This is a genomic window from Variovorax soli (assembly GCF_031454625.1).
GTDB lineage: Bacteria > Pseudomonadota > Gammaproteobacteria > Burkholderiales > Burkholderiaceae_C > Variovorax > Variovorax soli_A.
In genome coordinates, this window is the sequence record NZ_JAVDRF010000011.1 from 111,713 (window position 1) to 166,453 (window position 54,741).

At 69.0% G+C, this 54,741-nt stretch carries 54 protein-coding genes and 1 pseudogene (2 of these 55 only partly in view); 18 read left to right on the forward strand and 37 right to left on the reverse strand.

Annotated features, from left to right (window positions below):
- Together J2739_RS21815 and dctP are read right to left on the reverse strand one after the other, a co-directional pair.
- On the reverse strand, nt 1–244 hold the start of the coding sequence (locus J2739_RS21815; RefSeq protein WP_309905517.1) for a TRAP transporter small permease. The gene continues 293 nt to the left of window position 1, outside the view; 244 of the gene's 537 nt are visible here — the first part of the coding sequence; the start codon lies at nt 242–244; the stop codon falls past the left edge of the window.
- Nucleotides 245–259: 15 nt separating this feature from the next.
- Complete coding sequence (gene dctP / locus J2739_RS21820) at nt 260–1,246, reverse strand: TRAP transporter substrate-binding protein DctP (RefSeq protein WP_309905519.1); 987 nt, start codon at nt 1,244–1,246, stop codon at nt 260–262.
- Nucleotides 1,247–1,426: 180 nt separating this feature from the next.
- Between dctP and J2739_RS21825 the strand changes: the two genes are divergently transcribed.
- Nucleotides 1,427–2,098, forward strand: a complete 672-nt coding sequence (locus tag J2739_RS21825; RefSeq protein WP_309905521.1) for a GntR family transcriptional regulator — start codon at nt 1,427–1,429, stop codon at nt 2,096–2,098.
- Between the two features lie 144 nt (nt 2,099–2,242).
- Here J2739_RS21825 and J2739_RS21830 read toward each other — a convergent pair whose 3' ends face one another.
- Nucleotides 2,243–2,479: a hypothetical protein gene (locus tag J2739_RS21830; RefSeq protein WP_309905729.1), complete on the reverse strand. Its 237-nt coding sequence runs from the start codon at nt 2,477–2,479 to the stop codon at nt 2,243–2,245.
- Nucleotides 2,400–2,765 carry an amidohydrolase family protein gene (locus J2739_RS21835; RefSeq protein ID WP_309905522.1) on the reverse strand — a complete coding sequence of 122 codons (366 nt, stop codon included), beginning with the start codon at nt 2,763–2,765 and terminating at the stop codon, nt 2,400–2,402. Before J2739_RS21835 ends, J2739_RS21830 begins: the two co-directional genes overlap by 80 nt.
- 77 nt (nt 2,766–2,842) lie before the next feature.
- Between J2739_RS21835 and J2739_RS21840 the strand changes: the two are divergent.
- Nucleotides 2,843–3,004 (forward strand): annotated as a pseudogene (locus J2739_RS21840) (helix-turn-helix domain-containing protein); the annotation flags it as partial.
- 217 nt (nt 3,005–3,221) lie between these two features.
- Here the strand turns inward: J2739_RS21840 and J2739_RS21845 are convergent.
- Together J2739_RS21845 and mdeB are read right to left on the reverse strand one after the other, a co-directional pair.
- Nucleotides 3,222–4,478 (reverse strand): branched-chain amino acid ABC transporter substrate-binding protein, encoded by a 1,257-nt coding sequence (locus J2739_RS21845; RefSeq protein ID WP_309905524.1) that lies wholly within the window; start codon nt 4,476–4,478, stop codon nt 3,222–3,224.
- Nucleotides 4,479–4,671: 193 nt separating this feature from the next.
- A complete protein-coding gene (gene mdeB, locus J2739_RS21850; RefSeq protein ID WP_309905526.1) occupies nt 4,672–7,323 on the reverse strand; it encodes an alpha-ketoglutarate dehydrogenase in 2,652 nt (883 codons plus the stop codon).
- Between the two features lie 105 nt (nt 7,324–7,428).
- On the opposite strand from mdeB, the gene J2739_RS21855 reads away from it, so the two are divergent.
- On the forward strand, nt 7,429–7,899 hold the full coding sequence (locus tag J2739_RS21855) for an Lrp/AsnC family transcriptional regulator (RefSeq protein WP_309905529.1): 471 nt from the start codon (nt 7,429–7,431) through the stop codon (nt 7,897–7,899).
- Between the two features lie 36 nt (nt 7,900–7,935).
- Here J2739_RS21855 and J2739_RS21860 read toward each other — a convergent pair whose 3' ends face one another.
- The 4 genes from J2739_RS21860 to prpC are packed head-to-tail and all read right to left on the reverse strand — an operon-like array spanning nt 7,936 to nt 13,858.
- Entirely contained in the window at nt 7,936–8,796 is an 861-nt protein-coding gene (locus J2739_RS21860) for an isocitrate lyase/PEP mutase family protein (RefSeq protein ID WP_309905530.1), read from the reverse strand.
- Nucleotides 8,797–8,818: 22 nt separating this feature from the next.
- Nucleotides 8,819–10,006, reverse strand: a complete 1,188-nt coding sequence (gene prpF, locus J2739_RS21865) for a 2-methylaconitate cis-trans isomerase PrpF (protein WP_309905532.1) — start codon at nt 10,004–10,006, stop codon at nt 8,819–8,821.
- Between the two features lie 11 nt (nt 10,007–10,017).
- Nucleotides 10,018–12,648, reverse strand: a complete 2,631-nt coding sequence (gene acnD / locus J2739_RS21870; protein WP_309905534.1) for a Fe/S-dependent 2-methylisocitrate dehydratase AcnD — start codon at nt 12,646–12,648, stop codon at nt 10,018–10,020.
- A 46-nt stretch (nt 12,649–12,694) separates the two neighbouring features.
- Nucleotides 12,695–13,858, reverse strand: a complete 1,164-nt coding sequence (prpC, locus tag J2739_RS21875; protein WP_309905720.1) for a bifunctional 2-methylcitrate synthase/citrate synthase — start codon at nt 13,856–13,858, stop codon at nt 12,695–12,697.
- Nucleotides 13,859–14,000: 142 nt separating this feature from the next.
- Here prpC and J2739_RS21880 point away from each other — a divergent pair, with 142 nt between their 5' ends.
- Nucleotides 14,001–15,413 (forward strand): short-chain fatty acyl-CoA regulator family protein, encoded by a 1,413-nt coding sequence (locus J2739_RS21880; RefSeq protein ID WP_309905536.1) that lies wholly within the window; start codon nt 14,001–14,003, stop codon nt 15,411–15,413.
- A 42-nt stretch (nt 15,414–15,455) separates the two neighbouring features.
- Here J2739_RS21880 and J2739_RS21885 read toward each other — a convergent pair whose 3' ends face one another.
- Nucleotides 15,456–16,364 (reverse strand): LysR family transcriptional regulator, encoded by a 909-nt coding sequence (locus J2739_RS21885; protein WP_309905722.1) that lies wholly within the window; start codon nt 16,362–16,364, stop codon nt 15,456–15,458.
- Nucleotides 16,365–16,494: 130 nt separating this feature from the next.
- Here J2739_RS21885 and J2739_RS21890 point away from each other — a divergent pair, with 130 nt between their 5' ends.
- From J2739_RS21890 to J2739_RS21910, 5 genes are all read left to right on the forward strand, one after another.
- Nucleotides 16,495–17,457, forward strand: a complete 963-nt coding sequence (locus J2739_RS21890) for a hydroxymethylglutaryl-CoA lyase (protein WP_309905539.1) — start codon at nt 16,495–16,497, stop codon at nt 17,455–17,457.
- Nucleotides 17,458–17,468: 11 nt separating this feature from the next.
- Entirely contained in the window at nt 17,469–18,620 is a 1,152-nt protein-coding gene (locus tag J2739_RS21895; protein WP_309905541.1) for a CaiB/BaiF CoA transferase family protein, read from the forward strand.
- Between the two features lie 39 nt (nt 18,621–18,659).
- Complete coding sequence (locus J2739_RS21900; protein WP_309905543.1) at nt 18,660–19,634, forward strand: tripartite tricarboxylate transporter substrate binding protein; 975 nt, start codon at nt 18,660–18,662, stop codon at nt 19,632–19,634.
- A 60-nt stretch (nt 19,635–19,694) separates the two neighbouring features.
- On the forward strand, nt 19,695–20,771 hold the full coding sequence (gene hppD / locus J2739_RS21905; protein ID WP_309905545.1) for a 4-hydroxyphenylpyruvate dioxygenase: 1,077 nt from the start codon (nt 19,695–19,697) through the stop codon (nt 20,769–20,771).
- Between the two features lie 163 nt (nt 20,772–20,934).
- Entirely contained in the window at nt 20,935–21,174 is a 240-nt protein-coding gene (locus J2739_RS21910) for a hypothetical protein (RefSeq protein WP_309905547.1), read from the forward strand.
- A gap of 16 nt (nt 21,175–21,190) precedes the next feature.
- Here the strand turns inward: J2739_RS21910 and J2739_RS21915 are convergent, their stop codons facing one another.
- From J2739_RS21915 to pqqA, 6 genes are all read right to left on the reverse strand, one after another.
- Nucleotides 21,191–21,457, reverse strand: coding sequence for a hypothetical protein (locus J2739_RS21915; protein ID WP_309905548.1), 267 nt, complete (start codon nt 21,455–21,457; stop codon nt 21,191–21,193).
- Nucleotides 21,458–21,590: 133 nt separating this feature from the next.
- Nucleotides 21,591–22,742, reverse strand: coding sequence for a pyrroloquinoline quinone biosynthesis protein PqqE (gene pqqE, locus J2739_RS21920; protein ID WP_405053928.1), 1,152 nt, complete (start codon nt 22,740–22,742; stop codon nt 21,591–21,593).
- Entirely contained in the window at nt 22,742–23,032 is a 291-nt protein-coding gene (gene pqqD, locus J2739_RS21925; protein ID WP_309905552.1) for a pyrroloquinoline quinone biosynthesis peptide chaperone PqqD, read from the reverse strand. Before pqqD ends, pqqE begins: the two co-directional genes overlap by 1 nt.
- Nucleotides 23,029–23,793, reverse strand: a complete 765-nt coding sequence (gene pqqC, locus J2739_RS21930) for a pyrroloquinoline-quinone synthase PqqC (protein WP_309905554.1) — start codon at nt 23,791–23,793, stop codon at nt 23,029–23,031. Before pqqC ends, pqqD begins: the two co-directional genes overlap by 4 nt.
- 16 nt (nt 23,794–23,809) lie before the next feature.
- The gene (pqqB, locus tag J2739_RS21935; RefSeq protein WP_309905556.1) at nt 23,810–24,730 is read right to left on the reverse strand and encodes a pyrroloquinoline quinone biosynthesis protein PqqB; all 921 of its coding nucleotides are present in this window, start codon (nt 24,728–24,730) and stop codon (nt 23,810–23,812) included.
- A gap of 73 nt (nt 24,731–24,803) precedes the next feature.
- Complete coding sequence (gene pqqA / locus J2739_RS21940; protein ID WP_010100094.1) at nt 24,804–24,878, reverse strand: pyrroloquinoline quinone precursor peptide PqqA; 75 nt, start codon at nt 24,876–24,878, stop codon at nt 24,804–24,806.
- Nucleotides 24,879–25,002: 124 nt separating this feature from the next.
- Here pqqA and J2739_RS21945 point away from each other — a divergent pair, with 124 nt between their 5' ends.
- The 3 genes from J2739_RS21945 to J2739_RS21955 are packed head-to-tail and all read left to right on the forward strand — an operon-like array spanning nt 25,003 to nt 28,074.
- Nucleotides 25,003–26,043, forward strand: coding sequence for an alpha/beta fold hydrolase (locus J2739_RS21945; protein WP_309905559.1), 1,041 nt, complete (start codon nt 25,003–25,005; stop codon nt 26,041–26,043).
- Nucleotides 26,040–27,431: a histidine kinase gene (locus J2739_RS21950; protein WP_309905560.1), complete on the forward strand. Its 1,392-nt coding sequence runs from the start codon at nt 26,040–26,042 to the stop codon at nt 27,429–27,431. Before J2739_RS21945 ends, J2739_RS21950 begins: the two co-directional genes overlap by 4 nt.
- Entirely contained in the window at nt 27,418–28,074 is a 657-nt protein-coding gene (locus tag J2739_RS21955) for a response regulator (RefSeq protein WP_309905562.1), read from the forward strand. The genes J2739_RS21950 and J2739_RS21955 overlap by 14 nt, the downstream gene beginning before the upstream one ends.
- A gap of 64 nt (nt 28,075–28,138) precedes the next feature.
- On the opposite strand, the gene J2739_RS21960 is transcribed toward J2739_RS21955, so the two are convergent.
- From J2739_RS21960 to J2739_RS21995, 8 genes are all read right to left on the reverse strand, one after another.
- Nucleotides 28,139–28,795 carry an HAD family hydrolase gene (locus J2739_RS21960; protein WP_309905565.1) on the reverse strand — a complete coding sequence of 219 codons (657 nt, stop codon included), beginning with the start codon at nt 28,793–28,795 and terminating at the stop codon, nt 28,139–28,141.
- A gap of 22 nt (nt 28,796–28,817) precedes the next feature.
- Nucleotides 28,818–30,731, reverse strand: coding sequence for a chorismate-binding protein (locus J2739_RS21965; protein ID WP_309905567.1), 1,914 nt, complete (start codon nt 30,729–30,731; stop codon nt 28,818–28,820).
- On the reverse strand, nt 30,732–30,860 hold the full coding sequence (locus J2739_RS21970; RefSeq protein ID WP_309905569.1) for a hypothetical protein: 129 nt from the start codon (nt 30,858–30,860) through the stop codon (nt 30,732–30,734).
- A 22-nt stretch (nt 30,861–30,882) separates the two neighbouring features.
- A complete protein-coding gene (locus J2739_RS21975) occupies nt 30,883–31,713 on the reverse strand; it encodes a formylmethanofuran dehydrogenase subunit C (protein WP_309905571.1) in 831 nt (276 codons plus the stop codon).
- On the reverse strand, nt 31,710–32,633 hold the full coding sequence (gene fhcD, locus J2739_RS21980; protein ID WP_309905573.1) for a formylmethanofuran--tetrahydromethanopterin N-formyltransferase: 924 nt from the start codon (nt 32,631–32,633) through the stop codon (nt 31,710–31,712). Before fhcD ends, J2739_RS21975 begins: the two co-directional genes overlap by 4 nt.
- Nucleotides 32,630–34,309, reverse strand: coding sequence for a formylmethanofuran dehydrogenase subunit A (locus tag J2739_RS21985; protein ID WP_309905576.1), 1,680 nt, complete (start codon nt 34,307–34,309; stop codon nt 32,630–32,632). Before J2739_RS21985 ends, fhcD begins: the two co-directional genes overlap by 4 nt.
- On the reverse strand, nt 34,306–35,550 hold the full coding sequence (locus tag J2739_RS21990) for a molybdopterin-binding domain-containing protein (RefSeq protein ID WP_309905578.1): 1,245 nt from the start codon (nt 35,548–35,550) through the stop codon (nt 34,306–34,308). The genes J2739_RS21985 and J2739_RS21990 overlap by 4 nt, the downstream gene beginning before the upstream one ends.
- A 241-nt stretch (nt 35,551–35,791) precedes the next feature.
- The gene (locus tag J2739_RS21995) at nt 35,792–36,517 is read right to left on the reverse strand and encodes a HisA/HisF-related TIM barrel protein (RefSeq protein WP_309905580.1); all 726 of its coding nucleotides are present in this window, start codon (nt 36,515–36,517) and stop codon (nt 35,792–35,794) included.
- A 27-nt stretch (nt 36,518–36,544) separates the two neighbouring features.
- On the opposite strand from J2739_RS21995, the gene J2739_RS22000 reads away from it, so the two are divergent.
- Genes J2739_RS22000 through J2739_RS22010 form a run of 3 tightly spaced genes read left to right on the forward strand, consistent with a single transcriptional unit; the run spans nt 36,545 to nt 39,199 of the window.
- On the forward strand, nt 36,545–37,531 hold the full coding sequence (locus J2739_RS22000; protein ID WP_473774985.1) for an ATP-grasp domain-containing protein: 987 nt from the start codon (nt 36,545–36,547) through the stop codon (nt 37,529–37,531).
- Nucleotides 37,518–38,603 (forward strand): hydantoinase/oxoprolinase family protein, encoded by a 1,086-nt coding sequence (locus J2739_RS22005; protein WP_309905583.1) that lies wholly within the window; start codon nt 37,518–37,520, stop codon nt 38,601–38,603. The genes J2739_RS22000 and J2739_RS22005 overlap by 14 nt, the downstream gene beginning before the upstream one ends.
- Nucleotides 38,603–39,199 carry an amino acid kinase family protein gene (locus J2739_RS22010; RefSeq protein WP_309905585.1) on the forward strand — a complete coding sequence of 199 codons (597 nt, stop codon included), beginning with the start codon at nt 38,603–38,605 and terminating at the stop codon, nt 39,197–39,199. Before J2739_RS22005 ends, J2739_RS22010 begins: the two co-directional genes overlap by 1 nt.
- Before the next feature lie 737 nt (nt 39,200–39,936).
- Here the strand turns inward: J2739_RS22010 and J2739_RS22015 are convergent.
- The 5 genes from J2739_RS22015 to J2739_RS22035 are packed head-to-tail and all read right to left on the reverse strand — an operon-like array spanning nt 39,937 to nt 45,393.
- On the reverse strand, nt 39,937–40,641 hold the full coding sequence (locus J2739_RS22015; protein WP_309905586.1) for a (5-formylfuran-3-yl)methyl phosphate synthase: 705 nt from the start codon (nt 40,639–40,641) through the stop codon (nt 39,937–39,939).
- On the reverse strand, nt 40,638–41,219 hold the full coding sequence (locus J2739_RS22020) for a DUF447 domain-containing protein (RefSeq protein ID WP_309905723.1): 582 nt from the start codon (nt 41,217–41,219) through the stop codon (nt 40,638–40,640). The genes J2739_RS22015 and J2739_RS22020 overlap by 4 nt, the downstream gene beginning before the upstream one ends.
- A gap of 14 nt (nt 41,220–41,233) precedes the next feature.
- Entirely contained in the window at nt 41,234–42,676 is a 1,443-nt protein-coding gene (locus tag J2739_RS22025) for a DUF6513 domain-containing protein (protein WP_309905588.1), read from the reverse strand.
- Nucleotides 42,655–43,305 carry a flavoprotein gene (locus tag J2739_RS22030; RefSeq protein WP_309905725.1) on the reverse strand — a complete coding sequence of 217 codons (651 nt, stop codon included), beginning with the start codon at nt 43,303–43,305 and terminating at the stop codon, nt 42,655–42,657. Before J2739_RS22030 ends, J2739_RS22025 begins: the two co-directional genes overlap by 22 nt.
- 42 nt (nt 43,306–43,347) lie before the next feature.
- On the reverse strand, nt 43,348–45,393 hold the full coding sequence (locus tag J2739_RS22035) for a sigma-54-dependent Fis family transcriptional regulator (protein WP_309905590.1): 2,046 nt from the start codon (nt 45,391–45,393) through the stop codon (nt 43,348–43,350).
- 206 nt (nt 45,394–45,599) lie between these two features.
- On the opposite strand from J2739_RS22035, the gene J2739_RS22040 reads away from it, so the two are divergent.
- Nucleotides 45,600–46,115: a dihydroneopterin aldolase gene (locus tag J2739_RS22040; RefSeq protein ID WP_405053929.1), complete on the forward strand. Its 516-nt coding sequence runs from the start codon at nt 45,600–45,602 to the stop codon at nt 46,113–46,115.
- A 79-nt stretch (nt 46,116–46,194) separates the two neighbouring features.
- On the opposite strand, the gene fae is transcribed toward J2739_RS22040, so the two are convergent.
- The 7 genes from fae to J2739_RS22075 form a co-directional block, all read right to left on the reverse strand.
- Nucleotides 46,195–46,707, reverse strand: coding sequence for a formaldehyde-activating enzyme (gene fae / locus J2739_RS22045; protein ID WP_309905592.1), 513 nt, complete (start codon nt 46,705–46,707; stop codon nt 46,195–46,197).
- A 75-nt stretch (nt 46,708–46,782) separates the two neighbouring features.
- The gene (locus J2739_RS22050) at nt 46,783–47,721 is read right to left on the reverse strand and encodes a triphosphoribosyl-dephospho-CoA synthase (protein ID WP_309905594.1); all 939 of its coding nucleotides are present in this window, start codon (nt 47,719–47,721) and stop codon (nt 46,783–46,785) included.
- Nucleotides 47,721–48,677 (reverse strand): ATP-grasp domain-containing protein, encoded by a 957-nt coding sequence (locus tag J2739_RS22055; protein WP_309905596.1) that lies wholly within the window; start codon nt 48,675–48,677, stop codon nt 47,721–47,723. Before J2739_RS22055 ends, J2739_RS22050 begins: the two co-directional genes overlap by 1 nt.
- A gap of 112 nt (nt 48,678–48,789) precedes the next feature.
- Nucleotides 48,790–49,821 carry a methenyltetrahydromethanopterin cyclohydrolase gene (mch, locus tag J2739_RS22060; protein WP_309905597.1) on the reverse strand — a complete coding sequence of 344 codons (1,032 nt, stop codon included), beginning with the start codon at nt 49,819–49,821 and terminating at the stop codon, nt 48,790–48,792.
- On the reverse strand, nt 49,818–50,969 hold the full coding sequence (locus J2739_RS22065) for an ATP-grasp domain-containing protein (RefSeq protein WP_309905600.1): 1,152 nt from the start codon (nt 50,967–50,969) through the stop codon (nt 49,818–49,820). Before J2739_RS22065 ends, mch begins: the two co-directional genes overlap by 4 nt.
- A 14-nt stretch (nt 50,970–50,983) precedes the next feature.
- The gene (locus tag J2739_RS22070; protein WP_309905602.1) at nt 50,984–51,901 is read right to left on the reverse strand and encodes an NAD(P)-dependent methylenetetrahydromethanopterin dehydrogenase; all 918 of its coding nucleotides are present in this window, start codon (nt 51,899–51,901) and stop codon (nt 50,984–50,986) included.
- A 27-nt stretch (nt 51,902–51,928) separates the two neighbouring features.
- The gene (locus J2739_RS22075) at nt 51,929–52,984 is read right to left on the reverse strand and encodes a beta-ribofuranosylaminobenzene 5'-phosphate synthase family protein (RefSeq protein WP_309905604.1); all 1,056 of its coding nucleotides are present in this window, start codon (nt 52,982–52,984) and stop codon (nt 51,929–51,931) included.
- 338 nt (nt 52,985–53,322) lie between these two features.
- Here J2739_RS22075 and J2739_RS22080 point away from each other — a divergent pair, with 338 nt between their 5' ends.
- Entirely contained in the window at nt 53,323–53,859 is a 537-nt protein-coding gene (locus J2739_RS22080) for an inorganic diphosphatase (protein ID WP_309905606.1), read from the forward strand.
- 612 nt (nt 53,860–54,471) lie between these two features.
- Nucleotides 54,472–54,741, forward strand: the 5' end (the start) of a protein-coding gene (locus J2739_RS22085; protein ID WP_309905608.1) for a LysR family transcriptional regulator. It continues 645 nt past the right edge of the window; only the first 270 of its 915 coding nucleotides appear in the window; it begins with the start codon at nt 54,472–54,474; the stop codon falls past the right edge of the window.

Genomic DNA, 54,741 nt, shown 5'->3' on the forward strand with positions numbered 1-54,741 from the left:
AGCGCACCTCCTCGTCGTCCGCGACAATGAACGAAGCGCCCCACAGCACGACCCAGACCCAGCACAGAATCGTGACCTCCTCGGTCCAGCCGAGCGGGCGGTTGAGCACGTAGCGGAAGATGATCTGCAGCAGGAACGAGACGAACATCGTCGCGATCAGTACCACCGCGACATCGTCGGCACGCCGCTGTAGCCAGCGGCCGACCGCTACGCCGCGGGTCGCCGACGGTATTTCCGGAGCCATCGCGCCGACTCTGGCCTACAGCGCATTGATGCGCTCGATTGCCCCACTGGGCCAATCGCGGCCGTACTTGTCGACGTAGCGCTTCTGCGCATAGGCCCGGAAGGCATTCACATCGGGGGTGTAGACCTTCTTGCCTTCGGCTTTCAGCGCGGTGACGACATCGCGCTCCTGCCCCTCGAACTTGGCGGTGTAATCGTCGATCGCCTTTTCGGCAGCCGCGCGAAAGCGTGCCTGCTGCTCGGGCTTCAGCATGTTCCAGGCTTTCGACGAAACCGTCATCACGTCATAGCCGACGACGTGCCCGGTGAGCACGAATTGCGTCGTCACTTCATCGAACTTCATCAGCTTGCTCAGGACCAATGGATTGTCCTGGCCATCGATGGCGCCCGTCTGAAGCGCGGTGTAGACCTCGGCGAACGCCACCGGCGTCGGATTGACTCCGATCGACTCGCCGAGGAATTGCCAGAACTCGCCCGGAGGCATGCGCAGCTTGATGCCGGCCAGGTCCGCAGGGGTCTTGATCTGCCGGTCTGGCTTGAGGTTGACGTGGCGCGAGCCGAAGTAGACCGGCGTGATCACCTCGATTTGCAGCTGCTCGCGCGCCATCTTCACGAACTCGCGGCCGACATCGCTCTTGAATGTCTTCTTGAGATGGGCCACGTCCCGGAATAGATAGGCGGAGGTGAGCAGCGACCAGGCGGGCACCTGCTTGGAGATATCCTGCGGCGCAAGGTTGGCCATCTCGAGGTTGCCGCGCTGCAGAGCGACGAGTTCTGTGCCCTGCTTGAAGAGTGTGTTCCCCCAGAACGGCTGGAACTCGAAGTCCTCCTTCATGGCCGCCGCAAAGGCCTTGTAAGCGTCGGCGCGCAGGTCCTGCTCCGTGAAGGCGCAACTGAAGCGCATCTTCGCCGGGGACTGCGCCCACAAGGGCGAGGCCGCGGCAAGGGCCATCGTGGAAGCGCCGGCACGCAGCAGCGCGCGACGGGGAATCGTGGATCTCATGTCTAGTCTCCTCCGATGTGGACGACGGCGACCTCGGCCTGCGCCGAGGGATTCGACTGACAATAATCAGTTTGTCCAACGATTGCAATTGGCTTCAACGATAGGGCGTCTGGCGGACACGGCCGTATCATGGCAAGGCGGTTCGAGGCGATCAGTCCCGGCGCGCAGAACGGATCAGTGATGCTGGACGAAGCAAGGCAGTCGGAAAGCGTTGGCGAAAAGGCCTACCAGCGAATACGCGCGGACATCGTCTGCGGCAGACTGGCGCCCGGAGAGCGGCTGACGCTCGATCGCATGCGCGATGCCTACGAAGTCAGCGTCGGCACATTGCGCGAAACCCTGAATCGGCTGTCTTCGGAACGCCTCATCGTCGCCGAGGGTTCGCGCGGTTTCCAGGTCGCTCCGATTTCGGCAGCCGACTTGCGCGAGGTGGCAGCGATGCGCTGCCTGCTCGAATTGCATGCGCTGCGCTTGTCGTTCGAGGTCGGCGATATGGAATGGGAGGGCGCGGTCGTCGCTGCTCATCACAAGCTGGCCTCGATGGAGCGAGGCATGAAATCGGGGGAGCGCACCCATGCGCAGACATGGAAGCGCTACGACCGCGAATTCCACCGCGCCCTGATCTCAGCCTGCGGTTCGCAGGTGCTGCTCGACACCCATGCGCTCATCTACGACAGGTACCTGCGCTACCAGATGGTTGCAGCGGTCTACCGAGGCGACGTCGCTGCCGGCGAGCACGGGCGTCTGCTGAACTGCGCGCTCAAACGCGACTGGAAAGGCGCGCAAAGCACACTCACGAAGCACGTGCAGGATTGCGTGCAGCACATGATCGAGAAGCGATTGGTGCCTTGAACCCGGATGGCGCGGCGGCTTCCGAGCCATTTGATGTCGAGTGGCGGCGTCCGAACGCCTGAAGAAATTCGTCCGCCCAGCGCGTTCAAATGACGTCGGCGTGACCGGGAACCGCACCGGCGTCACCTCCTGAGACTGGGAGCACTATCCGATCCTGGGCTTCGACGAAATCCCGGAGACCGCAGTGCGCGTCATCGCCTGCAGCGTGCCCACGCCCTCGAAGCCAAGCACGCCGGCCCCGCCGGCCGTGGCCCAATGCACGATCTGCTCGACGCTCACTGCATCGGCGCCGCATTCGCCCTCACCCTCCGGCCGCGGGCGGGACCGCGCGCCGGCCTGGGCGCGGTGCACGAGCCAGGCGAAGTGCAGTTCGCTGATCATGTCGGCCGCTTCGTTCGAGGCGCGTGGCGGTGGCGCCGCCGCGCAACAGCATGAAGCGCAGTCCCAAAGCCTCCGCCTCCTCGAACAGCAGCGCGGCCGCATCGTGGTCCGCGCCTGGCTGGAACAGGTAGTGATGGTCCGCCGCCGTGGTGCAACCCGAGCGCAGCAGTTCCACCAGGCCGATGCGCGCGGCCACCCGCAACCGCGCTTCGTCGAAGCCGCGCCGATAGGCGAAGGGCACGGCCTGCAGCCAGGGGCTGAGCGTGGCGTCGATGCCGGCCGGCACCCCCTTCAGCAGCGACTGGAACAGATGATGGTGGGTATTGACCCAGCCCGGATAGATGACGCAGTCCGTCTTTCACGATGAATATCAGCCTGCGTCGATTACGTGTCTTCGTCGCCGTCGCGGAGGCGCTCAGCTTCACGCGCGCCGGAGACGCACTCGGACTGCCGCGGTCCAGCGTCAGCACGCAGTTGCGCGAGCTGGAAGGTGTTCTGGGCCTGCGCCTGTTCGACCGTCACACGCCATGTTGCGGCTGACCGAGGCCCGTCCGGCGCGAGGTGGTGCTGGTGCTGCACACCGGGCGCTCGCTGTCCCCGGCGGCCAAGCAGTTCAGCGAGGCGCTGATCGAATGGTCGCGCAGTGGTCCTGATGCAAGCGGGCGCGACGGACGGCGCTGAGCGGCGAGCTACCGCCATGCACCGCTGACGATTGCGAAATCCCGGCGGACGGGACTGCAGCTCAGGCCGCTGGCCGCGTCATCTGGCAGGTGGTGGGCTGGGTGCTCTCGGCTGCCGACCAGGTCGCCTCGTTGCGAAATCCGTAGCCGGTGTTCTCTGCGTCGTATTTGACACCGGGACTGCCCTTCTTCGCCCATGTACCGAGGTAGATAGGCGCCTGCAACTGGTGGTCGGATTGACGCATCTCGATCTCGCCCATCGGACTGGCGTACTTCATTCCTTCCATGGCGAACGCCACCTTCTTCGGGTTGGTCGAGTGGGCCTTCCGCATGGCCTCGCGCAGCATGTGCATGGTGTTCCAATGTGCTGCGTAGATGAAGTCCTCACCGGACTTCTGCTTGTAATCCGACGCAGTCTTCTCGAGTGCCGGCGTGGTGGGGGCATTGCTGCCCCAGTTCCAGATCACGCTGACCTTCTCGGTGCCCCACGATCCCATCTGTGCGGGAATGCCGGGATTGTTGGCATTCATGGTGTAGAAATTGATGTTCAGCCCGTAGTCCCGTGCAGCCTTCATCAAGAGGCCCAGGTCGCTGCCCCAGTTCGAGGTGATCACGGTATCAGCGCCGGAGCTCGCGATCTTTGCCACGTAGGGCGCAAAGTCGCGCGCCGAGGCGATGGGCACGTAGTCCTCTCCGACGATCTGCACATCGGGCCGCTTCTTCGCAAGGTAGGTGCGCGAGGCCTTGGCCACCTGCTGGCCGTGGGTGTAGTTCTGGTTGAACAGGAAGACCTTCTTCACGTCCGGCTTGTTCTTCAGGTAGCTGGTCAGCGCGTCGATCTTCATCTCGCTGGAAGGGTAGAAGCGGAAGTGCCAGAAGCTGCAGCGATCGTTGGTCAGGCCGGGGTCCATCGCCGAGTAGTTCAGGTAGACCATGGCGCCTTCGGCATCGCGCTGCGCCTGCTTGTTGATCGCATCGACCAGCGCAAAGGCCACGCCCGAGCCGCCTCCCTGCGTGATGTAGCGAATGTTCTGGTCGTAGGCCGCCCTCAGGACGGTGGTGCTTTCCTGCGGCGTGCCCTTGCCGTCGAAGGGAACGATCTCGAAGGTGGGGTCGCCGGCAGAACTGCTGCCGTTGAGTTGGCTCACCACTTCACGCAGCTGATTGAGCGACACCTGTCCCGCCTGGGCGAAGGGGCCGGAGAGCACGTCGATGAACGCAATCTTGACCGTCTCGGCCGCCGCGCCGGCGGATGCCGCGAGCAGCACCGCTGCACACACCCAGGGCCGTGCGTCGCGCACGCGTTCAACTGCTCGCATGATGTCTCCAGTCGCTCTTGTTCGGGAGGCACATGCTAGGGTCCACGCCCAGGTAGCTCCGGTCGCCGACGCGACAAGCGATGGCTTCCTGGACGATTCGGTCCGGTAGTCCCGGGGGCCGTGGAGGATTGGCCCGGGGCGATGGCCCTGGCGCCGATCCAGACATCGCGAGGACTCCCGCCCAAGGCAGGCTCTAGGTCATCGCGAACCGGGCGGCCTTCGCAATGCTAGCGGCATCGACGCCGAAGAACCGGCGCAGCGCCGCGCGTGTGTCGCTGCGACCGAAGCCGTCGGTGCCGAGCGTCAGGTAGCGGCGTCCTTCCGGCAGGAAGGCGCGCACACTCTCGGGCAGGGCGCGCACATAGTCGGTGGCAGCAATGATCGGCGCCCTGCCCTTGCCGAGCTGCTGTGCGACGAAGGGTACGCCGGCTTCCTCGCCGGCCAACGCGCGCTGCTCGCAGGCGAGTCCGTCACGCGCGAGTTCACTCCAGCTCGTGACGCTGAACACCTCGGCCTCAATGCCTTCGTCGGCGAGCATCTGCGCGGCCTTGATGACTTCGGTCAGGATGGCGCCGGAGCCCATCAGCGTGACCTTCTCCTTCGCCTTGCCCGACGCCGGTGCGTACACGCCGAAGCGGTAGCAGCCGCGCAGGATGTCCGCTGCCGCGCCCTCGGGCACATCGGGCTGGGCATAGTTCTCGTTCATGAGCGTGACGTAGTAGAAGGCGTCCTTCTGCTCGACCATCATCTCGCGGATGCCCGCATCGACGATCACCGCCATCTCGCCCGCGAAGGCCGGGTCGTAGGCCTTGCAGTTGGGGATCGTGGCCGCGATCAGGTGGCTGGTGCCGTCCTGGTGCTGCAGCCCCTCGCCGCCCAGCGTGGTGCGCCCCGAGGTGGCGCCCAGCAGGAAGCCGCGCGCGCGCTGATCGGCCGCCGCCCAGATCTGGTCGCCCACGCGCTGGAAGCCGAACATCGAGTAGTAGATGTAGAAGGGCAGCATCGCCAGGCCGTGCACGCTGTAGCTGGTGGCGGCCGCCGTCCAACTGGCGATGGCGCCGGCCTCGCTGATGCCTTCCTCGAGGATCTGGCCGTCGATCGCCTCGCGGTACGAGAGCACCGAGCCGATGTCCTCCGGCGCATAGCGCTGGCCCACGCTCGAGTAGATGCCGACCTGCTTGAAGAGATTGGCCATGCCGAAGGTGCGCGCCTCGTCCGCCACGATGGGCACGACGCGCGGGCCCAGGGTCGCGTCCTTCATCAGGTTGCCGAGCATGCGCACGAAGGCCATGGTGGTGCTCATCTCCTTGCCGGCGGCGGCCACGGCGAACTGCGCATAGCTCGCGATGTCGGGCTTCGCGACCACGTCGCAGGCGGTCTCACGGCGCGGCATCGCGCCGCCGAGCGCTTCTCGGTGCTGGCGCAGGTAGCGCATCTCGGCGCTCTGTTCGGCCGGGCGGTAGAAATCCATGGCGATCGCCTGCGCATCGGTCAGCGGCAGGTTGAAGCGGTCGCGGAATTCGATCAGGTCCACGTCGCCCATCTTCTTGTGGGAGTGCGTGGTCATCTTGCCCTGTGCTGCGCGGCCCATCCCGTAGCCCTTCTTGGTGTGGGCGAGGATCACGGTGGGCTGGCCACGGTGCGCGGCCGCGGCCGCATACGCCGCGTAGATTTTCACGAGGTCGTGGCCCCCGCGTTTCAGACGGTCGATCTGCTCGTCCGTCATGCCTTGCGCGAGGCGCGCGAGCTCGGGGTTCTGGCCGAAGAAGTTGTCGCGATTGAAGCGGCCATCCTTGGCCGCGAAGGTCTGCATCTGGCCGTCGACGGTGTGGGCGAACGCACGCGCCAAGGCACCGCTGGTGTCCTGCGCAAACAGGCCATCCCAGTCGCTGCCCCACACTAGCTTGATGACGTTCCAGCCCGCGCCGGCGAACAGTTTCTCGAGCTCGTCGATGACGCGGCCGTTGCCGCGCACCGGGCCATCGAGTCGCTGCAGATTGCAGTTGACCACCCACACCAGGTTGTCGAGCTTCTCGCGCGCGGCCAGCGTGAGCGCACTCATCGACTCGGGCTCGTCCATTTCTCCGTCGCCGAACACACCCCAGACCTTGCGGCCTTCGCAGTTCAGCAGATTGCGATGCGTGAGGTAGCGCATGAAGCGCGCGTGGTAGATCGAGCTGATCGGACCGATCCCCATCGAGCCGGTCGGAAACTGCCAGAAATCCGGCATCAGGTAGGGGTGCGGATAGCTGCTGAGGCCGCGTGCGCCGCTGCCGTGGACGAAGGCCGGCGCGGTGAGCTCCTGGCGGTAGTGCTTCAGGTCTTCTTCGCTGAGCCGGCCTTCGAGGTAGGCCCGCGCATAGACACCCGGCGCGCTGTGCGGCTGGAAGAACACAAGATCGCCGCGGTGCCGATCGTTTCGCGCATGAAAGAAGTGGTTGAAGCCGGTCTCGAACAGGTCTGCCGCGCTGGCATAGCTGGCGATGTGGCCGCCGAGTTCGCCATACGCCTGGTTGGCCTTGGCCACCATCGCCAGCGCGTTCCACCGCATCAGGGAGGCGAGCTTTTCCTCGATCGCCAGGTCGCCAGGAAAACGCGGCTGGTCTTCCACCGCAATGGTGTTGACGTACGGCGTTGCCAGATCAGGACGCCAGTCGATACGCTGCCGCCGTGCCAATCGCGCCAGTTCGTCCAGCATCTCTCGTGCGCGCTGCGGGCCGTGCACATCCGCCAACGAAAGGAAGGCGTCGCGCCACTCGGCGGTCTCTTCGGGATCCGGATCCTGATTCGGCGCGGCATCGTTCAGCAGGGCGCGCATCTGCTCATGAGGAAGGGGGGCGTCCATGGGAGCAATTTACGCCGCTCTTTCAGAAATTAGCTGCCGATTTGGCGGCTCGAATCGACGCAGCTCGGCATAATATGCCGCGTTCTCAAGTTCTCTCGGCACATCATGAATCTCGACGGCACCGATTTGCGAATTCTGGATGAACTTCAGCGCGACGGGGCGCTTTCCAATGTCGAGCTTTCCCGGCGTGTGCATCTGTCGCCCTCGCCCTGCCTGGCCCGTGTGAAAGCACTCGAGGCATCGGGCGTGGTCGCCCGTTATGTGGCACTGATCAACGCGCAGGCCGTGGGGCTGAGCCTGAACGTCTTCATTTCCATCAGCTTGAAATCCCAATCCAAGGCAGCATTGGCTGAGTTCGAGCAGCGCATCGCCGAGCATGAGGAAGTGATGGAGTGCTACCTGATGACGGGCGACAGCGACTATTTGATCCGCGTCGCGGTCGCGGACATTGCCGCGTTGGAGCGATTCATCCTGGACCAACTCACGCCGATCCCGGGCATCGAGCAGATCCGCTCGAGTTTCGCGCTCAAGCAGGTGCGCTACAAGACGGCACTGCCCTTGCCTCGGGCGTCCTGATCGATCACGGAAGCCCGGCCAGGGCTGATTCGCCGCTCAGGCGTAGCGCTGCTCCAGCGCGTCCCATTCCGGCTTGCCGACCAGCCGCTGCCGCTCGGCAAAAGGCGTGACCAGGCCACTGGCTTCCTGCACTTGCTTCTCGTCGCGCAGCACGGTCAGCGCCTTCTGCATGCCTGCCACGGCACCCTGCAGGGCCGCGTTGGCGTACAGCACGATGCCGTAGCCCAGCTCGGCCAGCTGGTCGGCATTGAAGATCGGCGTGCGCCCGCCGATCACCATGTTCATCAGCTGCGGCTTCGACAGGCGCCGGGGCAACGCCCTCACTTCCTCGGCCTTCGTCACCGCCTCCACGAACAGGATGTCCGCACCGGCTTCGGCGAACTTCTGCGCCCGCTCGACAGCCGCCTCGAAGCCCTGCGTGGCGCAGGCATCGGTGCGGGCCATGATCAACAGGTCGGCGTCCTGGCGCGCATCGACGGCGGCCTTGATCTTGCTCACCGCCTCTTCGGTGGAAATCACGTCCTTGCCCGAGAAGTGCCCGCAGCGCTTCGGCGCGACCTGGTCCTCGAACTGGATGCAGTCGGCCCCGGCGCGCTCCAGCGTGCGCACCGTGTGGCGCACGTTCAGGGCATTGCCGAATCCGGTGTCGGCATCGACGATCAGCGGAAGACCCACCGCATCGCGGATGCGCGCCGTGTGGTCGGCGATCTCGGCCAGGCCCATGAAGCCCTGGTCGGGCATCCCGAACCACATGTTGGTCACGCCGGCACCGGTGACGTAGAGGGCCTCGAAGCCGAGGTCCTCGATGACCTTGGCCGAAAGTGCATTGAACGCGCCGGGCACGATCACGCCGCGTCGGGCCTCGGCCAGGGATTTGAGTTGCTTGCGGGTGGACATGAATTGCCTTTTCGATTTCGATTCAGAAACTGTCGGCGGGAACGCGCACGAATCCCTCCATCAGCACGCGGGCGCTGCGGCTCATCAAGGCCTTGGTCACGGTCCATCGGCCGCCTTCCTGCCTCGCCTGCGCGCCGACCCGGAGAGTGCCGGAGGGATGCCCGAAGCGCACCGCGTTGCGCTCACCGCCACCGGCCGCCAGGTTGACCAGCGTGCCCGGCACCGCCGCCGCCGTGCCGATGGCCACGGCCGCGGTGCCCATCATGGCGTGGTGCAACTGCCCCATCGAGAGCGCGCGCACCAGCAGGTCCACGTCGGCCGCCCTCACCGGCTTGCCGCTGGAGGCCACGTAGTCCTGCGGCGCGGCCACAAAGGCGATCTTCGGCGTGTGCCGGCGCTCGGCGGCCTCGGCAATGTCCTGGATCAGGCCCATCTTCACGGCGCCCCAGGCGCGGATGGCCTCGAAGCGCACCAGGGCCTGGCGGTCTGCGTTGATGGCCCCCTGCAACTCCGTGCCGGTGTAGCCGATGTCCGTTGCATTCAGGAAGATGGTCGGGATGCCGGCGTTGATCAGCGTCGCCTTGAAGGTGCCGAGGCCCGGCACCTCGAGATCGTCGACCACGCGGCCGGTCGGGAACATGGCGCCACCTTCCTCGCCCCCGTCGGCGGGGTCCATGAACTCCAGCTGCACCTCGGCGGCCGGGAAGGTCACGCCGTCGAGCGCGAAGTCGCCCGTCTCCTGCACCTGGCCATCGGTGACCGGCACCTGGGCGACGATGGTCTTGCCGATGTTGGCCTGCCAGATGCGCACCGTGCACAGGCCGTCGCGGGGAATTCTCTCGGCCTTCAGGAGGCCGCTCGCGATCGCGAAGGGGCCGACGGCGGCCGAGAGGTTGCCGCAGTTGCCGGACCAGTCCACCACGCCCTGGTCGATGGGCACCTGGCCGAAGAGGTAGTCCACGTCATGGCCGGGCCGAGTGCTGCGCGAAACGATCACGGTCTTGCTGGTGCTGGAGGTGGCCGCCCCCATGCCGTCGATCTGCTTGCCGTAAGGGTCGGGGCTGCCGATCACCCGCATCAGCAGCGCATCGCGCGCCGGGCCCGGCTGCCGTGCCGCCTCGGGCAGGTCCTGCAGGCGGAAGAACACGCCCTTGCTGGTGCCGCCGCGCATGTAGGTGGCGGGGATCTTGATCTGCGGTGCAAATGCCATGTCGGTTCCGTTCAGGCGACCTCCGTGGCCGCCGCGAGAAAATCCTGTGCGAAGCGCTGCAGCACACCGCCGGCCTCGTACACCGAGACCTCCTCGGCCGTGTCCAGGCGGCAGGTCACCGGCACCTTCAGCGTGTCGCCGCCGCGTCGATGGACGAGCAGGGTCAGCTCGGCGCGCGGCGTGCGTTCGCCGACGACATCGTAGGTCTCCGTGCCATCGAGCTGCAGCGTGAGGCGATCGGTGCCCGGCTTGAACTCCAGCGGCAGCACCCCCATGCCGATCAGGTTCGTGCGATGGATGCGCTCGAATCCCTCGGCCACCACCGTCTCCACGCCGGCCAGGCGCACCCCCTTGGCGGCCCAGTCGCGGCTGGAGCCCTGGCCATAGTCGGCGCCGGCGATCACGATCAGGGGCTGGCGCCGGTTCAGATAGGTCTCGATCGCCTCCCACATGCGCACGACCTTGCCTTCCGGCTCGATGCGCGCCAGCGAGCCGGCCTTCACGCTGCCGTCGGCGTCGCGCACCATCTCGTTCCGGAGCGTCGGGTTGGCGAAGGTTGCGCGCATCGCCGTCAGGTGATCGCCGCGATGCGTGGCGTAGGAGTTGAAGTCTTCTTCCGGCAGGCCCATCCGGTGCAGGTACTCGCCGGCGGCGGAGTTCATCAGGATGGCGTTGGAGGGCGACAGGTGATCGGTCGTGATGTTGTCCGGCAGCAGCGCCAGCGCACGCATGCCCTGGAGCGTGCGCGCGTTGGCGGCCAGCGCACCGACGCCCTCGGTGTCCCAGTACGGCGGGCGACGGATGTAGGTGGACTGCGGCCGCCATTCGTACTGCGGGCTGACCGGCGCACCGTCATCGCTGCGGATCGCGAACATCGGCTCGTAGACCTTGCGGAATTGCGCGGGTTTGACGCTCGCGGCGACGATGGCGTCGATCTCTTCGTCGGCGGGCCAGATGTCCTTGAGCCGCACTTCCTGGCCCTGGGCGTCGACGCCGAGCACATCCTGCTCGATGTCGAAGCGCACCGTCCCGGCGATCGCATAGGCCACCACCAGCGGCGGCGAGGCCAGGAAGGCCTGCTTCGCATAAGGGTGGATGCGACCGTCGAAATTGCGGTTTCCCGACAGCACGGCGGTCGCGTAGAGCTCGCGCTCGATGATCTCCTGCTGGATCTTCGGGTCCAGCGCGCCGCTCATGCCATTGCAGGTGGTGCAGGCGAAGGCGACGATGCCGAAGCCCAGCTTCTCCAGCTCCGGCAGCAGCCCGGCCTCCTCCAGGTACAGCGCCACGGCCTTCGAACCGGGTGCCAGCGAGCTTTTGACCCAGGGCTTGCGCGTCAGGCCCTTCTCGTTGGCATTGCGCGCCAGCAGCGCAGCAGCGATCACGTTGCGGGGATTGCTGGTGTTGGTGCAGCTCGTGATGGCCGCGATGATCACGGCGCCATCGGGCATGAGCCCTTGTGCTTCCTCGGCGCGCGCCTGGTCCAGGCCGATGGCGATGCCGCGCTCGCGCAGCGCCGAGGTCGGCAGCCGGCGATGCGGGTTCGACGGGCCTGCCATGTTGCGCACGACGGCGGACAAGTCGAACTTCAGCACGCGCTCGTAGTGCGCGCTCTTCAGGGAATCGCCCCAGAAGCCGGCGGTCTTCGCATAGGTCTCGACCAGCCTCACCTGCTCGTCGCTGCGGCCGGTGAGCTTCAGGTAGTCGATGGTCTGCGCATCGACGTAGAACAGCGCTGCGGTAGCGCCGTATTCCGGGCACATGTTGGAGATGGTCGCGCGGTCGCCGACCGACAGGCTCGCTGCGCCTTCACCGTAGAACTCGAGATAAGCGCCCACCACCTTCTCCTGGCGCAGGAACTCCGTCAGCGCGAGCACGATGTCGGTGGCGGTGATGCCCGGCGGGCGCCGCCTGGTCAGCTCGACGCCGACGATGTCCGGCAGGCGCATCCACGAGGCCCGGCCCAGCATCACGTTCTCCGCCTCCAGGCCGCCCACGCCGATCGCGATCACGCCGAGCGCGTCGACATGCGGCGTGTGGCTGTCGGTGCCGATGCAGGTGTCGGGGAAAGCCACGCCTTCCTGCACGTAGACCACCGGCGACATCTTCTCCAGGTTGATCTGGTGCATGATCCCGTTGCCCGCCGGGATGACATCGACATTGTCGAAGGCACGCCGGGTCCACTCGATGAAGTGGAAGCGGTCCTCGTTGCGCCGGTCCTCGATCGCCCGGTTCCTGGCAAACGCGTCGGGCTCGAATCCTCCGCATTCCACTGCCAGCGAATGGTCGACGATCAGCTGCACCGGCACCACGGGATTCACCGCCGCCGGATCACCGCCCTCGGCGGCGATGGCATCGCGCAGGCCCGCCAGGTCCACCAGCGCCGTCTGGCCCAGGATGTCGTGGCAGACCACGCGCACCGGGAACCACGGGAAATCCAGGTCGCGGCGGCGTTCGATCAGCTGCATGAGATAGGCATTCAGGTGCGCGGGTTCGGCGCGGCGCACCAGGTTCTCGGCGTGGACCCTGGCCGTGTAAGGCAGCGTGGCCCAGGCGCCGGGACACAGGGCGTCCACGGCCTCCCGGGCATCGAACCAGTCCAGCGCGGTGCCGGCCAGCTTCTTGCGGAATTGATTGTTCATAGCGGGAAAAGGGCGTCCCGGCGCGAGGCCGGCGGCTCGATGGTTGCTACTTGCGCTCGTCCAGGGGAATGAAGTGCTGGTCTTCCGGACCGGTGTAGTTCGCGCTCGGTCGGATGATCTTGTTGTCGATGCGCTGCTCGATCACATGCGCGGCCCAGCCGCTGGTGCGCGCGATCACGAAGAGCGGCGTGAACATCGCCGTGGGCACGCCCATCATGTGGTAGCTCACGGCACTGAACCAGTCGAGATTGGGGAACATCTTCTTGATGTCCCACATCACCGATTCAAGCCGCTCGGCGATGTCGAACATCTTGGTCGAGCCCGACTCCTCCGACAGCCTTCGGGCCACGCCCTTGATGACCCCGTTGCGCGGGTCGCTCAGCGTGTAGACCGGGTGGCCGAAGCCGATCACGACCTCCTTGGCCTCCACCCGGCGGCGGATGTCGGCCTCGGCCTCGTCCGGGTTGTCGTAGCGCTTCTGGACCTCGAAGGCCGCCTCGTTGGCGCCGCCGTGCTTGGGCCCGCGCAGCGCGCCGATGGCACCGGCGATGGCCGAGTACATGTCGCTGCCGGTGCCGGCGATCACGCGCGCGGTGAAAGTGGAGGCATTGAACTCGTGCTCGGCGTACAGGTTGAGCGACGTGTGCATCGCGGCGACCCAGGCCTGGGATGGCTTGCGGCCATGCAGCAGGTGCAGGAAGTGGCCGCCGATCGAGTCGTCGTCGGTCTCGACCTCGATGCGCTTGCCCTGGGTGCTCCAGTGGAACCAGTAGAGCAGCATCGAGCCCAGCGAGGCCATCAGCCGGTCGGCGATGTCGCGCGCGCCAGGCAGATGGTGGTCGTCCCGTTCCGGCAGGATGCAACCCAGGGCCGACACGCCGGTGCGCATCACGTCCATCGGGTGGGCGCCGGCAGGCAGGCGCTCCAGCGCTTCCTTCACGCTCGCCGGCAGCCCGCGCATCGCGCGCAGCCGGGTCTTGTAGGCCTCGAGCTCGGCGCGCGTCGGCAGCTTGCCGTGCACCAGCAGATGGGCGATCTCCTCGAACTCGCAGACTTCCGCGATGTCCAGGATGTCGTAGCCGCGGTAGTGCAGGTCGTTGCCCGTGCGGCCGACCGTGCACAGCGCCGTGTTGCCGGCGGTGATGCCGGAAAGGGCGACGGATTTCTTGGCCTTGAAGCTCGTGATGGGCGCTTGTACTGCTGCGGTCATGGGGGTCATGCGGTCTCCTTGTCAGGTTTCGCAATCTACGCAAAATGGAGGGTTGCGGATAGAACTGAAAAGGCAAATTCTTGCGAACGAATTTCATCCAATCAGCGAATCTTGCGAAGTTGCAAGCGCCGGGGGACAGCTCATGAAGAAGACCTTCATGGGGGTGCGCCTGCGCAAGCTGCGCGCGGAGCGCGGCCTGTCGCAGATCGCCATGGCCAACGAACTGGGCTTGTCGCCCAGCTATCTCAACCAGCTGGAGCAGAACCAGCGCCCGCTCACGGTCGCGGTCCTGCTGAAGATCCACCGCACGCTGGGCGTGGACGTCCAGCAGTTCTCGGAGGACGAGGAAGCCCGCCTGATTGCGGGCATGCGCGAAGCGCTGGCGGACGCGCCCGAGCAGGTGACCTTGCCCGAGCTCGAGGAAGTGGCCGCGCAGATGCCGGCGCTGGGACGCGCGCTGATCGCCCTGCACCGCCGCAACCTCGAGGCCATGGAGCAGCTCGAGACCATGGCCCTGCGCCTGGGCGATGACCGTTCCGATGTCACGGCGCCGCGCGCGACGCCGTTCGAAGTGGTGCGGGACTTCTTCGTGGCCCACCAGAACCACTTCGATGGGCTCGATCGCGCGGCCGAGTCGCTCGCGGGCGAGGCCGAGGCGAGCGGCGGCACGCTGACCGAGTGGCTGGCCCAGCGGCTGCTCCAGAAACACGGAGTCCGCGTGCTCTTCGCAGGCGACACGAAGGACATCAAGCGCCACTATGAGCCGGCCGCCCACGCGCTGCGGCTGTCGTCCGCGCTGGGCGCGGCGCAGCAGGCCTTCCAGCTCGGCACCCAGCTCGCCCTGCTCGAGCTGGGCGACGAGATCGAATCGCTGATGGATGCGCCGCCCCTCACCGAGGACGTGCCCTCCCGCAAGCTCGCCCGCATCGGCCTGGCCAACTATTTCGCTGGCGCCCTGCTCCTGCCTTACGGGAAATTCCTGCAAGCCGCCGAGAGCCTGCGCTATGACATCGACCTGCTGGGCCAGCGCTTCGGCGTCGGCTTCGAAACGGTGTGCCATCGGCTCAGCTCGCTGCAGCGGCCGGCAGCGCCTGGCGTGCCCTTCTTCTTCGTGCGGGTGGACCGGGCGGGCAACATCTCCAAGCGGCAGTCCGCGACCCACTTCCATTTCAGCCGCACGGGTGGGACCTGCCCGCTCTGGAACGTGTACGAGGCCTTCGGGCAACCGGGCCACATCCTGACCCAGCTCGCGAGCATGCCCGATGGCCGAACCTATCTCTGGATCGCGCGCACGGTCTCGCGCGGCCAGCGCGGCTATGGCTCCCCGCGCAAGACCTTCTCCATCGGCCTGGGCTGCGACATCCGCCATGCGCCGCGGCTGGTGTATGCCAAGGGGCTGGACCTGCGCGACCCCGAGGCCGCGACGCCGATCGGCATGGGATGCAAGGTGTGCGAACGCATGCACTGCCCCCAGCGCGCCTTCCCCTTCGTCGGGCGGCCGCTGGACGTGGATGAGAACCAGAGCCGCTTCACGCCGTACGGGATCGCCTGGTGAAGTCCCGTGCCGACTCTCGGCCGGCGTCATCCGTCTCCGTCTTCATCCGCGAGCCGCCGCGCGCTTCGCCAGGTGCGCCACCAGCAGCCCCGCGGCGGGTGACAGCTGTTTCTCGTTATTGAAGCAGATGGCGAAATCACGCCGTGCCCAGCGGTCGGTCAGGGCGACGAACTTCAGCCGGTAGACCGAGGCCATGGGCTCGGCGATCTCGCGCGGCACGATGGCGATGCCCAGGTTGGCGCGAACGCATCGCAGGCATGCATCGAAGGTCGAGACGACCGCGCGATAGCTCAGTGGTTTTCCGACGATCGCCGCTTGGCGGGCGAGCATGGTGTGTACCGCCGTGTTGGTGGGCAATCCGACGTGGTCGAAGGCTAGCGTCTGCTCGAAGTCGACCCTCCTTCTTCGCGTAAGCGGATGATCCGCAGGCGCAATGACGGCGAGGCGATCGCTGCGGTAGGTGCGGGTCTGGAGCCCCTCCAGATCGGCTGCGTTCCAGCACACCCCGACCGGCGCCAGGCCTTCACGAATGCCACGCACGAGGTCCCGGCTGAGCGATTCCTCGATGTCGACGCGGATGTCGCGATGCGCGGGGATCTGCAGAAAACTCGCGATGTCGTCCGGCAGGCTTTCCGCGATCGAAGAGACCGTCGCGAGCACGCGCACCTGGCCCTTGATGCCCTTGCCGTAGGCCGCCATGTCACGCGCCACGCGGTCCTGCCCCGCAAGCAGGGCGCGCGCATGCTCCAGCAGGATCTCCCCTGCCCCGGTGGGGACCACGCCTCTTCGGTTGCGCTCCACGAGGGCATTGCCGACGGTGCTCTCGAGTTGCGCAAGGCGCTTGCTCACCGCGGAAGCGACGATGTGGTGCAGCTCCGCGGCCCGCGCGATGTTGCGCATTTCGCAGACGGTCACGAAAAGGCGAAGGGTCGTCAGGTCCAGGTCGTGCATGAGAGGCCAGAAGTTCCGAACTGGAACGATGGGCGTTCCAAGATACCGCTTTTCCTCCTGAACCGGAATCCCTAAAGTCCCCCATCGAAGTACAAGCCACCCTGGCCCCAGAGCCTGGAGAGACAAACCCATGACGAACACGAGCCCCAGGCTGCCATCCGCTGCCGTGGTCCGCGAGGTCGGCCTGCGCGACGGCCTGCAGAGCATCGCCACCATTCTTCCGACGGAGCAAAAGCGCGAATGGATCGCCGCCGCCCATGCGGCCGGCCAGCGCGAGATCGAAGTCGGTTCCTTCGTGCCGGCGCGGCTGCTGCCGCAGCTGGCCGACACGGCCGAGCTGGTGGCCTACGCCAGGACCTTCCCGGACCTGTTCGTCTCCGTGCTGGTGCCCAACCTGCGCGGTGCCGAGAACGCGATCGCGGCCGAGGTCGACCTGATGATCGTTCCGCTGTCGGCCAGCCATCAACACAGCCTGGCCAATCTCCGCAAGACGCCCGACGAGGTGGTCGCCGAGGTGGCGCGCATCCGCGCCGCACGCGACGCCGCCGGCTCAAAAACCCTCATCGAGGGCGGCGTCGGCACGGCCTTCGGCTGCACCCTCCAGGGTCAGGTCGAGAAGAGCGAGGTGCTGCGCCTCATGCAGGCCCTGCTCGACGCCGGCGCGGACCGCGTCAGCCTGGCCGACACCGTCGGCTATGCCGACCCGGCCATGGTGCGCGAGCTCTTCGAAGCGGCGATGGAGATCGCGGGCGAGCGCTTCTGGTGCGGCCACTTCCACGACACGCGCGGCCTCGGCCTGGCCAATGTCTATGCGGCGCTTGAAGTCGGTGTGCGCCGCTTCGACGCCTGCCTGGCCGGCATCGGCGGTTGCCCGCACGCGCCGGGCGCGAGCGGCAACGTCTCGACCGAAGACCTGGCCTACATGCTCGGCAGCATGGGCATCGCCACCGGCATCGACATCGACGCGCTGCTCGCCCTGCGCCAGCGGGTCGCCCGCTGGCTTGCGGGCGAGACCTTGCATGGCGCCGTCTGGCAGGCCGGCCTGCCCAAGACCTTCGCCGCCCCTGCCGCTCGACCCGCCATCGCCGCCTGAAAGACCCTCGCATGACGTCCCAAGCTCCCTTGCCCCTCTCCGGCGTTCGCGTCCTCGAATTCACCCACATGGTGATGGGCCCGACCTGCGGCATGATCCTGGCCGACCTCGGCGCCGAGGTGATCAAGGTCGAGCCGCCCGGCGGCGACAAGACGCGCAAGCTGCCCGGCCTGGGCATCGGCTTCTTCCGCAGCTTCAACCGCAACAAGAAGAGCGTGGTGCTCGACATCAACACCGAGGAAGGCCGCGCCACCGCCGCCGAACTCGCCGGCGAATGCGACGTGGTCCTGGAGAACTTCCGCCCGGGCCTGATGAAGAAGCTGGGCCTGGACTACGAGACGCTCTCGAAGCGATACCCGAAGCTGATCTACGTCACGCACAAGGGCTTCCTGCCGGGCCCTTATGAGAAGCGCCTGGCGCTGGACGAAGTGGTGCAGATGATGGGCGGCCTGTCGTACATGACAGGGCCCGTCGGCCGGCCCTTGCGCGCGGGCACCTCGGTCAACGACATCATGGGCGGCATGTTCGGCGCCATCGGCGTGCTGGCCGCCTTGCGCGAGCGCGATGAGACCGGTCGCGGCCAGGAGGTGCAGAGCGCCCTGTTCGAGAACTGCGTGTTCCTCTGCGCGCAGCACATGCAGCAGTACCTGATGACCGGCGAGCCGCCGCCGCCCATGCCGGCGCGGGTGTCGGCCTGGAGCGTGTACGACGTGTTCACCCTGGCGGACAACGAGCAGCTCTTCATCGGCGCGGTCAGCGACAAGCAGTTCGAGACCCTGTGCCGCGTGCTGGAGCGCACCGACCTCCTCGATCGGCCCGGCTTCGCCGACAACGCCTCGCGCGTGGCGGTGCGGCCCGAGCTGCTCGCCACGCTCGGCGAGATCCTGATCCACCATCGCATCGACGAGCTCTCGCCCAAGCTGGAGGCCGCGGGCATTCCCTACGCGCCGATCATGCGGCCCGAGCAGCTGGTGGAAGATCCGCATCTCAAGGCCAGCGGCGGCCTGGCACCGATGACCACCGACGACGGCGGCGTCACCGACGTGGTGCTGCTGCCGCTCCTGATGGGCGGCCGCCGACCGGGCGTGCGCTCGCCGCTTCCGAAAGCCGGCGAGCACAACGATGAGATTCTTTCCCGGCTGAAATCGCGACAGACGGCCTGAGCCCCCTATCGAACCGACAACTTCCCAGGAGACAAGACCATGAACCTTCGCATTTCCCGCCGCGGCTTGCTCGGCCTCGGTGCCTCCACGCTTGCCGCCGCCGCCCTGCCCGCCTTCGCGCAGTCCGACAAGCCGGTGCGCATCGTGCTGCCGATCAGCGCCGGCTCGGGCGTGGACACCATCGCCCGCGCGGCCTCGCCGGCGCTGGGCAAGGCCTTCGGCCAGCCGGTGGTGATCGAGAACCTGCCGGGTGCCGGCGGCATCACCGGCGCCTCGGCCGTGGCGAAGGCGGCGCCCGACGGGCTCACGCTGGGCCTGTTCTCGAACAACCACGTGATCAACCCGGCCGTCTACAAGAAGATGCCTTTCGACGCGATCGACGACTTCACGCCCATCAGCGTGATCGGCGCGACGCCGCTGGTGCTGGTCGCGAACAAGGACGTCCCGGCAAAGAACGCGAAGGAGCTGATCGCGCTGCTCAAGGCCAAGCCCGACGACCTCAACTACGCCTCTTCCGGCAACGGCACCATCATTCATCTGGCGGGCGAGCTGTTCCTCGAGCAGGCCGGCGTCAAGGCGAAGCACATCCCCTACAAGGGCACCGGGCCCATGGTCACCGACCTGATCGCCGGGCAGGTCCAGTTCGGCGTGGTGGCACTGCCGGCCATCCAGCAGCATCTGAAGAGCGGCGCGGTGCGCGCCATCGGCCTGTGCGGCGCGCAGCGCTCGCCCGCAGCCCCCGACATCCCGACCCTGGCCGAGCAAGGCCTGTCCAACTACGACGTCGAGGGCTGGTTCGCGGTGGCAGGCCCCGCCAAGATGGCGCCCGCCGAGGTCAGGCGCGTTCACGATGCCTTCGTCAAGGCTTTCCAGAGTCCGGACGTGGTCGATGCCATGAACAAGCAGGGCAACGTGATCAAGCCCACTTCGCCCGAAGACGCCGCCAAGTTCTTCAAGAGCGAGGCGACGCGCTATGCCGCGCTGGCCAGGAAGGCCAACGTCACGCTGGACTGAGCAGCCACGAGCGGGCGGGGCCGAGTGCGCCTTGCCCGCTTCGACATCGGGAGTTTTCACATGGCAGACCTCTTCGACAATCCCATGGGGCTCGCGGGTTTCGAATTCGTCGAATTCGCATCGCCGACGCCCGGCATGCTGGAGCCCGTCTTCGAGGCCCTTGGCTTCCAGGAGGTGGCACGCCACCGTTCCAAGGACGTCTCGCTGTTCCGCCAGGGCGACATCAACTTCATCGTGAACCGCGAGCCAGGGAGCGACGCCGCCTATTTCGCGGCCGAGCATGGTCCCTCCGCCTGCGGTATGGCCTTTCGTGTCAAGGATTCGCACCTGGCCTACCAGCGTGCGCTGGACCTGGGGGCTCAGCCCATCGAGATTTCGACCGGCCCCATGGAGCTTCGCCTGCCCGCCATCAAGGGCATCGGCGGCGCCCCGCTGTACCTGATCGACCGCTTCGAGGAGGGCAAGTCGATCTACGACATCGACTTCCGATGGATCGAGGGCGCAGACCGCCATCCCGTGGGGCACGGCCTGAAGTCCATCGACCACCTCACCCACAACGTGTACCGCGGCCGCATGGCCTATTGGGCGGATTTCTACGAACGGCTCTTCAATTTCAAGGAGATCCGCTACTTCGACATCCAGGGCGAATACACCGGCCTGACCTCCAGGGCCATGACCGCGCCCGACGGCAAGATCCGCATTCCCCTGAACGAGGAGTCCGCCAAGGGCTCGGGCCAGATCGAGGAATACCTGATGGCCTTCAACGGCGAAGGCATCCAGCACATCGCGCTGCTCACCGACGACCTGATCGCCTCGGTCGACGCCCTTCAGATGGCCGGCGTGCCGCTGATGACACCCCCCAACGACATCTACTACGAAATGCTCGAGAAGCGCCTGCCCGGACATGGCCAACCGGTGGCCGAACTGCAAGCGCGCGGCATCCTGCTGGACGGCGCCACGGAGGGCGGCACGAAGCGGCTGCTGCTGCAGATCTTCTCGCAGACGCAGCTGGGCCCGGTGTTCTTCGAGTTCATCCAGCGCGCCGGCGACGAGGGTTTCGGGGAAGGCAATTTCAAGGCGCTGTTCGAATCCATCGAGCGCGACCAGGTCCGCCGCGGCGTGCTGCAGACGGACTGAAATCTTCTGACGGCTGCGGGAGCCTGGCCACGTCTTTCGTGGCGAAATCAAGGCTCCGGGGGGTGCCGCCCGGCCCCGCACGAACGGCCCGCTTCGGGGGAGGCTGCCTGCAGCGGCGATTTTTTCTTCCATCCAACGCAGGCGCCAACTGACGACGAGGTCCGTGCGCAAGCCCAGCATGGCTGGCATGTGCCGCGCGCGCTTCCTTGTCATGATGGTCGACATACTCCGGCCTGGAGCGTTCGGATGGGCGCTGTTCGAATCCTTCGATGACATGCCCGGCTTCGAGCCCTTCGCGCGTTCAGATCTCAGCTTCCCCACGTACGAGCGGGCCTGGGAAGCCGGGTGTGCGGCGCTTCAATCCTGTATGGAGGATCTGAATCTGCTGGACGACGAGGACTGAGAAGGGCTGACCCCGCTCAGTCGCCCTGGGAGGAAGCGCCGGACTGCTGTTCCCGAATCAGGAATTCATCGATCCAGGCGCGGGCCTTGGCCGCAAGCAGGCTTCTCGCTTTGGCCTCTTCGGTCACGCCGCCGAGCCCGATTCTGAACATCACCTGGCCGGCCCGTTTCACATCGGCAAAGTAATACACCCCTTCGCCGACAGGCTCGGAACCCACATCGATCGTCCATTCGGGTGGCGCGGCCGGCGGATCGGTGTCCGTGCGCGGCGGGGAAATATTCATCGGTGGACCCTGTGCAAGTACGACGCAGTTCAGTATGCACAGCCCCTGCGGCGGCGCAACGGGGTCATCGGCAAGCCATCGCTCCGGTTCGGCAAGGGTCGGCGCGGCGAACGCCTGAGACGGTGACCTGGGATTACCGATCGGGCGTGACGGGAGAAGCGAGGCGGCGCGAATTGGCGGGATCGCGGAACACCAGCGGATGCTCGACCGGGCCGGCGGGGCCGTGCGCGGCGGCGCGCTGCACCGCCTCCACCACCCGGTGGTGCTCGGGACTCTTCGCGCAGACCGGATCGGCCGCCGCCGCGTCGTGCGCCAGCAGGTAGGCCTGGCAGCGGCAGCCGCCCAGGTCTTGCTCGCGCATGTCGCAGCTTGCGCAAGGCTCCTTCATCCAGCCGGTGCCGCGGTAGCGGTTGAAGCCTTCGGAATCGAACCAGATCTCGCGCAGGCTGTGCGCCGTCACGTTCGGAAAGGCCAGGCCCGGCAGCATCCTCGCGGTATGGCAGGGCAGCGCCGTGCCATCCGGGGCGACGGTGAGGAACATGCTGCCCCAGCCGTTGACGCATTTCTTGGCCCGCCCCTCGTGGTAGTCGGGCGCGACGAAGAAGATGCGCATGCGCTCGCCCAGCCGGGCGCGCCAGGCATCGGTCACTTGCTCCGCATGGCGCAGCTGCTCGTGCGTCGGCAGCAGGTGGTCACGGTTCAGGAAGGCCCACGAGTAGTACTGCGTGTTCGCCAGTTCGAGGTACTCGGCGCCCATTTCGTGCGCCATCTCGATGATGCGGTCGATGTGGTCGATGTTCATCCGGTGGATGACCACGTTCATCACCATCGGCCAGCCCTGGTCCTTGATGATCTTCGCCACGCGGTTCTTCAGCGTGAAGGTCTTCGTGTGCGAGAGGAAATCGTTCATCTCGCGCGTGGAATCCTGGAAGGACAGCTGCACGTGGTCGAGCCCGGCGGCCTTCAGCGCGGCAGCGCGGTCGGCATCGAGGCCCACGCCGGAGGTCAGCAGGTTGGTGTAATAGCCCAGCCGCCGGGCCTCCGCCACGATGATCTCCAGGTCGTCGCGCAGGAGCGGCTCGCCGCCCGAGAGGCCGCACTGCACCGCGCCGAGCTCGCGGCCCTCGCGCAGCACGCGCAGCCAGTCCTCGGTGCCCAGTTCGCTGTCCTGCCGGGCGAAGTCGACCGGGTTGAAGCAGAACACGCAATGCAGCGGACAGCGGTAGGTCAACTCGGCCAGCAGCCAAAGCGGGGGCCCGGGGCGCGGTGGCTGCGTCATCTGCATCATGCCTCCCAGCGCAGCCAGTTCTGCTGCGCCGCCAGTTCGACGAAGCCCCGCACTTCGGGCTCCAGGCCGGTGGTGCCGAAGGCCTGTTCCAGATCGGCCACGATCGCGGCCAGGCTGCTTGTGCCATCGCAGCGCTTCATGATCTCGCCGGCGCTGCCGTTGAGCCGCACCATGCCCTCGGGATAGAGCAGCACATGGCAGTCCTGCGCCGGCTCCCATTGCAGGCGGAAGCCCGGACCGATCCGAGGGCGGCTGTCGGCGCTCAGCGCTGACCGGGTGGCGCTCATGCGTCGTTCACGCCGTAGCGCGTCGCCATCGCATCGTTCATGGCCCACAGGATGTCGAGCTTGAACTGCAGCACTTCCAGCGCGCGCTCCTGCAGCGCGCGGGTGTCGAAGTGATCGAGCGTGATCGCCAGGCCCTGTTCGACGTCGCGCCGAGCCTGGCTCACGCGATTGCGGAAGTAGTCCAGGCCTGCCGAGTCGATCCACGCATAGTGCGCCGGCCAGGTGGCCAGGCGCTGCTTGTGGATCTCGGGCGCGAACAGTTCGGTCAGCGACGAGCACACCGCCTCCTGCCACGGCGCGCGGCGCGCGAAATTCACGTAGGCGTCGACCGCGAAGCGCACGGCGGGCACTACGTGGCGCAGGTCGCGCACTTCCTCCCGCGCCAGACCCACGGCCTCCGCCAGGCGCAGCCAGGCCTCGATGCCGCCCGGGTCCTTCACGCCGCCGAGCTCGAAACCGTCGTGGTCGAGGATGCGTTGCACCCAGCCGCGCCGCACCTCCTGGTCGGGACAATTCGAGAGCACCGCCGCATCCTTGATCGGGATCGCGATCTGGTAGTAGAAGCGGTTCGCCACCCAGCCACGCACCTGCTCGGGCGTGGCACGGCCGCTGTTGAGCATGACGTTGAACGGATGGTGGATGTGGTAGCTGCGGCCACGCTCGCGCAGCCGCGACTCGAATTCCTCGCGGCTCCATGCGGGCGCGCTTTTCTCGCTGCCGGAGGCCGGGCGAGCGGGGTCCTGAAGCCTGTCGGCGTGCATGCTGTGGTTCCGCGGTTCAGAGTTGAAGGGTCATGCCGTCTTCGCAGGGCTCGATGTCCGCGCGTCGCAGCGCGGCATGCTCGTCGGAATCCTCGTCGAGGATGGGGTTGGTGTTGTTGATGTGGATCAACATGCGCCGGGTGCCTGCGGGCAGCCGCGCGAGCCATTCGATCATGCCGCCTTCGCCCGACTGCGGCAGATGGCCGATCTCGCGCGCGCGCTTGGTGCCCACGCCCAGGCGGACCATCTCGTCGTCGGTCCAGAAGGTGCCGTCGACCATGACGGCGTCGGCGCTGGCCATGGCATCGAACACCGGCGGCGTGATGGCGCCCAGGCCCGGCGCGTAGAACACGCTTCTGCCGCTCTTGCGGTCGCGGATCGTGATGCCGATGTTGTCGCCCGCCACCGGATCGTCGCGGTGCGGCGAGTACGGTGCCGCCTTGCCGGTCAGCGCCAGGGCGCGGAAGTCCAGGCCGGACACGCCGGGCACCTCGAAAGCGCTGCCGTCCAGCGCGATCGCGTGCCGCGCCACGCCGCAGTAGTGCGACAGCACGCGCAACACCGGATTGCCCTGGCTCAGGTCTTCCGACACCGGGTCGGTGCACCACAGCGGCAGCGGCTTCGTGCGCTCGCGCAACATGAAAAGACCGGTGGCATGGTCGACCTGCCCATCGATCAGCACCACGCCGGCGATGGCGCTGTCGCGCAGCGCGCGCGCCGGCTGCAGCGCCGGATTGCTGCGGATCTGCTCCAGGATGTCCGGCGAGGCGTTGAACAGGACGCCGTCGTCGCCCTCGTCGGGCCGCACGAAGATGGAGGACTGCGTGCGCGGCCTGGCGCGCACCGTGCCCGAGCGCACGCCCGCGCAATTGCGGCAGTTGCAATTCCATTGAGGAAAGCCGCCGCCGGCCGCGGAGCCCAGAACAGTGATGCGCATCGAGAGAATGAAAAGGCGGGCCCGGAACAACCCGCCCCGGCGGTGCCGGGGCGGGTTGTCACGAAGCGCGCATTCAGCGGGCGCTGACGTACATCGTGATCTCGAAGCCGAAGCGAAGATCAGTGGCCGTCGGGGTTTCCCATTTCATGTACATGTCTCCTGCAAGCGTTGCACGGCGCCGGGTGGCCGCCGCGAGGATCGATCGATATCCTCTTCGCATACTGGACTCTCGCAGCGCTGCGCTCCAGCCATGAAATCATGAATCTCACTTCATGATTTTCATGAATGGCGGCCCGGGGCCCGCCGCTTACCATGCCCTCGTGCTCCCTTCCGGCCTGTACCCCGATTCGCCGCCCCTGCGCGCCCATGCCCTGGCGGTCTCGCACGGCCACGTGCTGCATGTGGAGGAACACGGCGATCCGGCGGGCATCTGCGCCGTGGTCCTGCATGGCGGGCCGGGCTCGGGCAGCTCGCCCCTGCTGCGCCGCTTCTTCGACCCGGCCCGCTATCGGGTGATCAGCATCGACCAGCGCGGCGCGGGCCGCAGCCGTCCACGCGGCGCCACCACGCACAACCGCACGGCGGAGCTGCTGGAAGACCTGCGCACGGTGCGCGAAGAACTCGGCGTGCCGCGCTGGCTCGTGGTCGGCGGCTCCTGGGGCGCCACCCTGGCGCTGGCCTATGCGGGTTTCGAGCCGCAGGCGGTGGCGGCGCTGCTGCTGCGCTCGGTCTTTCTCCCGACGAGCGAGGCGATCGAGGCCTTCTTCCAGGACAGCGCCGGCCGCGCGCCGGAGGCCTGGGCGCGCTTCGCGGCGGTGGCGCCTGCCGACCAGCGTCACGACTTGCTGGGCTTCCTGGCCCGCAGCCTGCAGCGGGCGCCGACCGGCGGCGACGCGGACCTGCACCGGCGTCTCGCCCTCGCGTGGTGGCGATGGGAGCAGACGCTGGCGGGCAGCACCGCCGCTTCACCGGCTGCAGTCGAACCCGATCGAGAAATGCTGGACGCGCTGGCAGACCGCTACCGCGTGCAGAGCCATTACCTCGTCCACCGCTGCTGGCTGGATGCGCCACCGCTGCTGGACCGCCTCGGCGCGCTGCCGCCGGTGCCCACCTTGCTGCTGCATTCCCGCGACGACCGCATCTGCCGGCCCAGTGCCGCGCAGGCGGTGCACGAGCTTCTTGCGCACAGCCGCCTTCGATGGGTCGATGGCGCGGGCCACGACCCGGCGCATCCCGCGATGGCCTCTGCCATGGTCGCCGCGCTCGACGGCTACGCGCTGCACGGCCGCTTCGACGACGGGCGCGCGCCATGACACTGCGCCTGAAGATCAACCTGATCGTGAGCCTGCTGACCCTGCTGTTCGTCGCCGCCATGCTGGCCCTGCAGCTGCGTGCCATGCGCGAATCGGTGCAGGAGGAGGTGGTGGCGGCCAACCGCGTGGCTGCACAGCTGCTGAACCGGACGGCCTGGCTCTACGCGGCCCAGGGCACGCCTGCGATGCTGGCCTTCCTGCAGGGCGTCGGCCGCGTGCGCTCCAACGACATCACGCTGATCGACGACAAGGAAGAAGTGCTCTACAGCTCGCCGACGTCGGTCTACAAGGCCGGCCGCGACGCGCCGGACTGGTTCGATCGCCTCGTCTCGCCGCCGCCGAACGAGATGTCCATCGTCTTTCCCGGCGGCAAGCTGATCGTGCGTTCCAACGCCTCGCGCGCGGTGCTCGATGCCTGGGACGATGCCGTGCTGCTGGCGCTCAGCGCGCTGGGCCTGGTGCTGGCGGTCAATGCGCTCGTGTTCTGGCTGGTCGGGCGCGCCACGCGTCCGTTCGCGGACATCGTCGATGCGCTGAACCAGCTCGAAAGCGGGCGCTTCGATGTCGCCCTGCGCGCCCTGCCCGGCAGCGAGGCCGCAGCCATCGGCGCCGCCTTCAACCGCATGGTCGTCATGCTGCAGCAGCACATCGAGACCGAGCGGCGCGCGGTGCGGGCCGAGAGCCGCCTGTCCGAGAGCCGCGAGCTGGGCCGCTGGGTCGACCAGAAGATCGAACAGGAGCGCCGGCTGATCGCGCGCGAACTGCACGACGAGCTGGGGCAGTCGGTCACCGCGATGCGCAGCATGGCCTTGTCGATCGCCCAGCGCATGCAGGGACGCGATCCGCAGGCCGAGCAGGCGGCGCGGGTGATCGCCGACGAATCCGCGCGCCTCTACACGGCGATGCACGGCATGATCCCGCGGCTCACGCCGCTGGTGCTCGACAGGTTCGGCCTGGTGGCCGCGCTCGAGGACCTGGTGGAACGCACGCGCACGAGCCATGGCGAAGTGCGGCTCGAATGGCAGCTCGGGCTCGATCTTGGCCGCGTGCCGCTGGACACCGATGCGGCGCTGGTCCTGTACCGCGCCGCGCAGGAGGGGATCACCAACGCACTGCGCCACGGACAGGCGCGCCGCATCGTGCTCGCCCTGCATGGCGACGAACGGGCGGTGACGCTCTCGCTCACCGACGACGGGCGCGGCCTGCAAGGCCCCGAAGCCGCCCACGACGCCGGCACGGGCCATTATGGCCTGCGCTGGCTGGCCGATCGCATCGAAAATCTGGGGGGTGAACTGCGGCTTGAACCCGCGGTCCCCAGCGGTGCCCAATTGACGGTATGCCTGCCCTTGCCGGAGGCCGGCGCGGAGAAGATCGATGACCCAGGCTAACCAAGAGACGCCGCCGATCCGCGTGATGCTGGTCGACGACCATGCGCTGGTGCGCATGGGCTTTCGCATGCTGCTGGCCGACGCGCAGATCGAGGTGGTGACCGAAGCCGACACCGGCGAACAGGCCTGCCAGGACTATCCGCAGGTGCGGCCCGACGTGGTCGTGATGGACCTGTCGATGCCCGGGATGGGCGGCCTCGAAGCCGTGCGGCGGCTGCTCGCGCACGATCCGAAGGCGCGCGTGCTCGCGCTCTCGGCGCACGAGGACAGCGCCCACCCGCGCCGCGTGCTGCGCGCCGGCGCCCTGGGCTACCTGGCCAAGCGCAGCGCGCCCGAGGCGCTGATCGCCGCGGTGAAGGCGGTGGCGCGCGGCGAACGCTACGTCGATGCCCATACCGCGCAGGCGCTGGCCACGGCGCAGATCGAGGGCGATGCCAATCCGGCCGAATTGCTCAGCGAGCGCGAGTTCTCGGTCTTCATCCAGCTCGCGCGCGGCCAGACCGTGGCGCAGATCGCCGCCACGCTGAACCTTTCCCTCAGCACGGTGGGCTCGCACCTCTACCGCGTGAAGCAGAAGCTCGGGGCGAGCAATCAGGCGGAGCTGACCTGGGTGGCGCTGCGGTGGGGCCTGATCCAGGTATAGCCTGGCCTGAGCCCGTGCTTCTTCGACCTCGTGGCGCGGCGAGTCGCTGCCCCGTTGCGCCGGTTCATGCGCGTTCGAAAATCGGCCAGCCGGCCTGCAAGGCCTGCGCGCGCAGGCGCGCATCCGGGCAAACCGCCACCGGGTTCGACACCGCGCCCAGAAGCGGCAGGTCGCTGATCGAGTCGGAATAGAACCACGACTGCTCCAGGGTGTCGAGGCTCAACGCCCGCGCGGCCAGCCAGCGCTTCACGTGCATCAGCTTGTGGGCACCATAGCAAGGGTCGCCATCGATCGCGCCGTCGAGCGCGCCGTCGACCACCAGCGACGGCGTGGCGATCACGTCGGGCACACCGAACAGCCGGCCGAAGGGCTCGGCGATCAGCCAGGTGGTGGCGGTGACGATCGCGCAGAGGTGGCCCTCGCCCTGGTGCCGGCGCACCAGCGCACGCATCTCTGGCGGCACCCGCGGCGCCATCTCGGCCTCGAACTCGGCCGCCCATTGGCGCAGCACGGCGAGGCCGAAGCGCGCCAGCGGCGCGACGCTGACCTGGTGCAGTTCGCGGATGTCCAGCGAACCGTCCACGTACTGTTGGCAATAGCCCAGGTAGACCGATTCCGCATCTTCGGACAGGACGCCGCGCGCGACCAGGAAGCGGGTCCACGCCATGCCGCTGTCGAACGGGATCAGCGTGTGGTCGAGATCGAACAGCGCCAGCTTCATGGCGGAACGTCGATCGCGGCGCTCACGCGGCCGAAGCCGCATGCGGCTCCGGCTGGAGCTGCGCCAACAGCGCGCCGCGCAGCGCATTGCACACCACGAGCGCCTGCGCCGACTGCAGGTCTTCCCGCCGCAGCGTGCGTTCGGCGGCCTGCCAGGCGGGATCTTCGAGCAGCACCTCGCGCATGACGCCGGGCAGCGCGCCGTCCGCGAGCGGCGGCGTCCACCAGCGCCCGTCGATGCGCGCGAACAGCGTGCTGCGCCCGCCTTCGGCAAGACGGCCGTCGGCGGTGAAGAACAGGCTGTCGAAGGCGCCGGCGCGCTCGGCCTCGCGCACGCCGGCGTCGTAGTGGCCGCGCAAGGTGGTCTTGTGCGCAGCCAGCGGATTGGCATCGGGCAGCCGTCCGGCGGCAATCAGCAGCTTCACCGCGCCGCCGGCCAGGGGCGCCAGCGGCGCATGCGTGACGCCCAGGCGTCCGTCGTGCGCCAGGGCCAGCCGCAGGCGCGAGGGCTGGGCCTGCGCGAGTGCCGGCAATGCACCGTGCAAGGCCGCGAGCGCTGCATCCCTGTCGAAGGCGAAGCCCAGCGCGCGGGCACTGCGCGCCAGCCGGGCCAGGTGCCGCCGCAGGTGCCGGATGCCTTCGTGCGGCGTGGCGTACATCGTCTCGAACAGCTCGAAGCCCGGGTCGAGTCCGGTGAGAAAGCGGGCCTTCAGCCGGCACTCCTCGAATTCGTCGTGGGCGCCACTGTCCTGCACGATGCCCGCGCCGATGCCCAATCGCAGCGGCCGCAGCCCGCCGGCCTCGGCACCGAGCGTCAGGGTGCGGATCGCCACCGACAGGCAGAAGTCGCCGACGCGCGCGCCGGCGGCCGGCGCATCGATCCAGCCGATGGCGCCGCAATAGAGGCCGCGCGGCGTGCTCTCCAGTTCGGCGATCCACTCCATCGTGCGGTGCTTGGGCGCGCCGGTGATGGAGCCGCAGGGAAACACCGCGCGCAGCAGCTCGGGCATGCCGATCTCGGCGCGCAGCTGCGCCTGCACGGTCGAGGTCATCTGGAACAGCGTGGCGTAGGGCTCCACGGCGAACAGTGCCGGGACCTTCACCGAGCCGATGCGCGCCACGCGGCCGATGTCGTTGCGCAGCAGGTCGACGATCATCACGTTCTCGGCGCGGTTCTTGGCGTCCGCCGACAGCAGGCGGGCCATCTCGCTGTCGCTCTCGGGCGCGCCGGCGCGCGCCGCCGTGCCCTTCATCGGGCGCGCCGTGAGCACGCCGGCGTCGTGGCGCAGGAAGAGTTCGGGCGAGCACGAGAGCACGTGGGTGATGGCGCCCGGCTCTTCTCCCTGCGCGGCCTGCGGCAAGGCGATCAGCGCGCCGAAGGCCACCGGCTGGCGCGCACGCAGGCGCCGGTAAAGGCTCAGGGGCGAGCCGTAGCTTCGGCCCTGCATCCGGTAGGTGAAGTTGACCTGGTAGGTCTCGCCCGCGGCGATGGCGCCGTGGATGCGTGCGATGGCCTCGGTGAAGGCGGCCTCGCCGATGCTGGGGGCGAGCGCCATCACGCCGGCCGCCTGCGGCTTGCCGTCGCCCCCCTCCTCGCCCTGTTCGACCTCGGCCAGCCAGCGGCCGACCTCATCGGCCGAGAGCCGCGTGCAATGGCGAAACACGAGCACCCGCAGCGCCGAGGCATCGTCCGGTGCGAGCCGCGACTGCCCGGCTTTCAGCAGCTTGGCGCCCCACTCGTAGTCGGCCAGCAGCACCGCGTGCAGGCCTTGCCGCAGATCGGCATCGACCAGCGCCCACTGGGCCTCCAGGCGCGCAGGGTCGGTGCATCGGTGCTCGCGGACATAGCCGGTGTACAGCCGGCTGGTCGGCCGCTCGCGCGTCGAAGCGCAGTCGTCGAGCAGCGCGAAGCAGCCGATGGCGGGGAGAAAAGACATTCAGCTCCAGTCGTCCATGTCGTGCTCGATGCGGGGTCGGTGGGCAATCCATTCGATGGTAGCCGGCCGCGCGCGCGGGTTGCAGGCGCGGATCGCGAACATCGCGGCTGGGCCCTGGGTCTGCGACATCATGCCGAGTCAAGGAAAACGTTCAGGGGTTCACGACAATGAGCTCGCCCTTGCCGTCGGCAGAGAGATCGCCCAGATGGCGTTCGATGCGGCGTGCCGGCAGCCCGCTGAAGACGCCGCCATGGCGCGCCAGGTCGCGCGCGAGCAAGGCCCAGAACACCGGCGTCGCGGCGCGGTTGGCGACGAAGGTCGGCAGGGTCCGGATGGCCGCGGTCGCGGCCGCTTCGGGTCCCGCGAACACCACGCTGCCGCGACGCATGCCATGGCCCGCATGGGCGCCGACGCGGCCGCCGACGGCGATCGTGCCCGCCACCATGCGCGAAGCCAGGAAGGCGCCCACGCCGCCATGAATCAAGGCTGTGCCCCGGCGCATGCGGTCGCCGAAGCGGTCGCCCGCATTGCCATGGACCACGAAGGTGCCGCCGCGCATGCCGTCCATGTTGCCGGGCAAGGTGCTGGCGGCGAAGTCGCCGACGTCGCCTGCAACGGTGAGCGTGCCGCCGGCCATTTCGCAGGCGGCCAGCAAGCCGGCGCTGCCCGCGATGTGCAGCTCGCCCGCGCGCATGCAGCCCCCCGCGTAGTGGCCGGCATGGCCATCGACGCGGATGCGGCCGCCGTCCATCTGCCAGCCGATGCGGTCGAAGCGTCCGAGATCGCCTTCGAAGTGCAGCACCCCCGCCTCGCCCGCCTCGACGTCGAAGAACGCCGCCAGGGGCAGCATCGCGTTGCCATGGCCGACCGCCAGCCGCTCGACCTGCCCGACCGGGAGCTCCGCGAGCGCGGCCGGCGTGATGCCGCGCAGGTCGACGCGCAGCGCGGGCGCCTCCCGCAGCCTGAGGTGCCATCCGCTCATCGAGCCTCCTCCGCAGCGAGCAGCCGATGCAGATGGAAATGGAAGGGCCCGAGCTTTCCGCCGTAATTGCCGGCCGAGATGCGCAGCAGCCCGCCGGCCCGGCCGATCGCCACGGCGGCTTCCATGCCCACGCGCATGGCGGCGCCCACGTCGGCCTCCGTCAGGCCGTCGATCACGATCTCCAGCACGCAGCCGCTCGCGAGCGCGCTGTGCGCGACCAGGCCGACGAGGCTGGGGCAGAAGGCGTCGTTGGTCGAGGCACTGAGGTTGGCGTAGCGGCTGCCGACCTTCGAGCCCGAACGCACCAGGCCGCCCGGAAAGGGCATGACGACGTTGGGCAGCCGCTTCATCGCCGCCACCGCGGCCTCGGAGACGGCGAGCGCCGCATCGGTGTCGCGCGCGAGCAGCAGCAGGTTGCCGCCCCCCACGGCCTTGACCACGGGCGTGTCTTCCTGCGCCACGAACTCGCCGTCCATCACCGGCACGCGCCAGTAGCGCACGCCGTCGATGAGCTTGGAGATCTGCCAACCGTCGCCGAAGAAGCGCAGGTTCTTGCCAAGCGCGGCCGCATCGCCGCTGCCGGCTGCGCCGGGCGCGAGTCCGGCGAAGACCGCGGTAGTCGGGCAGGTCAGCACGCATTGGCCGACGCGGCGCTCCAACTGCTTGGCGAGCTCCTTGCCCGACATCGAGAAGATCAGCACGCTCACGCCGGGCCGGCCATCCGGCGTTTGCGCGGCATCGATCTCGCGCTCGATGCCGGCTTCGCAGCCGCAGGCGATCACCGAGGTCGCGAAGCCGGTGGCGGACACCGCCGCGTGCCGCGCCCAGACGAGGTTGTGTGCCGTGATGATGATGCGCGTGGCCTTCATCGGAAAGGCCTCCGCGAAGGTGTCGTCGATGAGCACGCCGTTGCGCTTCACGTCGCCCCCTTGAAGCAGGCGGCCGGCAGCAGGCGCCCGCCGTGGCAGCACTGGCACAGCTCGTCGTGGCCGATGGCGAGGTGATCGAAGTTGACCGAGCCTTGCGCGGCCAGATGCCGGCGCAGCCGTTGCTCGATGCCGCGGTCGTACGCCGGCTCGACGAAGTGGGTACCGCCCACCGGCACCGCCGTCACGCGCCCGTCGCGCGACACCAGGACGCCGTCCTTGAATACGTAGGCCGGCGTCGCGAACATGGCCTCGCGGTTGCGGTCCTCACGGTAGATGGCGATGTCGGCGGCCGCGCCCGCGCCCAGGTGGCCGCGGTCGCGCAGGCCCAGCAGCCGGGCGGGACCCGCGCGCGTCATGATCGCGATCTCGTAGAGCGACAGTTCGCGCGTGATCGAGCGCAGCGCGGCGTTCGCGGCCACCTCGGGATGGAGCCTGGCCAGCTGCTCCTCGCGAAAGCTGCGGTCCATCAGCAGCCGGATCAGGTGCGGATAGCTGGTGAAGGGGCCGCCGTTGGGATGGTCGGTGGTCAGCACCACGCGCCACGGATCGTCCACCAGCAGGAAGATCTCGAGCCCGATGACCCACTGCAAGGCGTTCACGTAACTCTGCTCGCGGTAGCGGAACGGCACCACGCCGCAGCCCGCCTCGCACTCGATGTCGGCGCCGATCCATTTGCGCGGGTGCGCCAGCCCCGACTGCGCATGCTGGCGCATGGTGTCGCCCGATGCGGTGACGGTCTGGCCGAACATGATCTGGCCGACGTCGATGCTGACGTTCGGATGCGCATTCACCGCCTCGGCCAGCTGCAGGGCGGCCGAGGAGAACTTCTTCGGCCCCTCGGTGCCATAGGCGTGGAACTGGATGTGCGTCAGATGGCCGGGCAGGCCTTCCAGCGCGGCGATGGTGTCCAGCGTGGACTGGATGTTGCCGGCCACGCCGAGGTTGCTGCCGTGGATGTGCAGCGGGTGCGGCACCCCGAGCTCGCGCAGCGCGCGCGCCAGCGTGTGCACCACCTGCCTCGGCGTGACCTGCCAGTGCACATGGTTCTCGTCGACGTCGAGCTTGCGCTGGTTGAACTTGAAGGCCGAGATGCCGCCGGGGTTCACCACCTTCACGCCCATCGCCTTGCTGGCGTTGATCGTCCAGCCCGCGTAGTCGCGGATGCGCTCGAAGTCCCAGCGCTCGGCCAGCATGCGCAGGAACAGCTCGTCGTTGCCGAGCATCACGTAGGCGCCATGGTCGAGGATCGGCGTGTCGCCCATCTCCATGTGCGTATGGCGTGCGTTGCAGGCCATCATGGCCGGCTCGAAGGCGGCCGTGTAGCCCATCTCGACGTAGCGGTAGCCGGTGGCCAGCGTGCCGGGGGTGCAGCTGCCGCAGGAGGCCAGCTCGAGCGCGTTGTCGGGCAGCACCGGCGGGTTCGCGTTCGAGCGGTGGTCTTCCGGCATCAGCATGCGCGCGAGGTTGACCTTGCCGCCGCCGATGTGGGTGTGCATGTCGATGCCGCCGGCCATCACGATGCAGCCGCCGACGTCGATCGCCTCGCCCTCGGCGCCCTGCGGCGGCGGCTCCACGATGCGCCCATCGCGCACATGAAGATCGCGCACCTCGTCGCGGCCGTTCGCCGGGTCGATGACGCGGCCCCCGCGCAGGCAGAAGTCGGTCATTGCGCGCCCTCCCGCCGAAGCGCCTGGACCGCCTGCGTCAGGCGCCGCAGCACGTCGCCCGCACTCGGCAGCCCGTCGTCGTACAGCGGCCGCAGCGGCAGCAGGACCGAGCCATCGGTGCGGAACAGATGGCCGCCGGAACCGATGCCGGGCGTCGACACCGGGATGAACACCCGCTCGCGTGCCGGCGCCCCCGCGTCCTGCGTCAGCTGCATTCGCGGGTGGCCCAGCACGACGCACGGCAGCGTCGCCGGCGGCGGCGCGGGTTCCGGGCCGAAGCTCGACACCCACAGCAGCAGGTCGACCGCGTCGTCGGCCAGCAGACGCCCTGCATCGAAGCATAGCGGTTCGTGCTCCAGGCCCGCGGGGCCGCAACGCGAGCGCAGCGGCAGGCCGGAAAGCCAGGCGAACACCTGGTTCACGGTCGCGGCGCCGTCGTCGCCGCCCAGCGAGAGCGAGGCCGCGCGCGTGCTGCGGTTGAGCGTGCCGACAATGCGCTGAACGGCCTCGACGATCAGCGCGCCCTGGGCCGGCAGCCGGCCGGGCTCGTAGACCAGCACCGCATAGCGCGCTGCCCGCAGCCGCGCGGACAAGGCGGCCAGCTCGGCCGGGACGCGCTCGTCATCCGCCGAGAGCCGTCCGGCCACGAGCGCCGCGAGCAGGGCCACGGTGTCGAACAGGTCGCCCTGCAGCGGGAGCATCTCGATGGGCGCGGCCGCCGGCTCGCCCGCGCCGCAACGGCGGAAGAATTCCGGATAGCGCGGCGTGGGGTCGCCGGTGATGCAGACGATGAGGTCGGCCCGCGTCCTCACTTCCGCCAGCGTGGTCGAGAAGCCGCCGCGATCCTGCAGCGCGCGCAGGCCGTGCATCAGCGCCGGCCCCCGCGCGGGGTCGCAGATGGCGCCGGTTTCGCAGGCCAACGCGTACAGGGCGCGGGCGCCGGCGACATCGGTGCCGAGGCCGCCGAACAAGGGCTGGCGACTGGCCGCGAGCAGCGCGGCAGCCGCCGCGAGCGCGGTGTCCAGATCGCAGTCGCGGCCGTCGACGTGCGGCCTTTCGGTGGCCGCCGCACCGCCGAATGCGGCCAGCGCGCTGCGCGCGCGGGGGCAGTCGCTGCCGGTCAGCGCGAGCGGCGTGCCGGGCGGCCCGAGCGCCACGCCGAAGCTGTCGCACAACAGGGGGCAGAAAGGACAGGTCCATGGGGCTGGGCCGGGCTGCCGGGTGGTGTCGACGGAATCCATGGGCGGGCAACCACGCAAAGCACGTGCCATTCATGCGCCTGGCCCGCGAGTCGGGTGCGCCGCCCGGACGCGGGTGCCGCTGTCACACGTGTGCGAGACAAAGTGTTGCGGTTTCGGCGGTCAATGCGTGCCGACGGCGGCCGTTGCCGGAGCCGGCGGGCCCCTCGGAGGATGGCACGGTTCGTGTGTGCAGGGGCCGCATGGCATGCACCCGAACCCACTTCCGGCCGGCGTCCGCGGGTCAGCGCGCCCTGCGCGGGAGTTGCAGGTCGTGCAGCGCGCTGGCGACCAGCCAGGCATCGGCGCCCGCGGCGCCGGCGCGTGCCAGGTCGTCCTCGCTGCGGATGCCGCCCGCGCCGATCAGCATGGCGCGCGGTGCCAGGCGCCGCACCTCCTGCAAGGTCTCCAGGTCCGGCCCGGCGCCGGAGCCGACCCGCTCGAGCGTCATCACGATCAGCCGCTCCGGCCACAGGTCCACCGCGTCCCAGCAGCCGGCGGCATCGAGGCGCCGGCCGTCGCGCCGGTCGAGCGACAGCGCAGCCCGGGCGCCTTCGTTCGCGGCGGCATCGAAGCAGCGCTCCAGTGCCTCGCGCGAACGCAGGGACTCGCTGCCATACACGAACACGATGCGCGCGGCGAAGGGCGCCAGCTGGCTGCGCAAGGCCTGCCCGGCCGATGCATCCGCCAGGCCCGCGTCGAGCCAGAGCTCGATATCGGGCAGCGCCTGCAGCAGGTCGACGAGCACTGCGATCTGCGTGTCCCGGCCCTGCAGGGCATCGAGATCGGCCACGTACAGCTGGCGCGCCGCACAGTGATCGCACAGGATGCGCGCCACCGTCACCGGATCGCTGCTGGCACACAGCGCCGACACGATCGGCCGGTACGCCTGCCGGTCGCCGCGCACGGCACGCACCACCTGGCCCTGCAGCAGGTCGATGACGGGAATCAGGTTCAATTCGGAGATCATGGGTCACTACCCGCAGAGAGGATGGAAATGAGGACACGCGTGCTTGTTTACGAGTATCTCAGCGGCGGCGGCTGGTCGGACTACGGCGACGAAGCGGCGGCCGACGAGCTGCTGCCGTTGGGGCTGTCGATGCGCGACGCCATGGTGGCGGACCTGATGCACGTCCACGATTGTTCGGTGTCGGCAGCCACCTGCGTCCCCGTGAACACCCTGCCCGCCCGCGCGGCGCCGCTGCGGCCGCTTGCCGGCGAATCGGCATTCGCCTTCGTCGCGCGCCAGAGTGCGCTGCACGACCTGGTCTGGCTGGTCGCGCCCGAGACAGACGGCCTGCTGGCGCGCTTCCAGCGAACCGTCGGCGATGCCCGCTGGCTGGGCTGCAGCGCCGAAGCCATCACGCTGGCGGCCGGCAAGCAGGGCACGCTCGCGCACCTGGCCGCGCACGGGGTGCCCACGCCGCTGGCCTTCGAGCATGCGCCCGACATCGCGCGCTGGGTCGTCAAGCCCGACGACGGCGCGGGCGGCGTGGCCACGCAGGTGCACACCAGCCGCGCGGCCGCGCTCGCAGACCAGGCCGGCCGCGCGCAGGCCGGCGCGGCCGTCACGCTCGAGCCCTGGATCGAAGGCGAGGCCCTGAGCCTGTCGCTGCTGTGTTCCGGGCAGAACGCCGAGATGCTGAGCGTCAACCGCCAGCGCATCGCGATCGACGCGCACGGCCGCCTGTGCTTCGAAGGCGTGACGGTCGATGCGCTCGGCCGCGACGATCCGCGCACGCGGCCCCTGGCCGAGCTGGCCCGGCAGGTGGCGCGCGCCATCCCGGGCCTGCAGGGTTTCGCCGGCATCGACCTGGTCTGGCATCCGCAGCGCGGGCCGGTGGTGATCGAGGTCAATCCGCGCGTCACCTGCGCCTATGTCGGGCTCTCGGCCGCGCTGGGCCGCAACCTGGCGGCCGAACTGCTCGCGAGCCGCCTGCACGGCCACCACCCGGATCGGGAACTTGCGCGTGGCCACGCCTGAACGCACCACCATCGGGTGGGACATCGGCGGTGCGCACGTCAAGGCCTGCCTGCTGCAAGGTGGCGAGGTGGTCGACGTGGCGCAATGGGCGTGCCCGCTCTGGCAGGGGCTGGACCACCTGGTGCGTGCCCTCGGCGCCGCGCGCACGCGCTGGCCCGCGCTCGAGGCCGCGCAGCATGCCGTGACGATGACGGGCGAGATGGTCGACCTGTTCCCCGACCGCGAGGACGGCGTCCGAAGCATCGCCGCCGCGCTCGCGGCCGCGCTGCCGGTGCCGCCGGGCGCGCTGCATTTCTTTGCCGGCGACGCCGGCTGGTGCGCCGCCGCGGACGTGGCCCGGGCATGGGCCTCGGTCGCCTCGGCCAACTGGCTCGCGACGGCCCGGCATTCGGCGCTCACGCTGCCGCAGGGCGTCCTGGTCGACATCGGCAGCACGACCACCGACCTGATCGCGTTCGGCAACGGCCGCGTGCTGAGCACCAGCCGCACCGACGCCGAGCGCCTGGTCAGCGGCGAGCTGGCCTACCACGGCGTGGTGCGCACGCCCTTGTGTGCGCTGACCCAGCGCCTCACGTGGCGCGGCCAGGCGCGCCACGTGATGAACGAGTTCTTCGCCACCACGGCCGACGTCTACCGCGTGAGCGGCGAGCTCGATCCGGCGCACGACCTGCACCCGAGCGCCGACAACGCGGCCAAGAGCCTGCCGGCGACGCGCCAGCGCCTCGCGCGCATGGTGGGCCTGGACGAACGCGACGCCACCGCCGCCGAATGGCTCGATCTGGCGCGGGCCTGGCGCAGCGCCCAGCTCGAGGCGCTTGCCGCACAGCTGCGCCGCGTGCTGGCCGCGCATGCGCTCCCGCGCGACGCCGTGATCGTCAGCGCGGGCTGCGGCGCCTTCCTCGCGCCGGAACTGGCGGCCGCAGCCGCCGGACCGGCTCCGCACCGGCTCGCGGCCTACGGCAGCGATGTCGCCAAGGTGGCCCCTCATGCCGCTGCCGGCACCGCCGGCTGGGCGCAGGTGTGCGCCCCGAGCGTCGCGGTGGCCGCGCTGTTCGAACGGGAGCACGACTGATGTGGGTCGTCAAGATCGGGGGCAGTCTTTGTACCGAGCCGGTGCTGCTGCAGTGGCTGGATCTGCTCACGCAGGTGGGCGGCGGCCGCGTGACGATCGTCTGCGGCGGCGGCAGTTTCGCCGACGAGGTGCGGCGCGTGCAGGCCCACTGGCAATTCGATGACCTGGCCGCCCACAACATGGCGGTGCTGGCGATGGCGCAGACCGCCTACCAGCTGCATGCGTTGAATCCTGCCCTGCGGCTGGCCACGCGCAGGACCGAGATCCCGGCCCTGCTGCACCAGGGAAAGACCGCGCTGTGGCTGCCGCTCGAACTCAGGCGCGACAAGCCGGACGCCCGCACCAGCTGGGAGGCCACCTCCGACACCATCGCGCTGGACCTCGCGAAGCATCTCAACGCCGAGCAGCTGGTGATGGTCAAGTCCTGCACCATCGACCCGCAGCTGACCCTGGCCGACCTGAGTGATGCCGGCGTGCTCGACCGCCAGTTCGCCGAGCAGGCCGACGGGGCGGCCTTTCCGATCACCCTGCTCCACAAGAACCAGGTCGGTGCGATGCGTGCGCTTCTGCTGGGCGCGGATTACGCGGGGCGCTGAGCCGTACGCTGCTGTGGGTTTGAGGCCGGAGCCGGGATGTCGCCCCGGCAGGCGAGTCACTTTCTTTTGCTTCGCCAAAAGAAAGTAGCCAAAGAAAAGGCGACCCCACTGGCCGCGACCCTGCGCTTCGCTGCGGGAAGCCTGCGGTGCTCGCTTTTCGGCTACGGCCAGAGGGGAGTTGAACTCCAACGCGCCATGGCGCGTCCTTGTGTGGGGCGCGCGAAGACGTGCGCTGCAGGTCTTGGCTCGCGCTGCGCGAACGCAAACGCAAACGCAAACACATGCCATGCACGTCCTCCACATGCCCATGCCCATGCCCATGCCCATGCCCATGCCCAATGCTCATGCCATGCTCATGCTCATACGTATGAGTAGGTCCGTGCACATGCGCATGCGTCCGCTCCCACTCCAGGCCTCGCGCAGCGAGGCCGTTGGAGGCCGAGCGAAGCAATGGCCCGACCCACTCCCCTCTGCGCGTGCCGAGGAGCGCAGCTTCAGGCGGAAAAAGGGCCGCGCGTGTTTGAGCGAAGCGAGTTTGCGCGGACCCCGCCTGAAGCGAGCACCGCAGGTTGCCCGCAGCGAAGCGGAGGGTCACGCGCAGTGGGGTCGCCTTTTCTTTGGTTACTTTCTTTTGGCGAAGCAAAAGAAAGTGACTCGCCCGCCGGGGCGACATCCCGGCTCCAGCCTCAAACAAGCCGCAACGCCATGACAAGCGAACAAAGCCCCATCCAAAGCAGTCAAGCCGGCAAGGACTCGACCGCCTGCCCTCGCAACAGCGCACCCAGTGCCGCCAGCCGCTGCGGGCACAGCGCTGTCGTACGGTCACCCGTGCAAACCGCGCTGCGAAAGCCCGCGAAGTCGGGCGCGAGCGCACGCAGCGAGAGAACATCGGTCGTACGCAGTGCGCCCGCCAGGCCGACCAGCCGGCCCGACGCGCGCACCCGCGCCACGAATTGCCGCAGCTCCGGCATGGCCACCGCGTCGAACAGGCTGCCCGCCTGCTTGTCGGCCGTGTCGGCCATGAGCGCAGGAAATTCGAGCCCGCAGGCATGCGCGACCAGCCCCGCATCCAGGCCGCGGTCGGCCACGAAGACCGGCACCACCGGCCAGGCGCAGGCCGCCAGCGCGTCGAGCACGGCCAAGGCCTCGGGGCATCGCTCGATGCCGACCTTCACGTAGTCGACGCCGCAAGCACCCACGGCCTCGACCTGGGCGAGGATGCGCGGCAGCGCATGCATCGGCAGGTCGCCGATGGTCGCGCTCACCGGCAGCGCGACGCGCTGCGCGCGCAAGGCACTCGCGATGGCGGCGATCGTCGCCACCGGCAAGCCGCCCAGTGCGCCCTCGCCCGGCTCCTTCAGATCGATGAAGTCGGCCCCGCCGCCGGCCGCGAGCAGGGCTTCCTGCACGCTGCGGACACTGACGAGCATGCGCATCGTCATGACGAGCGCTCCTGCGCGCGGGCCTGATGCTGCGCGACCGCGGCGCGCAGCCAATCCCAGGCCTCGTGCTCTTCGGGTCCCGCGGTCTTGTCGATCGCGATCTGCAGGTAGCGCATTTCGGTGTCCACTTTCTCGGGTGCCAACATCTTCAGGCGGCTGACCAGCACCGCCCCCTCGATCACCGCCGCCTGGGCGCGATTGAAGCCGGCGAAGGGTGCATGCGTGACCTCGTGCACGGCCACCATGCGCAGCACCGGCCGCTGTACGTCGTCGCGCCGCTCTGCCAACGCGAGTTCGACATGGCGAAGCGCGCAGGCGAGCCGCACGCCCTCGATGCGTTCGGCCGCGCACGTCGGCCAGGTCTTGCGGCCGGTCACGCAGCCGGCGAACACGCGGGTGTCGCACACGATGTTGAGCACCGCATGGCCGGTGGCCACGATGTTGTCGTGCGTGGTGGAAGGCTTGAAAGGCATCAGCACGATGCCGTCGTCGCGGTAGCGCACGCCCATCGGCGCCACATGCACCTGCCCGTCGGCTGCGACGGTGGTCACCACGGTCTCGAAGATCTGGTCGTTCATGGTCTGCACGGCGCTCATGACCCGGGCTCGTCCGTCTTGGCTTTCGGCGCCTTCATCGTCGTTCCCGGCGCGCACCAGCGCGCCAGGTCTTCGGCGGCCCGCGGCGCGGCGCAGCCCCAATCCAGCGGCTGGTCCTGCACGTAGCGCTTGCCCAGCTGCCAGGCGATTTCCGCCCGTGCCAGCTCGACGCCCATGTAGAAAGCATGGTCGGCATCGTCCTGCAGGTTCAGCTGCGGCCAGAGTTCGAAGGCGCCCTGGCCCAGGCGCAGGCCGTCGCGGTTGTAGACGTGCAGGCCCAGCGGCGAGATCTGCACGCGGAAGTTCGGGTCGCGCACCTGCGCCGCGATCTCGCCGATCTCCTCCGGCGTGTCGGGAAACGGATGCCTGGCATGCACCGTCGCCAGCGCATCGCTCAGGCCCTTGGGCAAGGTGCCGCGTTGAACCGACGCATGCATGATGCGGCGGGCCCAGTCGGCCTCGCACACCGCGCGCCGCGCATGGTGGCTGACCTGCGTCGTCAAGACGGCGGCGGCATTCAGTTCGGCGGCAATGCCGAACAGCACGGCGTTGATGCCGCTCGTGTCGGCCTCGGTCAGCTCGGTGAGGTTGCCGACGCCGATCATGATCGGCGCGTCCGGAAAACGCTCCCGCAGCCGGTGGTAGCGCACGATCGACGCGGTCAGCCCGAAGGGGATCGGATCGAGGATCGAATCCGCCAGGAAGGCGCGCCCGCGGCGCTGCATCTCATGGATCGCTTCGTACAGCGACGCCTCGTGGGCCGGAAAGCGGGGGATCAGTATGGGCGTCGAGGCGACCTCGTCGGCGATCCACAGTGTGTCCAGCTTGAGGCTCAGCAGATAGTCGGCGCCGGCCTTGCCGCCGCACAGCAGTTCGAAGGGCTCGCTCGAATCGACGCTGACTCGGAAGCCGGCGGCCTTCAGCGCCTGCACGCTCTCGGCCAGATGCTCGAAGGGCGTCTCGGGCAGGCAGCCGAGGTCGATCACGTTGGCGCCGTCGGCGGCCAGCCGCTGCGCCCGCTCGACGATCTGCGCCACCGACAGCAGCGGCGCATCGACGATCTCGGCGAAGATCGACACCTGGTATTCGTTCAGTTCGACGCGCAGCTCGGCCCGGTCGAAATGGCGCGGCAGGTCCTTCAGTTCCTGCGGCCCGCGCTCCACCGGAATGCCGTAGTGGGCGCTCAGGGCTGCGATGTCGCCACGGCAGCGCCCGGGCACCATGATGCGGTCGGCGCGCCGCGGCGGGCCGGCGCCCTCGGCCTCGCTGAACACCGGCGCTGCCACCCGGCGACGGATCAGGTCCGTGGTCATCAGCGCGGCCACCTGCAGCCCGATCTCCCGCACTTCCCATGTGAACGGGGCCGCCTCGATGCCGGCCAGCACCCGCGCGAGGCTGGCTTGGGCGAGACGCCCGGTCAGGAAGACGATGTGTTCCATGCGAGTGAGAGTTCTTTCAAGCGTGCGTCGAGCACGGCTTCGAGTTCGGCCGGAGAGCAGACCACCCGGCAGAAGTCGATGCCGCGCAATCGCGCCACATTGTCGAGCTCGATGCGGCGTGGGCGCAGCGTCACCCAGTCGTGCGGCGATTTGGTGACCACCACCGGTTCGGTGTCGCATGCAAACACGATGCCAGGGATGCCGAGCTTGCCGGCCTGGGCGAACATGTTGGTCGGCAGCGTGTCGCTGATGCCGAACGCGCACTTGGCCACCGTGTTGCTGGTCGCCGGCGCGACGACCACGGTGTGATAGATGTCGTCGTAGAGCATGCCCACCGGGACGCCGCTGGCCGTCTTGTCGCGAAACACGCGAAAGCGCGGCTTCAGTCCTTCGATATGCAGCTTGTAAATCGGCAGCACTTCCTCGGCGGCGGCCGAGAGGAACAGGTCGACCGCCGGCAGCCGCTCTGCGATCGCCAGCGATTCCTCGAGGAAATGACCGGACCCCGTGATGCACCAGGCCAGGCGCGAACGCGGCGCCGCATGCAGCTGCGTCTCGCCGGCCTCGGCAGACAGTCCGACGCCACGCGGATCGATGGGGCCGGCACCGGGGTGCCCTTCGTTGGCCATGGCCGATGGATGCGCGGACTCGGAGGCTGCGTTCACAGCTTCTCAGTCCGGCGGTGAGATCTCGATGTGGAGCTTGTGGAGTTTCCGGTACAAGGTGTTGCGGCTGACATCGAGTGCCTTGGCGACGTTGCTGACGTTCCAACGATGCTGCTCCAGCATCTGCAACAGCACCTGCCGCTCGTTGGCCTGGATCGGATTGAGCCTGGCCTTGGGCGCCGCATCGGCGGGCGCCGTGTTCTCGTCCGCAGTTGTCGCGCCGGTTGCGGCCGGCAACGCGACAGGGGCTTGATTCGGCGATGGCGCCTGCCTCGCCACCAGCGAAGGCAGGTGCTCCTTCGCGATGGTCTTGCCGTCGGCCAGCGCGGCCGCGCTGCGCAGCACGTGGCGCAGCTGCCGCAGGTTGCCGGGCCAGGGATGCGCCATCAGCAGGCGCTCGGCCTCTTCGCTCAGCCTGCAGCCGGTGCCGCCTTCGTCCGCCAGCACGGACTGGATCAGCTCGCGCTTGTCGCTGCGGTCGCGCAGGGGCGGCAGGTCCAGCTCGATGCCGGCGAGCCGGTAGTACAGGTCTTCGCGGAAGCGGCCGTCCTGCACCAGGGTCGGCAAATGCTGATGACTCGCGCTCACGAGCTGGAAGTCCACCGGATGGGTGTCTTCGGTGCCGAGCGGGGTGACCTGGCGCTCGTCGAGCACGCGCAGCAGGCGGGCCTGCAGCTCCAGCGGCATGTCGGCGATTTCGTCGAGGAACAGCGTGCCGCCGTCGGCCTGCAGGATCTTGCCGCGCCGGCCGCTGCGCTGCGCGCCGGTGAAGGCGCCGGCCTTGTAGCCGAAGAGCTCGGATTCGATCAAGGTCTCGGGCAGGCTTGCGCAGTTGACGGCGACGAAGGCGCCGTCGGCATGCGGACTGCTCTCGTGGATCGCCCGCGCGAAGACCTCCTTGCCGGAGCCGGTCTCGCCGCACAGCAGCACCGGCGTGCTGCGCGCGACCACGCGCCGCGCGGTGTCCAGGTGGGCCACGAGCCGCGGGTCCTTGAAGGTGCGGACGATCGGCGGGGGACGCAGGGCGGGCACGCGCGGCGGCACGCGAAGGCCTTCGCCCGCTGTCTCGTCCAGTGCCACGACGCCCATGCCCGCGACCCGCCCGCGCGCGGGCGTGCCGGCGTCAGATGCCGGCCGTCGCGCCACCGCGAAGAAGCGCAGCGCAGCTTTGGCGCGGTAGGCCACGACCGGGTGGAAGGACGAGGACAGGCTGCGCTTGAGGATGTCCTCGAGCGAGGTCTGGAACAGGTCCTCGATGCGCTGCGTGCGGATCTCGTCCATCGACTGCAGGCCGAGCTGGAACAAGGCGCTGCGGTTGGCCGCGAGGATGCGCCCGTCGTCGCCGACCGCGAGCTTGCCTTCGTGCAGCGTGTAGACGAACTCGGGCCGGCTGTGGAAATGCAGCGGATGCGCATTCGAGAAGCGCTTGTCGATGAGGCGGTTCTCGATCATGCGCGCCGTCATGCCCAGCAGCACCAGCACGTGCTGCTGCATCAGGCTGGAGCGGCTGGTCACGTCGAGCACCGCGATGATCTCGCCGGTCGGATCGAACACCGGCACCGCGGAACAGGTGAGCTGCGTGAACTGGCTGAAGAAGTGCTCGTCGCGCCGCACGGAGATCGGATGCGCGGCCGCCAGGCAGGTGCCCATGCCGTTGGTGCCGGCCTCCGCTTCGCTCCACATGCCGCCCGCATGCAGGCCCATGGGCTCGGCATCGGCAGCGAACTCGGGCGAGGACACCATGTGCACGATCACGCCGTCGGTATCGGTCAGCACCACCGCCGACTCGGGGTCGGCGAGCTGCTGGTAGAGCGTGGTCATCTCGTAGCGTGCGCACTCGATCACGTCGGCATGCCGGTCGCGCCGCGCTTGCAGCGCCGCCGACCCGATCACCACCGGTTCGCGCGCGCGGCCGGGGTCGAGCCTGTAGAGATTGACGCATCGACTCCACGAGCGCGTGACCAGGTCATCGCCCTCTTCGTGAAAGCCTCGCCTCACGACATCGAGTACGCGATCGGCGTGCCGATCGCCTTGCCGCGGCATCAATGTCATTGGCGTTCTCCGGCACGTTCCATTGCGTCTCCTTGGTCGGCCCATTGTTGTGCTTGCCGGCGCCCCGTGAACCCGGTGAAACACCAAGGCCCATCGGGCCCGATCCGCGCACTGGCCTGCATTTTGCATCGATGAATTCCGCACGGAGGGCCACGCTCGCCGGCGGACACACTTTCGAACATCTTCAAAACAACCGGAGACGGCACTTGAACACCAGCCTGCGTCCTTCCATCGGCTCGCTTCCCGATGCCCTCAGGGCAACCTCCGACACGGCCGAGGCGCCTGCATCGATGGACCTGATCTTCATCGAAGGCCTCCATGGCGAGACGGTGATCGGCATCCACGAGTCCGAGCTGCATCGCCCGCAGCCGCTCGTCATCGACGTGGTCGCAGGCGTGCCGCGCGCGCTGGCCTGCGACACCGACCGCATCGCCGACACCATCGACTACAGCCTCGTGCGCGAGCGGCTGCACAGGCTGCTGCTCGAACATCGCCTGCAATTGCTCGAGGCGTTTGCCGAAGCCATCGCCGACATCCTCATCGAGGAATTCCGGGCAAGCTGGGTTCGCGTCAAGGTCGTGAAGCCGCGCAAGTTCGACGATGTGCAATCCGTCGGCGTGCAGATCGAGCGTCATGCGCCTGCTGCCGGCAGCGCGAAAGCGGCCCACGGCGCGACGGTGCTGAAGTTCCTCGCCAGCGGCATGGTGCCCGCCAGGCACTGAACGCGCCGCGCCTCGCCGGACGACCCAAGAAAAGAAGCCCGCGCGGTTCACGCGCCGGCTACTTCTCCCGCGCCGAGGCTTACAGGTGCGCCGCGAACGGATGTGCCATCTTGCCCTTCTTGTCGACCACTTCGGCGGGCGTGGGCGAGCCGGATACGGCGCGCTGGATGGATTCGCGCACGGCCTGGTAGTTGTAGTCCTGGATCTTCTTGTCGTCGGTGGCGAGCCAATGGATGAACACGCCGACGCAGAGGAACAGGTTGTCGGCCTCGTCCATCGGGATGGTGCCGTCCTCGACGCTGTCGGCCACTGCCAGTGCCACGGCGCGCTGTGCCGGACCGAACATCTGCACGGCCTGCTTGGCGCCCTTGATGGTCACTTTGTTGAACATCACGGTGGCTGGCTTGGCCAGCAGGTTGGGAGCCACCACGGCAAGCAGCGAGGTGAAGCCGTCCTTGTTGTTGGTCAACGCGTTCGCGAACGCCGTTTCAGCGGCGCTGCCGCGCGGGCCGATGATCAGGTCGATGTGGGCGACTTCGTTGCCCTCGCCGACGAGCGATTCGCCCACCATCAGTCGATCGATTTTTGCCATGGTCTCGGGTCTCCTCTACAAGGTGATAGGGTCGTTACGACACCGGCCAGGATGACCAGCGCAAGGTCATGGGTATCACGATCCGTGCCATCCGCTCGCTGCCGCGCGCGCCGGCGCCGTGGAGGCCCCGATCCAGCCGGCCAGCAGCAGCGCCGCGACGGTCAAATCGGCGCTGGTCCCCGGGTTGATGCGCCCGGCCTTCAGCGAGAGGTCCCAGGCGGCGAAGCCGGGATCGGCATCGAGCACGGCGCCTGCGCGCTCGCGCTCGCGCCAGGCCTGCGCCGCCGCCATGACAGTCTGTGCCACGCGCTCGCCGTGAATTCGAACAATGTGTGAATCCGCAAAGCCGCTCAGGCAGGCCAGGTAAAGGCGTTGCACGAAGGCCACGGTGGCGGCGTCGGGCGTCGCATCGGCGCCGGCCGGCCCGTCGCCGCAAGCCGTCCCGGGACGCGGCGCAGCGAAGGCCAGCGCGAACAGATCGGCGAAGCCGTCGCGGTACTGCCGTGCGATCAGGTCGCGGTCGGCCGCCAGCGCCATCGCGGCGCGCAGGTCGATGCTCGGCACGTCGCGCACGTCCTCGGCCGGGGCGCTCCCCAGGCCGCCGGGGCGGGCATGCGCGATCGCGCGATAGGCCGCGCGTGCATCCTCGATGTCGAGCGTGCCCAGCACCGACGCCACGGCCGCCTGCAGGGCCGTGCGGGTGGTGGCGCCGGGATGGCGCTCCATCGCCAGCGCGATCGGCGCGCACAGCAGCAGGATGCCGAGGTTGGTGTTGCAGCCGGCGACTGCCCAGCTGGCGGCCACGGCGCCCTCGATGCGCGCACCGACACGCGCATCGGGCGCGAACAGCGGGCCCGCCGCGGCCTCGGCGCTGGCGATGAACATCGATGCCTGCATGCCGTGCCCCGGCGAGGCGAGGCTCACGTTGCCCGGCTTGCGCACTGCGACGTCGAGCCAGCACGCCCGCAGGAAGCAGGCCCTGGCGCGTTCGATCGCCGCTTGCCGCGCGTTCATCAGGCGCGGCGCTCCGGGGCCATGCCCTGCTGCAGGCGAGGGCGGGTCTGCGCCATCTTGCGGCCGAGCAAGTCGTCGACGATGGCGCCGGCGATGTTGAAAGGCGTCACGCGCTGCAGGCCCTGCCAGGCGGCGACGCCATTGACTTCCAGCACCTGGATGCGCGGCCCGCTCGCCGCCGCGATGAGGTCCACTCCCGCATAGTCCATGTCCAGCGCGAGCGCGGCGCGTTCGGCCAGTTGGGCGAGCGGCGGCGCCAGTTCGGCCGGCTCGCAGCGCGCGCCCTGCGCCACGTTGTGGACCCAGTGTGTGCTCACGCGCCGCATCGCGGTCAAGGCGCGCCCGCCCACCACCAGCACGCGCCAGTCGAAGCCCGGTGCGGCCAGCGGCGGCACGAAGCGCTGCAGATAGGCCAGGCCTGCGTAGCGCGCGTCGATGTCGGGCATGGCGTGATGCACGCCGTCGACCTGGCCCACCAGCTGCAAGTCCTTGCCCTGCGAACCGAACAAGGGCTTGAGCACCAGGGCATGGCCTGTGGCAGTTTCGCGCATCGCGATGCGCCGGGCCTGGGCCGCGGATTCCGTGGCCCAGGTGGCGGGCGCCGGGATGCGCGCGGCATGCAGCAGCAGGCTCGTCATCGACTTGTCGACCGAACGCTCGATCGCGCGCGCGTCGTTGTAGACCGGCACGCCCAGTTCGCGCAAGGCGTGCAGCACGCCGAGGCGTTTCGTGACCTGCTCGAAGCTGCCGCCGGCAATGCCCCGCACCAGGACCGCATCCGGCAGCTCGCGCCCGTAGCCGGGAATGACCAGCCCGTGCCAGGCCGCCGTGGTGTCGATGTGGCAGGCCGCCAGATCGACGCAGCGCCCCAGCGCGCCGCGCGCGCGCAGCGCCGCCTGCAGCTGGCGCGTGTGCCAGCCGATCTCGTCGCTCATGATGGCGACGCGAAGCGTCATGGCCGCACCCCGCCAAGGCGATCGGTCGTCTCGGTGCCCGCCCGGCCGCCCCGAAGGGCGCTGAACAACATCCTGGGGACCGCGCTGCACACAGCGAGAGCGTGGGGGCGGTTCACTTCAGTGGCTCCGCGTCATTTCGTGCCTCCTGCAGCCACAGGCGCCGCAACAGCGCCATGTCGGGCGCACCGGCGTGCCAGGTGCGGCCGCTGTCGAGATTGCTGATCCACACCTCGGCCGGAGCGAACAGCGCGCCGTCGATCTTGTAGAAGTCGTAGGCCACTTCCTTGAAGATCTCCGCGAACGATCGGCCGTAGTCGCGCGAATTGCCGGAGGGCAGCGCATGCGCCAGCGCGCGGGCCGCGTCGTCCTCGCCGCGCACCGTCAGGTGCACGCGGCCGCCGTACAGGATGGCATCGTTGGTGCGCCCCATGGCCTCGACGCCATCGCTGCTCGCCGACGACAGCGGCGCGCTGGCGGCGCCGTCGACGATGTCCGCCAGCGCATAGCCCAGTTCGTGTGCCTTGTGCAGCGCCACCTCGAGCACGCGCGCCACGACCTGCGTCGTGCCGGCGCGGCTGGTGGTGGGCGTGAGGATCAGCGTCAGCGCCTGCGGCGCCAGATCGCAGTCGCGCAGCAGCTTGTCGATGATGATCTTCGGCGGCGCGCGATCGACTTCCAGCACCAGCACGCCGGTCTGCGCGCGATCGCGGTAGCCCAGCTCGCCGAAGAGCGTTTCCTTGACCGCCAGCGCGCGCGCCGGACCGGAGCCGAGCGAGAAGAACTTCTTGCCGCCGGTCTCCTCCTTCGATGCGGACAGGCTCCAACCCGCGTACTGGCTGCCCAGGCAGGCCAGGACCGGCTGGGAGCTGCGCACGTCGAGCCAGGTCGGCCAGCCATCGGCGCTGCCGCCGCTGCGCAGATCGACCTTCCCCAATCCGCCCATGCAGATCTCGGCGATCCGCAGCCCGGCCGCCACGCCGCCGGGCGCCTCGATGCCGGCATCGACGATCTGCACGCCGGTGTCGTCGCGGCGCACGTGCAGGCCCAGCGCTTCCGCATCGGCCAGCAGGCTTTCGACCAACGGACGCGCCAGCCGGTTGACGCTCAAGCCCGCGGCCGCGGCCGGCAGGGAGGTGTTGCTCATGCCAAGGTCTCCAGTGACTGCAGCAGCCGCTCACGGCCGTCGTTCAAGAGGGTGCGAACCTGCGCGGCGCTGCTTCCGCTCGCGGTCAGGGTGCACAAGGGATCGTCGATGTCGAAACGCTGCCCGGCATCGGGGAGGTCGCGAATGCCGGGCCATGCGGCGAGCCGCCGCGCCGCGGCTGCATCGAGCTGCACGGCGCGCCGCGCGAACACGATCTCCATGCCTTCGATGTCCTGCGCATGCCCAGGCGTTGCCGGCGGCAGTTCCGCGTCGAGGCAGGCGCGCACGTGCGCCTGCATCAGGCCCGGCGCGCCGGCCGGCCGGTGGTACAGGCTCATGCTCGCCGGCGGCCTCGGGTTGACTTCCAGCACGCCGATCGCCTCGCCGTCGCACATGAAATCGAGACTGCACAGGCCCCGCAGCTCGAAGGCCGCGGCAAGCGCGCGCGCGATGGCGGCCACCCGGCGAGCGAGCTCGGGCGCCAGTGGCACCGGCCCGACGGCGCCGCAAAAAACAAAAGGCCGCGCGCCGAATCGGCGAACACTCAGCGCGTTGAAGCCGAGCACATGGACATCGCTTCCATTGGCGATGAAGGTGGCCGACATCGGCAGCCCCGGCATCTCGCGCTGGTAGTAGCGATGCGCGGGGTGCCGCTCCTCCGCCGGCCAGGGCGCGCGGCGCACATGCCAGCCGCCGCACCCATGCGCGTCCTTCTGCAGCCACCCCTCCGCGGATTCGGGCGGCTCGAAGCGCACCGGCGGATGCGGCAGCTGCCGCGCCGCGAGAAAGCCGAAGAAGGCCGCCGGATCGCGCACGCGGCGCACCGCGGCCGCAGCGGTGCCGATCAGCGGCAGCAGCGCAGCGCCCTCTTCGAGCAGGCCGGGCTCGCCTTCGAAGCCGCTGCCGGCCACCCATCCCATGATCGGCGCTCCGCTTTCGCGCTCTTGCGCCAGCGCGCGCAAGGCGGCGAGGACGCGCGCCGCATCGATGTGGAGGCTCGCGGGCGCGCCGATCGGCAGCCAGCGCGAGGCGGCGCGGCGCGTGTCGACGTCGCCGAACAGGTCGAGCGCGACCACGTCGAAGCCGTCGTGCGCCGCTGCCTCGGCCATGGCGCGCGCGGAGATGGCGGCCACTGCGAGGGTTTGCATCGGGCGGGCGTGGCTCAAGGGGTCTTGGCAGCCTGCTCGGCCAGGAAGGCACGGGCGACTGCAAAGGCCTCGGGGAAGCTCAGCAGCTGCGGCTTCTCGGCCTCGCACATCTGCACCAGCAGCCGATGCTGCGTCTGGTACTTGACGTTGCCGACGGCCAGCGCGCCGATGCCGACGGCCTGGGTGCCGGCCAGCGGCTTGCCGTCGTCCATCACGCCGACCCCGGCGATGCCCTCGGGCGGCACGGCATTGACGTCCGCCGCCACCTTGAGCCGGGTGGCGGCGGCCAGTGCCTCGCTCGACACCACCTGGACGCCTGCCGCCGCGCAGGCCAGCAGGACATCGGCCTCGGCGATGGAGCTGCGCACCGCCGCCGGATCTCCGCCCGACAGGCCGTGCAAGGTGACGCCGAAGCGTCGCGCGCTTTCCTGCGCGGCTTCCTCGGCCGCGTCGATGCCGTTGCGGCTGGACAGGAAGACCTCGGCGCCGGCCTGCGCCGCGATCACGCCCGCCACGCGGCCGACCGGGCCCGTGCCGCCCAGGATCACCACGCGCTGGCCTTCCAGGCCTTGCGCGTGGTGGCGCTTCAGGGCAGCCTCGACGCAGGCCACCATGGCCGCCGCGGTGGTATAGGCGCCGCTCGGATCGGCCATCACCGAGACGACGAAGGGCTTGACCATCGAGGTTTTCGCGCGCTCGAGCATGTCGGCGGCCAGCTGGGCGTCGCGTCCGCCGATGAAGATGCCGGTGCGCGCGGCGCCCTTCGGCCCGCGCGAGAAGATGGTGTCCTGCGTCAGCGCGGTGATGCGGTCGAGGCCCACTTCACAGTAGGGCACGATGATCTGATAGCCCGCATCCGCGGCCATGTTGATGTCGAACGGACTCATCTGGCGGCCGGGGGTGAACATGTGGAGGATGCGGGGACGTTCCATAAGAGCCTTCGGAGGTGGAGGGTGTCTTCAATCGATGCGCGGCTGCCCAGTGCCGTCGCGCACCGTCGCGGAGCGGTTGCGGCCGGACACGATGCGCAGCTGCAAGCGCGCGTCTACCTGCCCCGCTGCCTGCGCGGCTTCGACCAGCGCTTCGGCGCGCGCTTCCGAAGGCAGGATCGCGAAGGCCGTGGGACCCCACGAGCTTTGGCCGATCGCCGGCGGCGGCCCGGCCTTCGGGTCGCGGCCCGCGTCGGCGATCCACTGCATCAGCCGGCCGACCGCAGGGCTCGTGAAGGCACCGCCTTGCGCCGGCGCGAAATGCTCGCCGAGCAGCTGCTGCATTCGCTGGATGCCTGCGGCGAAGGGCGCGAACTCCGCGCTCGCCGCGCCGGGCAGGATGCGCATCAGCACCTGGTGGCAGATGTCGGCGGCGCTGGACTGCGGCAAGGGCGCCAATGCGGCCAGGGCTTTCTTCTCCGCGCTGCCCGACAGGCCCTGGTGCGAGGGATCCTGGACCACCACGATGCGCCACGCTTCCGGGAAGGCCACGCGCGACAGGAGCGGCGCCGGCAAGCCGTCCGCGCGGGGGCCGCCGTCGACGAGCAAGCCGCCCGCATCGAAGCCCGCGATGCCGACGCCCGAGCGCGCGCCGCGGCCCAGCCAGTGCGCCAGCGTGGCGGTATCGAGGTCAAGCCCATGCCATTGGGCGAACGCCCGGCCGACGGCGCACGCGAGCTGCGTGCCGGACCCGAAGCCCGCGTGCGGCGGCAACACCTGCAGCAGCCGCAGGCACAGCGGCGCATGGCGGCCGCTGCGCTGGCGCAGCAGCTGCAGGAAGGCGGCGGCGCGGTCGAGCTCTGCGTGCGCGTGCGGCGTGTCTCCGGTCACGCGGTCCGACGGAGCCTGCGCCAACTCGACCTCGGTCGTGAAGCCATCGATCACCAGGCCGACGCTGCCGAACGCGCGCCCCAGTGAGCCGGCCGGGTCCAGAAAGCCCAGATGCAGCCGCCCGGCGGCGCCCACGCGCACGGTGCGCACGCTCAGGTTGCGCCTCGAAGCCAATGCGCTGTCGGGTGGGGTCATGGGCGATGCGGTGCGGTGAATGGAAGCTTGGACGGGATGCTCAAAGCAAGGGCTGTTCCGGGCAGCTCCGCAGGGCAGAAGCGCAGCCCGGCGCCTCGGGCGGAGCCGCCCCTGTCCCAGGACTGGAACACTGTGTCCCAGCCAGCCCGGGCCGGCTTGGCGGGGCCCGGCTGCGTGCATCGGCCGGGCGCGGCGCGGCTCCGCCGATCGATCCACCTGCAGCAGCCTGGCCTTCGGTTCGGCCTCTTCCTGCACCGGCACGCGCCCTTGTCTGCCACCCGTCCAGGTCCTGCGCGGCGAGCGTCGGAGTTCCTGCAACCGGACCTGCCTGACCCTTCATGAGCACATCCCCTGCGCTCGATCGACTCCCGCTTCGCACCGCCAGCGGCGACTACCAGGTCGTGATCGAAGCCGTGCAAGGCTCGCGCAACAAGCTCAAGTACGAGCCACGGCACCGCACGCTCCAGCTGCATCACGTGCTGCCGCTGGGGGTGTCCTTCCCCTATGACTTCGGCTTTCTGCCCGGCACGCTCGGCGCCGACGGCGATCCGCTCGACGCGCTGGTGCTGATGGACGAATCCGTGCCGCCGGGCGTGGTCGTGCCTTGCCGACTGGTCGGCGTCATCAAGGCCGAGCAGACCGGCAAGAAGGGCAAGACCCGGCGCAACGATCGCTTCCTGCTGGTGGCCAGCGGGTCGCACCGGTTCCGGCACTGCAAGGAGCTGGAGGACATCGCCGCCGACGTGCTGGACGAGATCGAGCGCTTCTTCGAGTTCTACAACCGGCAAAAGGGCGTGGACTTCCATCCGCTCGGACGCGAAGGCGCGCGCAAGGCCGAGGCATTGATCCAGGCCGGGCAACGCAAGAGCAGCTGAGCCGCGGGGAGCCGCGCGCCCGCGGAAGCAGTCGTGCGCCTGAAGCCGCAAGCCGTCGATGCCAGGCTGCGGTGCGGCTAGCGCTTGGCAGGCGGTGCCTGGTCGGTCTGTGTCGTGCCGGTGCCGGAACCATCGCCGGGATGCCGTCCCGTCAAACCGCCGGTTGTTCCGATCCCGGGTGTTCGCAGGTTGCCGCTGCGGGCTGCACGGGAACCGCCATCGGCGGTGCTGTCCGGCTGGCGATCGTCCTTCGGGACGGCCCGGTTCCGGGTGGCCGGCGGCTTTGCCGAAGATCCCTGCACCGACGGCGCCGCGGTGCCCTTGGGATTTCCCGTGGGCTGCGACATGGCAGGGACGGCGGCGATCGCAAGCGCGGCAAGGCCCCAGCGGAGGCAGGCGTTTCGAGGAGCAGGTGAATGCGGGGGACAGGTCATGCGTCACTCCTGAAAGGGTGAAAACACTCTTGGCCTTCGTGCGAGGCCGTGCCCTCGGCGATGGCGCGTATCGCGTGTAGGCCAAGCCCTTCCGGCCGTCAACGCAGCGGCCGGGCTGAAGACTGCACGGGCTGCGAGGCATGAAGCCTTACGATTCGCATCCATCCGCCAGCCGACCATGCACCTCCACGTCGACGAAGAGATCACCTTCCGCAGGCTCGAGATCCTGCTGGTCTTCATGGAGACCGGCAATCTCGCCCGCGCCGCCGAAAAGCTGGAGATCAGCACGGTCAGCGTGCACCGGGCCTTGCACGCGCTCGAAACCGGCGTGCGCTGCGCGCTGTTCCGGCACGAGGGCCGCAACCTGCGGCCGACCGAGGCGGCGCAGGCACTGGCAGAGGTGGGCCGCGAGGTGCTTCGCACCATGGTCGACGGGGTCCGCTCGACC

Excerpts from the sequence above, each read along its gene's own strand:
- J2739_RS21975 (WP_309905571.1), bottom strand. The coding sequence starts at position 31,713 with ATGAGCGGATGGCACCTCAGGCTGCGGGAGGCGCCCGCGCTGCGCGTC.
- mdeB (WP_309905526.1), bottom strand. The coding sequence starts at position 7,323 with ATGGACGCCCCCCTTCCTCATGAGCAGATGCGCGCCCTGCTGAACGAT.
- J2739_RS22065 (WP_309905600.1), bottom strand. The coding sequence starts at position 50,969 with ATGCAAACCCTCGCAGTGGCCGCCATCTCCGCGCGCGCCATGGCCGAG.
- J2739_RS22035 (WP_309905590.1), bottom strand. The coding sequence starts at position 45,393 with ATGACATTGATGCCGCGGCAAGGCGATCGGCACGCCGATCGCGTACTC.
- J2739_RS21895 (WP_309905541.1), top strand. The coding sequence starts at position 17,469 with ATGACGTCCCAAGCTCCCTTGCCCCTCTCCGGCGTTCGCGTCCTCGAA.
- J2739_RS22010 (WP_309905585.1), top strand. The coding sequence starts at position 38,603 with ATGTGGGTCGTCAAGATCGGGGGCAGTCTTTGTACCGAGCCGGTGCTG.
- pqqB (WP_309905556.1), bottom strand. The coding sequence starts at position 24,730 with ATGCGCATCACTGTTCTGGGCTCCGCGGCCGGCGGCGGCTTTCCTCAA.
- J2739_RS21965 (WP_309905567.1), bottom strand. The coding sequence starts at position 30,731 with ATGTCTTTTCTCCCCGCCATCGGCTGCTTCGCGCTGCTCGACGACTGC.
- J2739_RS21860 (WP_309905530.1), bottom strand. The coding sequence starts at position 8,796 with ATGTCCACCCGCAAGCAACTCAAATCCCTGGCCGAGGCCCGACGCGGC.
- fae (WP_309905592.1), bottom strand. The coding sequence starts at position 46,707 with ATGGCAAAAATCGATCGACTGATGGTGGGCGAATCGCTCGTCGGCGAG.
- J2739_RS22020 (WP_309905723.1), bottom strand. The coding sequence starts at position 41,219 with ATGAACGACCAGATCTTCGAGACCGTGGTGACCACCGTCGCAGCCGAC.
- J2739_RS22015 (WP_309905586.1), bottom strand. The coding sequence starts at position 40,641 with ATGACGATGCGCATGCTCGTCAGTGTCCGCAGCGTGCAGGAAGCCCTG.
- J2739_RS22000 (WP_473774985.1), top strand. The coding sequence starts at position 36,545 with ATGAGGACACGCGTGCTTGTTTACGAGTATCTCAGCGGCGGCGGCTGG.
- J2739_RS22025 (WP_309905588.1), bottom strand. The coding sequence starts at position 42,676 with ATGGAACACATCGTCTTCCTGACCGGGCGTCTCGCCCAAGCCAGCCTC.
- J2739_RS21960 (WP_309905565.1), bottom strand. The coding sequence starts at position 28,795 with ATGAAGCTGGCGCTGTTCGATCTCGACCACACGCTGATCCCGTTCGAC.
- J2739_RS22030 (WP_309905725.1), bottom strand. The coding sequence starts at position 43,305 with ATGGCCAACGAAGGGCACCCCGGTGCCGGCCCCATCGATCCGCGTGGC.
- pqqC (WP_309905554.1), bottom strand. The coding sequence starts at position 23,793 with ATGCACGCCGACAGGCTTCAGGACCCCGCTCGCCCGGCCTCCGGCAGC.
- prpC (WP_309905720.1), bottom strand. The coding sequence starts at position 13,858 with ATGACCGCAGCAGTACAAGCGCCCATCACGAGCTTCAAGGCCAAGAAA.
- J2739_RS22070 (WP_309905602.1), bottom strand. The coding sequence starts at position 51,901 with ATGGAACGTCCCCGCATCCTCCACATGTTCACCCCCGGCCGCCAGATG.
- J2739_RS22055 (WP_309905596.1), bottom strand. The coding sequence starts at position 48,677 with ATGACGCTTCGCGTCGCCATCATGAGCGACGAGATCGGCTGGCACACG.
- J2739_RS21970 (WP_309905569.1), bottom strand. The coding sequence starts at position 30,860 with ATGTCGCAGACCCAGGGCCCAGCCGCGATGTTCGCGATCCGCGCCTGC.
- J2739_RS21995 (WP_309905580.1), bottom strand. The coding sequence starts at position 36,517 with ATGATCTCCGAATTGAACCTGATTCCCGTCATCGACCTGCTGCAGGGC.
- pqqD (WP_309905552.1), bottom strand. The coding sequence starts at position 23,032 with ATGAGCGCCACCCGGTCAGCGCTGAGCGCCGACAGCCGCCCTCGGATC.
- dctP (WP_309905519.1), bottom strand. The coding sequence starts at position 1,246 with ATGAGATCCACGATTCCCCGTCGCGCGCTGCTGCGTGCCGGCGCTTCC.
- J2739_RS22080 (WP_309905606.1), top strand. The coding sequence starts at position 53,323 with ATGAGCACATCCCCTGCGCTCGATCGACTCCCGCTTCGCACCGCCAGC.
- J2739_RS21945 (WP_309905559.1), top strand. The coding sequence starts at position 25,003 with ATGATTTTCATGAATGGCGGCCCGGGGCCCGCCGCTTACCATGCCCTC.
- J2739_RS21855 (WP_309905529.1), top strand. The coding sequence starts at position 7,429 with ATGAATCTCGACGGCACCGATTTGCGAATTCTGGATGAACTTCAGCGC.
- J2739_RS21885 (WP_309905722.1), bottom strand. The coding sequence starts at position 16,364 with ATGCACGACCTGGACCTGACGACCCTTCGCCTTTTCGTGACCGTCTGC.
- prpF (WP_309905532.1), bottom strand. The coding sequence starts at position 10,006 with ATGGCATTTGCACCGCAGATCAAGATCCCCGCCACCTACATGCGCGGC.
- acnD (WP_309905534.1), bottom strand. The coding sequence starts at position 12,648 with ATGAACAATCAATTCCGCAAGAAGCTGGCCGGCACCGCGCTGGACTGG.
- J2739_RS22075 (WP_309905604.1), bottom strand. The coding sequence starts at position 52,984 with ATGACCCCACCCGACAGCGCATTGGCTTCGAGGCGCAACCTGAGCGTG.
- J2739_RS21955 (WP_309905562.1), top strand. The coding sequence starts at position 27,418 with ATGACCCAGGCTAACCAAGAGACGCCGCCGATCCGCGTGATGCTGGTC.
- J2739_RS21830 (WP_309905729.1), bottom strand. The coding sequence starts at position 2,479 with ATGATCAGCGAACTGCACTTCGCCTGGCTCGTGCACCGCGCCCAGGCC.
- J2739_RS21950 (WP_309905560.1), top strand. The coding sequence starts at position 26,040 with ATGACACTGCGCCTGAAGATCAACCTGATCGTGAGCCTGCTGACCCTG.
- J2739_RS21985 (WP_309905576.1), bottom strand. The coding sequence starts at position 34,309 with ATGACCGACTTCTGCCTGCGCGGGGGCCGCGTCATCGACCCGGCGAAC.
- J2739_RS21890 (WP_309905539.1), top strand. The coding sequence starts at position 16,495 with ATGACGAACACGAGCCCCAGGCTGCCATCCGCTGCCGTGGTCCGCGAG.
- J2739_RS21880 (WP_309905536.1), top strand. The coding sequence starts at position 14,001 with ATGAAGAAGACCTTCATGGGGGTGCGCCTGCGCAAGCTGCGCGCGGAG.
- J2739_RS21915 (WP_309905548.1), bottom strand. The coding sequence starts at position 21,457 with ATGAATATTTCCCCGCCGCGCACGGACACCGATCCGCCGGCCGCGCCA.
- hppD (WP_309905545.1), top strand. The coding sequence starts at position 19,695 with ATGGCAGACCTCTTCGACAATCCCATGGGGCTCGCGGGTTTCGAATTC.
- J2739_RS21845 (WP_309905524.1), bottom strand. The coding sequence starts at position 4,478 with ATGCGAGCAGTTGAACGCGTGCGCGACGCACGGCCCTGGGTGTGTGCA.
- J2739_RS22050 (WP_309905594.1), bottom strand. The coding sequence starts at position 47,721 with ATGAACGCGCGGCAAGCGGCGATCGAACGCGCCAGGGCCTGCTTCCTG.
- J2739_RS21900 (WP_309905543.1), top strand. The coding sequence starts at position 18,660 with ATGAACCTTCGCATTTCCCGCCGCGGCTTGCTCGGCCTCGGTGCCTCC.
- J2739_RS21990 (WP_309905578.1), bottom strand. The coding sequence starts at position 35,550 with ATGGATTCCGTCGACACCACCCGGCAGCCCGGCCCAGCCCCATGGACC.
- pqqE (WP_405053928.1), bottom strand. The coding sequence starts at position 22,742 with ATGCAGATGACGCAGCCACCGCGCCCCGGGCCCCCGCTTTGGCTGCTG.
- J2739_RS21825 (WP_309905521.1), top strand. The coding sequence starts at position 1,427 with ATGCTGGACGAAGCAAGGCAGTCGGAAAGCGTTGGCGAAAAGGCCTAC.
- mch (WP_309905597.1), bottom strand. The coding sequence starts at position 49,821 with ATGAGCAACACCTCCCTGCCGGCCGCGGCCGCGGGCTTGAGCGTCAAC.